50 protein-coding genes and 5 tRNA genes (1 of these 55 running past the window's edge) are annotated in these 57,671 nt (G+C 63.3%); 37 read left to right on the forward strand and 18 right to left on the reverse strand.

Going from position 1 to position 57,671, the window contains the following annotated elements; translation table 11 throughout:
- The first annotated feature begins 358 nt into the window (after positions 1-358).
- From K0F86_RS11440 to K0F86_RS11530, 19 genes are all read left to right on the forward strand, one after another.
- Positions 359-1,855: a DegQ family serine endoprotease gene (locus K0F86_RS11440; RefSeq protein ID WP_219134520.1), complete on the forward strand. Its 1,497-nt coding sequence runs from the start codon at positions 359-361 to the stop codon at positions 1,853-1,855.
- 54 nt (positions 1,856-1,909) lie between these two features.
- Positions 1,910-2,155 carry a glutaredoxin family protein gene (locus K0F86_RS11445; RefSeq protein WP_219134521.1) on the forward strand — a complete coding sequence of 82 codons (246 nt, stop codon included), beginning with the start codon at positions 1,910-1,912 and terminating at the stop codon, positions 2,153-2,155.
- A 315-nt stretch (positions 2,156-2,470) separates the two neighbouring features.
- On the forward strand, positions 2,471-4,261 hold the full coding sequence (gene lepA, locus K0F86_RS11450; protein WP_096236434.1) for a translation elongation factor 4: 1,791 nt from the start codon (positions 2,471-2,473) through the stop codon (positions 4,259-4,261).
- 3 nt (positions 4,262-4,264) lie between these two features.
- Complete coding sequence (gene lepB / locus K0F86_RS11455) at positions 4,265-5,182, forward strand: signal peptidase I (protein ID WP_096236432.1); 918 nt, start codon at positions 4,265-4,267, stop codon at positions 5,180-5,182.
- Between the two features lie 74 nt (positions 5,183-5,256).
- Positions 5,257-6,072 (forward strand): ribonuclease III, encoded by an 816-nt coding sequence (gene rnc, locus K0F86_RS11460; protein ID WP_086140332.1) that lies wholly within the window; start codon positions 5,257-5,259, stop codon positions 6,070-6,072.
- Between the two features lies 1 nt (position 6,073).
- Positions 6,074-6,976: a GTPase Era gene (era, locus tag K0F86_RS11465; RefSeq protein ID WP_116745007.1), complete on the forward strand. Its 903-nt coding sequence runs from the start codon at positions 6,074-6,076 to the stop codon at positions 6,974-6,976.
- Positions 6,977-7,004: 28 nt separating this feature from the next.
- On the forward strand, positions 7,005-7,829 hold the full coding sequence (recO, locus tag K0F86_RS11470) for a DNA repair protein RecO (RefSeq protein ID WP_219134522.1): 825 nt from the start codon (positions 7,005-7,007) through the stop codon (positions 7,827-7,829).
- Between the two features lie 42 nt (positions 7,830-7,871).
- Entirely contained in the window at positions 7,872-8,633 is a 762-nt protein-coding gene (gene pdxJ, locus K0F86_RS11475; protein WP_219134523.1) for a pyridoxine 5'-phosphate synthase, read from the forward strand.
- A gap of 9 nt (positions 8,634-8,642) precedes the next feature.
- Positions 8,643-9,044 carry a holo-ACP synthase gene (gene acpS, locus K0F86_RS11480; protein ID WP_099763141.1) on the forward strand — a complete coding sequence of 134 codons (402 nt, stop codon included), beginning with the start codon at positions 8,643-8,645 and terminating at the stop codon, positions 9,042-9,044.
- Between the two features lie 7 nt (positions 9,045-9,051).
- Positions 9,052-10,932: an excinuclease ABC subunit UvrC gene (gene uvrC / locus K0F86_RS11485; RefSeq protein ID WP_219134524.1), complete on the forward strand. Its 1,881-nt coding sequence runs from the start codon at positions 9,052-9,054 to the stop codon at positions 10,930-10,932.
- A 125-nt stretch (positions 10,933-11,057) separates the two neighbouring features.
- On the forward strand, positions 11,058-11,642 hold the full coding sequence (pgsA, locus tag K0F86_RS11490; protein WP_219134525.1) for a CDP-diacylglycerol--glycerol-3-phosphate 3-phosphatidyltransferase: 585 nt from the start codon (positions 11,058-11,060) through the stop codon (positions 11,640-11,642).
- 131 nt (positions 11,643-11,773) lie between these two features.
- Positions 11,774-11,849 (forward strand) — tRNA-Gly (locus tag K0F86_RS11495).
- Positions 11,850-11,919: 70 nt separating this feature from the next.
- Positions 11,920-11,995 (forward strand) — tRNA-Gly (locus K0F86_RS11500).
- Positions 11,996-12,084: 89 nt separating this feature from the next.
- Positions 12,085-12,160: transfer RNA gene (locus tag K0F86_RS11505), tRNA-Gly, on the forward strand.
- A 42-nt stretch (positions 12,161-12,202) separates the two neighbouring features.
- A tRNA-Cys gene (locus K0F86_RS11510) sits at positions 12,203-12,276 on the forward strand.
- Positions 12,277-12,534: 258 nt separating this feature from the next.
- Positions 12,535-14,022 carry a SulP family inorganic anion transporter gene (locus tag K0F86_RS11515; RefSeq protein WP_219134526.1) on the forward strand — a complete coding sequence of 496 codons (1,488 nt, stop codon included), beginning with the start codon at positions 12,535-12,537 and terminating at the stop codon, positions 14,020-14,022.
- Between the two features lie 33 nt (positions 14,023-14,055).
- Positions 14,056-14,508 (forward strand): hypothetical protein, encoded by a 453-nt coding sequence (locus K0F86_RS11520; protein WP_219134527.1) that lies wholly within the window; start codon positions 14,056-14,058, stop codon positions 14,506-14,508.
- 23 nt (positions 14,509-14,531) lie between these two features.
- A complete protein-coding gene (locus K0F86_RS11525) occupies positions 14,532-15,851 on the forward strand; it encodes a hypothetical protein (RefSeq protein ID WP_219134528.1) in 1,320 nt (439 codons plus the stop codon).
- 46 nt (positions 15,852-15,897) lie between these two features.
- The gene (locus K0F86_RS11530) at positions 15,898-16,308 is read left to right on the forward strand and encodes a S41 family peptidase (RefSeq protein WP_219134529.1); all 411 of its coding nucleotides are present in this window, start codon (positions 15,898-15,900) and stop codon (positions 16,306-16,308) included.
- A 23-nt stretch (positions 16,309-16,331) separates the two neighbouring features.
- On the opposite strand, the gene K0F86_RS11535 is transcribed toward K0F86_RS11530, so the two are convergent.
- The gene (locus tag K0F86_RS11535; protein ID WP_219134530.1) at positions 16,332-18,029 is read right to left on the reverse strand and encodes a methyl-accepting chemotaxis protein; all 1,698 of its coding nucleotides are present in this window, start codon (positions 18,027-18,029) and stop codon (positions 16,332-16,334) included.
- A 381-nt stretch (positions 18,030-18,410) separates the two neighbouring features.
- Here K0F86_RS11535 and K0F86_RS11540 point away from each other — a divergent pair, with 381 nt between their 5' ends.
- The 9 genes from K0F86_RS11540 (at position 18,411) to K0F86_RS11580 (ending at position 31,092) form a co-directional block, all read left to right on the forward strand.
- On the forward strand, positions 18,411-20,561 hold the full coding sequence (locus tag K0F86_RS11540; protein ID WP_219134531.1) for a TonB-dependent siderophore receptor: 2,151 nt from the start codon (positions 18,411-18,413) through the stop codon (positions 20,559-20,561).
- Between the two features lie 281 nt (positions 20,562-20,842).
- Complete coding sequence (gene fdnG, locus K0F86_RS11545; RefSeq protein WP_219134532.1) at positions 20,843-23,914, forward strand: formate dehydrogenase-N subunit alpha; 3,072 nt, start codon at positions 20,843-20,845, stop codon at positions 23,912-23,914.
- Positions 23,915-23,927: 13 nt separating this feature from the next.
- Positions 23,928-24,848, forward strand: coding sequence for a formate dehydrogenase subunit beta (gene fdxH, locus K0F86_RS11550; RefSeq protein WP_141170026.1), 921 nt, complete (start codon positions 23,928-23,930; stop codon positions 24,846-24,848).
- Positions 24,838-25,509 carry a formate dehydrogenase subunit gamma gene (locus tag K0F86_RS11555; RefSeq protein ID WP_219134533.1) on the forward strand — a complete coding sequence of 224 codons (672 nt, stop codon included), beginning with the start codon at positions 24,838-24,840 and terminating at the stop codon, positions 25,507-25,509. Before fdxH ends, K0F86_RS11555 begins: the two co-directional genes overlap by 11 nt.
- A 185-nt stretch (positions 25,510-25,694) precedes the next feature.
- Positions 25,695-26,750: a formate dehydrogenase accessory protein FdhE gene (gene fdhE / locus K0F86_RS11560; protein ID WP_219134534.1), complete on the forward strand. Its 1,056-nt coding sequence runs from the start codon at positions 25,695-25,697 to the stop codon at positions 26,748-26,750.
- Positions 26,747-28,156, forward strand: a complete 1,410-nt coding sequence (gene selA / locus K0F86_RS11565; protein WP_219134535.1) for an L-seryl-tRNA(Sec) selenium transferase — start codon at positions 26,747-26,749, stop codon at positions 28,154-28,156. The genes fdhE and selA overlap by 4 nt, the downstream gene beginning before the upstream one ends.
- Entirely contained in the window at positions 28,153-30,108 is a 1,956-nt protein-coding gene (selB, locus tag K0F86_RS11570; RefSeq protein WP_219134536.1) for a selenocysteine-specific translation elongation factor, read from the forward strand. The genes selA and selB overlap by 4 nt, the downstream gene beginning before the upstream one ends.
- A 19-nt stretch (positions 30,109-30,127) precedes the next feature.
- A tRNA-Sec gene (locus tag K0F86_RS11575) sits at positions 30,128-30,223 on the forward strand.
- A 155-nt stretch (positions 30,224-30,378) separates the two neighbouring features.
- Positions 30,379-31,092 (forward strand): ABC transporter substrate-binding protein, encoded by a 714-nt coding sequence (locus K0F86_RS11580; RefSeq protein ID WP_257572107.1) that lies wholly within the window; start codon positions 30,379-30,381, stop codon positions 31,090-31,092.
- A gap of 14 nt (positions 31,093-31,106) precedes the next feature.
- Here the strand turns inward: K0F86_RS11580 and K0F86_RS11585 are convergent, their stop codons facing one another.
- The 7 genes from K0F86_RS11585 to fur form a co-directional block, all read right to left on the reverse strand.
- On the reverse strand, positions 31,107-31,847 hold the full coding sequence (locus tag K0F86_RS11585; protein WP_219134537.1) for a GGDEF domain-containing protein: 741 nt from the start codon (positions 31,845-31,847) through the stop codon (positions 31,107-31,109).
- Positions 31,848-31,850: 3 nt separating this feature from the next.
- Complete coding sequence (locus tag K0F86_RS11590) at positions 31,851-32,249, reverse strand: DUF1987 domain-containing protein (RefSeq protein ID WP_219134538.1); 399 nt, start codon at positions 32,247-32,249, stop codon at positions 31,851-31,853.
- Positions 32,250-32,271: 22 nt separating this feature from the next.
- Positions 32,272-32,829, reverse strand: coding sequence for a SiaB family protein kinase (locus K0F86_RS11595; RefSeq protein ID WP_071076508.1), 558 nt, complete (start codon positions 32,827-32,829; stop codon positions 32,272-32,274).
- A gap of 65 nt (positions 32,830-32,894) precedes the next feature.
- Positions 32,895-34,103, reverse strand: a complete 1,209-nt coding sequence (locus tag K0F86_RS11600; RefSeq protein ID WP_219134539.1) for a SpoIIE family protein phosphatase — start codon at positions 34,101-34,103, stop codon at positions 32,895-32,897.
- A gap of 180 nt (positions 34,104-34,283) precedes the next feature.
- Positions 34,284-34,874, reverse strand: coding sequence for an NAD(P)H-dependent oxidoreductase (locus tag K0F86_RS11605; RefSeq protein ID WP_219134540.1), 591 nt, complete (start codon positions 34,872-34,874; stop codon positions 34,284-34,286).
- Positions 34,875-34,933: 59 nt separating this feature from the next.
- Positions 34,934-35,299, reverse strand: a complete 366-nt coding sequence (locus K0F86_RS11610) for a MerR family transcriptional regulator (protein ID WP_219134541.1) — start codon at positions 35,297-35,299, stop codon at positions 34,934-34,936.
- A 74-nt stretch (positions 35,300-35,373) separates the two neighbouring features.
- Positions 35,374-35,814 carry a ferric iron uptake transcriptional regulator gene (fur, locus tag K0F86_RS11615; protein ID WP_219134542.1) on the reverse strand — a complete coding sequence of 147 codons (441 nt, stop codon included), beginning with the start codon at positions 35,812-35,814 and terminating at the stop codon, positions 35,374-35,376.
- A 242-nt stretch (positions 35,815-36,056) separates the two neighbouring features.
- On the opposite strand from fur, the gene K0F86_RS11620 reads away from it, so the two are divergent.
- Positions 36,057-36,953 (forward strand): LysR family transcriptional regulator, encoded by an 897-nt coding sequence (locus tag K0F86_RS11620; RefSeq protein ID WP_219134543.1) that lies wholly within the window; start codon positions 36,057-36,059, stop codon positions 36,951-36,953.
- A 149-nt stretch (positions 36,954-37,102) separates the two neighbouring features.
- Positions 37,103-37,720 (forward strand): OmpW family protein, encoded by a 618-nt coding sequence (locus K0F86_RS11625; RefSeq protein ID WP_219134544.1) that lies wholly within the window; start codon positions 37,103-37,105, stop codon positions 37,718-37,720.
- 81 nt (positions 37,721-37,801) lie between these two features.
- Here the strand turns inward: K0F86_RS11625 and K0F86_RS11630 are convergent, their stop codons facing one another.
- From K0F86_RS11630 to K0F86_RS11650, 5 genes are all read right to left on the reverse strand, one after another.
- On the reverse strand, positions 37,802-38,629 hold the full coding sequence (locus K0F86_RS11630; protein WP_219134545.1) for a MetQ/NlpA family ABC transporter substrate-binding protein: 828 nt from the start codon (positions 38,627-38,629) through the stop codon (positions 37,802-37,804).
- A 32-nt stretch (positions 38,630-38,661) separates the two neighbouring features.
- Positions 38,662-39,336 carry a methionine ABC transporter permease gene (locus tag K0F86_RS11635; RefSeq protein ID WP_071076516.1) on the reverse strand — a complete coding sequence of 225 codons (675 nt, stop codon included), beginning with the start codon at positions 39,334-39,336 and terminating at the stop codon, positions 38,662-38,664.
- Complete coding sequence (locus tag K0F86_RS11640; protein ID WP_219134546.1) at positions 39,329-40,138, reverse strand: methionine ABC transporter ATP-binding protein; 810 nt, start codon at positions 40,136-40,138, stop codon at positions 39,329-39,331. The genes K0F86_RS11635 and K0F86_RS11640 overlap by 8 nt, the downstream gene beginning before the upstream one ends.
- 336 nt (positions 40,139-40,474) lie before the next feature.
- A complete protein-coding gene (locus tag K0F86_RS11645) occupies positions 40,475-40,921 on the reverse strand; it encodes a YbaN family protein (RefSeq protein WP_257572109.1) in 447 nt (148 codons plus the stop codon).
- 141 nt (positions 40,922-41,062) lie between these two features.
- The gene (locus K0F86_RS11650) at positions 41,063-41,371 is read right to left on the reverse strand and encodes a hypothetical protein (protein ID WP_219134547.1); all 309 of its coding nucleotides are present in this window, start codon (positions 41,369-41,371) and stop codon (positions 41,063-41,065) included.
- A gap of 26 nt (positions 41,372-41,397) precedes the next feature.
- Here K0F86_RS11650 and K0F86_RS11655 point away from each other — a divergent pair, with 26 nt between their 5' ends.
- Positions 41,398-41,964 carry a YceI family protein gene (locus tag K0F86_RS11655; RefSeq protein WP_219134548.1) on the forward strand — a complete coding sequence of 189 codons (567 nt, stop codon included), beginning with the start codon at positions 41,398-41,400 and terminating at the stop codon, positions 41,962-41,964.
- Positions 41,965-42,158: 194 nt separating this feature from the next.
- On the opposite strand, the gene K0F86_RS11660 is transcribed toward K0F86_RS11655, so the two are convergent.
- Entirely contained in the window at positions 42,159-43,967 is a 1,809-nt protein-coding gene (locus tag K0F86_RS11660) for an NAD(P)/FAD-dependent oxidoreductase (RefSeq protein WP_219134549.1), read from the reverse strand.
- A 143-nt stretch (positions 43,968-44,110) separates the two neighbouring features.
- Positions 44,111-45,253 (reverse strand): sigma-54-dependent Fis family transcriptional regulator, encoded by a 1,143-nt coding sequence (locus K0F86_RS11665; protein ID WP_219134550.1) that lies wholly within the window; start codon positions 45,251-45,253, stop codon positions 44,111-44,113.
- A gap of 208 nt (positions 45,254-45,461) precedes the next feature.
- On the opposite strand from K0F86_RS11665, the gene K0F86_RS11670 reads away from it, so the two are divergent.
- From K0F86_RS11670 to K0F86_RS11680, 3 genes are all read left to right on the forward strand, one after another.
- Positions 45,462-46,958 carry an alginate export family protein gene (locus K0F86_RS11670; protein ID WP_219134551.1) on the forward strand — a complete coding sequence of 499 codons (1,497 nt, stop codon included), beginning with the start codon at positions 45,462-45,464 and terminating at the stop codon, positions 46,956-46,958.
- A 35-nt stretch (positions 46,959-46,993) separates the two neighbouring features.
- A complete protein-coding gene (locus K0F86_RS11675) occupies positions 46,994-48,322 on the forward strand; it encodes a serine hydrolase (protein WP_257572110.1) in 1,329 nt (442 codons plus the stop codon).
- Between the two features lie 119 nt (positions 48,323-48,441).
- On the forward strand, positions 48,442-49,983 hold the full coding sequence (locus K0F86_RS11680) for a CHASE2 domain-containing protein (protein ID WP_219134552.1): 1,542 nt from the start codon (positions 48,442-48,444) through the stop codon (positions 49,981-49,983).
- A 174-nt stretch (positions 49,984-50,157) separates the two neighbouring features.
- Here K0F86_RS11680 and K0F86_RS11685 read toward each other — a convergent pair whose 3' ends face one another.
- Genes K0F86_RS11685 through K0F86_RS11695 form a run of 3 tightly spaced genes read right to left on the reverse strand, consistent with a single transcriptional unit; the run spans position 50,158 to position 55,381 of the window.
- Positions 50,158-52,935: an Hsp70 family protein gene (locus tag K0F86_RS11685; protein ID WP_219134553.1), complete on the reverse strand. Its 2,778-nt coding sequence runs from the start codon at positions 52,933-52,935 to the stop codon at positions 50,158-50,160.
- Between the two features lie 5 nt (positions 52,936-52,940).
- A complete protein-coding gene (locus tag K0F86_RS11690; protein ID WP_219134554.1) occupies positions 52,941-54,809 on the reverse strand; it encodes an Hsp70 family protein in 1,869 nt (622 codons plus the stop codon).
- Positions 54,806-55,381, reverse strand: a complete 576-nt coding sequence (locus K0F86_RS11695) for a DUF2760 domain-containing protein (RefSeq protein WP_219134555.1) — start codon at positions 55,379-55,381, stop codon at positions 54,806-54,808. Before K0F86_RS11695 ends, K0F86_RS11690 begins: the two co-directional genes overlap by 4 nt.
- Before the next feature lie 264 nt (positions 55,382-55,645).
- Between K0F86_RS11695 and K0F86_RS11700 the strand changes: the two genes are divergently transcribed.
- The 3 genes from K0F86_RS11700 to urtA form a co-directional block, all read left to right on the forward strand.
- Positions 55,646-56,245, forward strand: coding sequence for a transglutaminase family protein (locus tag K0F86_RS11700; protein ID WP_219134556.1), 600 nt, complete (start codon positions 55,646-55,648; stop codon positions 56,243-56,245).
- A gap of 16 nt (positions 56,246-56,261) precedes the next feature.
- On the forward strand, positions 56,262-57,050 hold the full coding sequence (locus tag K0F86_RS11705; RefSeq protein ID WP_219134557.1) for a DUF4349 domain-containing protein: 789 nt from the start codon (positions 56,262-56,264) through the stop codon (positions 57,048-57,050).
- 186 nt (positions 57,051-57,236) lie between these two features.
- A protein-coding gene (gene urtA / locus K0F86_RS11710; RefSeq protein WP_219134558.1) for an urea ABC transporter substrate-binding protein crosses the window boundary here: on the forward strand, positions 57,237-57,671 show its 5' portion. Its footprint extends 819 nt past the window's final position; 435 of the gene's 1,254 nt are visible here — the first part of the coding sequence; the start codon lies at positions 57,237-57,239; its stop codon lies off the right edge, out of view.

A 57,671-nucleotide genomic window follows, 5' to 3' on the forward strand; every position in this document is an offset into this window, starting at 1 on the left:
CCAGTAGGGAGCGTCTTCTGCTGGCAGTTCATCAGGAGCGCGGACAAGGCGTGAGGAGGACGCGTGGCGAGCCACGCGACGACGATCAACGCAGTCCCCGCTTCTGAGGGGCGCCAGCAGGGGATGTATTCATCTACTGGGATAGGCTCTTAAGCTGCTCCTGGCCCTCTTGACACCGGACTTCGGTACGATTGACACTGTGTGCAGGCAATATCTTGCTTTTGCGATATATTGTTGCTGCCATGCGCGCTGCCAGGTGTATTTGCCCCCGGGGTGCCGTCATGACGGCCAATCATGCACGCAGGTAATCGCCTGATCCGCGTTTTGATCCGTTTATATACTCGAAAAGATCCTTTCCATGAAAAAAAACATATGTGCCGCCAGCAAGTCGTTTTCAGTGAAGACGCTTTCCGCTTTATTGTTCGGTACGGCTGGCGTTTTTTTTGCCCCGACCATGCTGGGCCTGGCGCCACAGGCGCAGGCCGCCGTGCCGGCCGTGAAACTGCCTGATTTCTCGGACCTGGTCGACGCCGTTGGCCCGGCCGTGGTGAATATCCGCACCACCGAGCGCCTGAAGATGACGGCGCCCGGCGCGGGCGGCCAGGATGAGCAGGAAATGCAGGAATTCCTGCGCCGCTTCTTTGGCGGCGCCATGCCGACGCCGCGCCAGCAGGCGCCGCGCGGCGGCCGCCGCGCCGTGCCGCAGGAGCAGGAAGTGCAGCGCGGTGTCGGTTCCGGCTTCATTATTTCGGCTGATGGCTACGTGCTGAGCAATGCCCACGTGGTCGACGGCGCCGATGAAGTCTATGTGACCCTGACGGACAAGCGCGAATTCAAGGCCAAGGTCATCGGCGCCGATGCGCGCACCGACGTGGCCCTGCTGAAAATCGAGGGCGCCAACCTGCCGCGCCTGACCATCGGCGACTCGAACAAGATCCGCGTGGGCGAGTGGGTGATCGCCATCGGCTCGCCATTCAACCTGGAAAACACGGTGACGGCCGGCATCATTTCCGCCAAATCCCGCGACACGGGAGATTACCTGCCGCTGATCCAGAGCGACGTTGCCGTCAATCCCGGCAATTCGGGCGGTCCCCTGATCAATATGCGCGGCGAAGTGATCGGCATCAATTCGCAGATCGCCACCTTGTCCGGCGCCTACAATGGCATTTCGTTTGCCGTGCCCATCGATGAAGCCATGCGCGTGGGCGAGCAGCTGAAAAAGACGGGTAAAGTGGTGCGCGGCCGTATCGGCGTGCAGATCGGCGAAGTGAGCAAGGATGTGGCGCAATCGCTGGGCTTGCCCAACGCCAAGGGCGCGCAAGTGTCGATGGTGGAAGAGGGCGGCCCTGCCGACAAGGCGGGCATCAAGCCGGGCGACATCATCCTGAAATTCAATGGCGCGCCCATCGAGCGTTCATCCGACCTGCCGCGCCTGGTAGGATCCGCCGCCGTCAACGGCAAGGCCACTGTCACCGTCTGGCGCAAGGGCGCGCAGCAGGATATTCCCGTCACCGTCGTCGAGCTGGAAGCCGAGAAAACGGCCAAGAAGGGTGCCAGGGAGCCGGAAGCGCAAGCCGTCAATGCACTGGGACTGAAGGTCAGCGACGTGCCGGCCGCGAAGAAGCAGGAACTGAAGATCGACGCGGGTGTGCTGGTCGACGACGCGGATGGCGTGGCGGCCCTGGCCGGCCTGCAGCCTGGCGACGTGATCTTGCAATTGAACAACGTTGCCGTGAAAGATGCCAAGCAGTTCAATGCCCTGGTGGCCAAGCTCGATCCGAAGAAGTCGTCGGCCGTGCTGGTGCGTCGTGGCGACGTGGCGCAATTCGTTTCGCTGCGTCCATCGGCGAAGTAACTATGTGATCATCCCGCATTCCGGCCACAGCCGGGATGCGGTATCCTGCCCGCCATGCATTTCACTCTCTATTCCCGCAGTTATTGTCACCTTTGCCAGGACATGCTCGACGCCTTGCTCCTGTTGCAGCCGCCTGACAAACCGTTTACGGTGGACGTGATCGATATCGATGCGGTGCCCGATGCGAGCTTGCTGGCCCGCTTCGATGAGCTGGTGCCGGTGCTGTTCGGCGACCTGGCCCAACCCGAGCTATGCCATTATTTTCTGGACGAGGCCGCCGTGCTGCGCTGCCTGGTGTAGCTTTAATGCCAATATTGACACTGCATTGCAGCATTCCGCTGCCGGAAACAGCTGAAAATGTCGGCTTGCCCGCTGCCGGCCTCTGAAAGACGGGCTTTCCGCTCTGAAATCCGGTAAAATGGGGAGGTCGAAAAAGCTACTGTCCGAGGCAGCAGCTTCTGTCGCTTCAAAAGCGCTCGCCTGGGCATGCAGATGTCCTGCTCGGAGCGCTTTTTTCATCATGAGCGGGGCGCCTGGTTTTGGCCCTGTTTGGCCCGGACATGATCCCCTTGATTCCTGTTAAAGCAGTGTTGTCACTCGCACATATATTAGTTAATGAATAACATACGCAACTTCTCCATCATCGCCCATATTGACCACGGTAAATCGACCCTGGCTGACCGCATCATTCAATTGTGCGGCGGCTTGTCCGACCGCGAGATGGAGGCGCAGGTGCTCGATTCGATGGATCTGGAGCGCGAGCGCGGCATTACCATCAAGGCGCAAACGGCGGCCCTGCACTACAAGGCGCGCAATGGCCAGATCTACAACCTGAACCTGATCGATACGCCGGGCCACGTCGACTTCAGCTATGAAGTGTCGCGCTCGCTGTCGGCGTGCGAAGGCGCACTGCTGGTGGTGGACGCGTCGCAAGGCGTGGAAGCGCAAACGGTCGCCAACTGCTACACGGCGCTGGACCTGGGCGTGGAAGTGGTGCCCGTCCTGAACAAGATCGACTTGCCGAACGCGGACCCGCCGAACGCCATTGCCGAGATCGAAGACGTGATCGGCATCGACGCGGCCGACGCCGTGCATTGCTCGGCCAAGACGGGCTTCGGCGTGCTGGACGTGCTCGAGCAACTGATCGTCAAGGTGCCGCCACCGAAGGGCGACCCCGATGCGCCGCTGCAGGCGCTGATCGTCGATTCCTGGTATGACGCCTATGTGGGCGTGGTGATGCTGGTGCGCGTGGTCAACGGCACCCTGAAACCGAAAGACAAGATTCGCTTGATGGCCACCGATTCGGTGCAGCTGGTGGAAGACATCGGCGTGTTCTCGCCCCGTTCGCAATCCTTGCCGCAATTGTCGGCAGGCCAGGTGGGCTTCATCATCGCCGGCATCAAGGAATTGAAAGCGGCGAAAGTGGGCGATACCGTCACCCTGGTCAGCCGTCCTGCCGCCGCGCCATTGCCGGGCTTCAAGGAAGTGCAGCCGCAAGTGTTCGCCGGTCTGTTCCCTGTGGAAGCGAACCAGTACGACGCGCTGCGCGACTCGCTGGAAAAGCTGAAACTGAATGACGCGGCCCTGATGTACGAGCCGGAAGTGTCGCAGGCGCTGGGCTTCGGCTTCCGCTGCGGCTTCCTGGGCTTGCTGCACATGGAAATCGTGCAGGAACGCCTCGAGCGCGAGTTCGACATGGACCTGATCACCACGGCGCCCACCGTGGTGTATGAAGTGATCCAGCGTGACGGCACCTTGATCAACGTCGACAATCCATCGAAGATGCCCGATCCGTCGCGCATCGAGGAAGTGCGCGAGCCTATCGTCACCGTCAATCTGTACATGCCGCAAGAATACGTGGGCTCCGTGATTACCCTGTGTATCGGCAAGCGCGGCATCCAGATGGACATGAGCTACCACGGCCGCCAGGTCAAGCTGGTCTACGAAATGCCGATGGCCGAGATCGTGCTGGACTTCTTCGACCGCCTGAAATCGACATCGCGCGGCTACGCCTCGATGGATTACGAGTTCAAGGAATACCGCGCCGCCGACGTGGTCAAGGTCGACATGCTGATCAACAGCGAAAAAGTCGATGCGCTGGCCATCATCGTCCACCGTTCGAACAGCCAGTACCGTGGCCGCCAGGTGGCTGCCAAGATGCGCGAACTGATTCCGCGCCAGATGTTCGACGTGGCGATTCAAGCGACCATTGGCGCCAACATCATTTCGCGCGAGAACGTGAAAGCCTTGCGCAAGAACGTCTTGGCCAAGTGCTATGGCGGCGACATCAGCCGCAAGAAAAAATTGCTGGAAAAACAAAAAGCGGGTAAGAAACGCATGAAGCAAGTGGGTTCCGTGGAGATCCCGCAAGAGGCATTCCTGGCAATTTTACAAGTGGATGGTTAATCAATGAACCTGCAAGTGATTTTAGGAAATTTTGCTTTAATCCTGTTCGTGCTGATGGTGTTGACGGGCCTGGTCTGGTGCCTGGATGTGTTTTATCTGTCCAAGCAGCGCCGCAAGGCGGCCGACCGCGCCCTGGCGGAATTCGATGCGCGCCAGTCCAAGCTGGCCGCCGAGGGCATCAAGTCCGATGCGGGCGGCAGCCGCGCGACCATCGAGGCGGCGCTGTTACGCCAGCCGACCTGGGTCGAGTATTCGGGCAGCTTCTTCCCCGTCATCGCCCTCGTGTTCTGCCTGCGTTCGTTCCTCTACGAGCCGTTCAAGATCCCGTCGAGCTCGATGGTGCCGACCTTGCTGGTCGGTGATTTGATCCTGGTCAACAAGTTCACCTATGGCATCCGTTTGCCGATCGTCAACAAGCGCATCATTGAAGTCAATGATCCGCAGCGCGGCGACGTGATGGTGTTCAAGTATCCGAAAGATATGTCGCAAGACTACATCAAGCGCGTGATCGGCGTACCCGGTGATAAAATCACCTATGAAAACAAGCGCTTGACGGTCAACGGCAAGGAAGTGCAGTACACCCCGCTGGACGACTACCTCGACGATGAAAGCACGGTCTACCACAAGCAGCTGGAAGAAAATCTGACGGGCGTGAGCCACCGCATCCTCAACGACGAGCCTGCTCCTACGTTGAACTTGCGCGAAGTGAAGGATTTCCCGCACAAGGATGCGTGCAATTACAACGAAGATGGTTTTACGTGTGTGGTGCCACAAGGCAATTACTTCATGATGGGCGATAACCGCGACAATAGCGCGGACAGCCGCTACTGGGGCTTCGTGCCGAACGAGAACATCGTCGGCAAGGCTTTCCTGGTGTGGATGAACTTCAGCAACCCGAAACGCGTGGGCGGCATCCACTAGGCCGCCCCTATGGCTGCCGCGCCGATTCCCCGCGCGGCGGCCAGCCGAATTACTCAGATGATACAGAAACAACAATGAATCTTCAGCTATTGCAAACCCGTTTAGGCTATACGTTCCAGGATGCTGGCCTGTTGCAGCAAGCCTTGACGCATCGTAGCCACAGCAGTTTGCATAATGAGCGGCTGGAATTCCTCGGCGACTCCATTCTCAACTGCGTGGTCGCTTCCATCCTGTATGAACGCTTCAAGACCATCGACGAGGGCGACCTGTCGCGCTTGCGCGCGAATTTGGTGAAGCAGCAGTCGCTGTATGAAATCGCGCAAAAGCTGGAATTGTCGCAATTCCTGCGCCTCGGTGAAGGCGAGCTCAAATCGGGCGGTTTCCGCCGTCCCTCGATCCTCGCCGATACGCTGGAAGCCTTGCTGGGCGCGATTTTCCTCGATACGGGCTTTGATGCGGCCAGCACGGTGATCCGCGCCTTCTACATTCCCATCCTCGACTCGGTCGATCCGCAAACCCTGGGCAAGGATGCCAAGACCCTGCTGCAGGAGTTTTTGCAAAGCAAGAAAATTTCGCTGCCACAGTACAACGTGGTGGCCACCCATGGCGCCGCCCACAGCCAGGAATTCGAGATCGAATGCCTGGTGCCGAAATTGAATATTCAGGTCTACGGCCGTGGCGGAAGCCGCCGCGCCGGTGAGCAAGCCGCCGCCAAACTGGCGCTGGACGTGGCCGAGCAGGCGCTGTTGAAGTCGCCTGCCGCCAGCCGCAAGCCGAAACCGCGCGCCGCCCAGCTCAAGCTGGCCGGCATTGCCACCATCCAGAGCGACGACGCGCAAGCTCCTGCAGCCCCGGCGATCGCCGCTCACACTAAACAGAATCGACACTAGCATGATAGCCACCAAAATGCCCGACAACTTCCGCTGTGGCTATATCGCCATCGTGGGCCGCCCCAACGTGGGCAAATCGACCCTGATGAACGTGCTGATCGGCGCGAAGGTCAGCATCACTTCGCGCAAGGCGCAAACCACGCGCCACCGCATCACGGGCATCCAGACGGTGCCGGACGCGCAGTTCATCTACGTCGACACGCCCGGTTTCCAGACGCGCCACTCGAACGCGCTGAACAAGACGCTGAACAAGACGGTCACGAACACGCTGATTTCCTCGGACGTGATTTTGTACGTGATCGAGGCGGGCACCTTCGGCCCGGCCGACCAGCAAGTGATGGACCTGCTGCCGAAGGAAGTGCCATGCATCCTCGTCATCAATAAATCCGACCGCGTCAAGGACAAGGCTGTATTGTTGCCGTTCGCGCAAAAAATCGCCGCCATGCGCGACTTCGCCGCCATCGTGCCCGTGTCCGCCAAGCTGCATTTTCAGCTGGAAGGCTTGCAGAACGAGATCAAGCGCTTCTTGCCGGAGAACCAGCCCATCTTTGGCCCGGACGACATCACGGACCGCAGCGAAAAATTCCTCGCCTCGGAAATCGTGCGCGAAAAACTGTTCCGCTTCGTGGGTGACGAACTGCCGTACACGAGCACCGTGCTGATCGAGAAATTCGAGCAGGAAGGCGATCTGCGCCGCGTGTTCGCCGCCATCCTGGTCGAGCGCGATACGCATAAATCCATGGTCATCGGCAACAAGGGCGCGCGCCTGAAGGAAGTCTCCACCCAGGCCCGCCTGGACATGGAAAAGCTGTTCGGCGGCCCCGTGTACCTGGAAATCTGGATCAAGGTCAAGTCGGGCTGGGCCGACAACGAGGCGGGCTTGCGCGCCTACGGCTACGAGTAATCCGCAACCCGGGGGCGACGCTACACGCATGAGCACCACCACGCCAGCGCAGCCTGACTTCGCGCCAGCTTCACTCGCCGTCCCCGCGCCGCCGGCCGCACCTTCCGCGCCGCCTCCAAGGCGCAGCCGTCCGCCCGCGCGCGACGGCCGCATCACGGGCCAGCCAGCCTTCGTGCTGCACAGCTACCCGCATAAAGAAACCAGCCTCATCGTCGACGTGTTTACGCGCGAGTACGGCCGCATCGCGCTCGTCGCCAAGGGCGCCAAGCGGCCCCATTCGCAGTTGCGCGGCGTGCTGCAGACGTTCCAGCCGCTGCAGGCGGGCTGGACGGGCAAATCCGAGCTGCGCATTCTCACCGGTGCCGAATGGGTGGGCGGCATGTTGCCGCTGGAAAAGACCGCCTTGCTGTGCGGCTTCTATCTGAACGAATTGCTGGTCAAACTGCTGGCGCGCGACGACCCGCATCCCGTCCTGTTCGACCACTACGTTGCTACCTTGAATCAACTGGCGCACAATGAGCCGCCGCCCATCGTGCTGCGCAAGTTCGAGCGCGCCTTGCTCAAGGAAACGGGCGTGGCGGCCGACCTGACGCGCTGCACGGGCACGCGCCAGGCCGTCGAGGCGGGGCAGGTGTACGTGGTCGACCCGGAACGGGGGCCGCGCCCGGCACGCGCCAGCGATGCCTGGCCGAAGATCACCGGCAAGACCCTGCTCGACATGGAGCGCGAAGATTATGTTGACGTGGCCACGCAGGCGCAAAGCAAGCTGCTGATGCGCTTTTTGCTGGCCCATCAACTGGGTGGCGCCACCTTGAATACGCGCCAGATACTGATCGATTTAATGCAGCTGTAGCGCTGGATTGTTGCGCGACAGCACTTTACGGATACCATCACTATGAGCTTTTTGCAGCCTTCCGGCCCCGTCATCGACCTGGGCGTCAATATCGACCACGTGGCCACCTTGCGCAATGCGCGCGGCACGGCATACCCGGACCCGCTCCGCGCGGCCCTGCTGGCCGAACAGGCGGGCGCCGACGCCATCACCCTGCATTTGCGCGAAGACCGCCGCCACATCAAGGATGCGGACGTGATCGCCATCGCGCCGCAATTGCTCACGCGCATGAACCTGGAAGCGGCCGTCACACAGGAAATGATTGACTTCGCCTGCCGCATCCGCCCGGCAGATGTGTGCCTGGTGCCGGAAAAACGCACGGAAGTAACCACAGAAGGTGGGCTGGACGTGGTGCGCTACTTCAAGGAAGTGCAGGCTGCCGTCAAGCAATTGCAGGGCGAGGGCATCCGCGTGAGCCTGTTCATCGATGCCGACGAGCAGCAGATCGCCGCCGCTGCCGAGCTCGGTGCGCCCGTGATCGAGCTGCATACGGGCCGCTATGCCGATACGGCAGGCGCCGAGCAATTGGCCGAGCTGGAACGCATCAAGGCGGGCGTGCTGTTCGGCGTGGGGCGCGGCTTGAAGGTCAATGCGGGCCACGGCTTGCATTACACCAACGTGCAGGCGATTGCCGCCATTCCTGACATTACTGAGCTGAACATTGGCCATGCCATCGTCGCGCACGCCGTGTTTGTCGGCTGGGAAAACGCCGTGCGCGAAATGAAGGCCATCATGGTGGCTGCGCGCCTGGGCAACAAAGCATAGGACAAGCCCATGATCTACGGCATCGGCACCGACATCTGCAAGATTCCCCGCATCGAGGCGGCATTGGCGCGTCATGGCGAGCGTTTCGCGCAGAAAATACTGGGGCCGCAGGAGATGGAGAAATTCCGCGCCCGCAGCGCGAAAAACGCCGTGCGCGGCGTGCGTTTCCTGGCCACCCGCTTCGCGGCCAAGGAGGCGTTTTCCAAGGCCATCGGCCTGGGCCTGCGCATGCCGATGACGTGGCCCGCCGCGCAGATGCTGAATCACCCCAGCGGCAAGCCGATGATCGTCTGCAGCGGCGTGCTGGCGGACTTCATGGAGAAAAACCGGCTGAGCGCGCAAGTGACCATCAGCGATGAAGAAGAGTATGCGGTCGCGTTCGTGATCGTGGAGCAAGCAGCGCAAGAATGAGCCAGCAATGACCGAAGCAAGCCCAGAACCGAACTTGGCGGAAACGCCACCCGATCCCCGCGCGCAGGTGCTGGCCACCGTCGCCAAGCTGCCGAATTTGCCCGGCGTGTACCGCTATTTCGACGCCGCCGACAAGGTGTTGTACGTTGGCAAGGCGCGTGACCTGAAAAAGCGCGTGTCCAGCTACTTCCAGAAGAACCTGGCTAGCCCCCGCATCGCCATGATGGTCGAGCGCATCGCGCGCCTGGAAACCACCGTCACGCACAGCGAAGCGGAAGCCCTGATCCTGGAAAACAATCTGATCAAGGCGCTGCAGCCGCGCTACAACATCCTGTTCCGCGATGATAAATCGTATCCGTATCTGAAAATCACGAACGGGGATGCGCCGCGCATGGTGTATTACCGGGGCGCGGTGGACAAGAAAAATCAGTATTTCGGGCCGTTCCCCAGTTCCTGGGCCGTCAAGGAATCGATGCAGATCCTGCAAAAGGTGTTTCTCATCCGCACCTGCGAGGACAGCGTCTACGCCAACCGCACGCGTCCCTGCCTGCTGCACCAGATCGGCCGCTGCAGCGCGCCGTGCGTGGATCTGATCAGCAAGGAAGACTATAAAAACGACGTGGAAAACGCGGCGCGCTTCCTGCGCGGGCGCCAGAGCGAAGTGATGGCGGACCTGGAAAAGAAGATGCACGCGTTTGCCGCCGAGCTGAAATTCGAGCAGGCCGTGGTGGTGCGCAACCAGATCGCCTCGCTGTCGCGCGTGCTGCACCAGCAAAGCATGGAAACGACGGGCGATGCCGACGTGGACATCCTCGCCGTGCTGGTGCAGGGCGGACGCGCCTGCGTCAACCTGGCGATGGTGCGCGGCGGGCGCCACCTGGGCGACCGCGCCTACTTCCCCAGCCAGCTCAGCGATGCGGCGGCGATTGCCGAAGAGCCGATCGAGGTGGAAGTGCTGGCCGCCTTCCTGGCCCAGCATTACACGGAAAAATTCATTCCCGGCACCCTGATCCTGAATATCGAATTCGACCAGCCGGCCCTGATGGTGGCGCTGATGGAGCAGTGCGGCCACCGCATCAACCTGATCTTCCAGCCGCAGGGACAGCGCCGCCAGTGGCTGGAGATGGCGCAAAAGGGCGCCGAGATTTCGCTGGCGCGCTTGTTGTCCGAGCAGGGTTCGCAGCAGTCGCGCACGCGCGCGCTGGCCGAGGCGCTGCGCCTGGAAACGGAAGACCTCGATAGCCTGCGCGTCGAGTGTTTCGACATCAGCCACACGCAGGGCGAAGCGACGCAGGCATCGTGCGTGGTGTTCCACCATCACGCCATGCAGAATGGCGAATACCGGCGCTACAACATCAACGACATCACGCCCGGCGACGATTACGCGGCCATGCGCCAGGTCCTGATGCGCCGCTACGAAAAGGTGGCCAATGGCGATGGCGTGATGCCCGACGTGGTGCTGATCGATGGCGGCAAGGGACAGATCGAAATGGCGCGCCAGGTGTTTGCCGAGCTGGGACTCGATATCAGCTTGATTGTCGGCGTGGCCAAGGGGGAAGGGCGCAAGGTGGGCCTGGAAACCCTGCTGTTCGTCGATGGCCGCGCGGCGCAGGAACTGGGCAAGGAATCGGCGGCGCTGATGCTGATCGCGCAAATCCGCGACGAGGCGCACCGCTTCGCCATTACCGGCATGCGCGCCAAGCGCGCCAAGACGCGCCAGACCTCGCGCCTGGAAGAAATCGAGGGCATCGGCGCCAAGCGCCGCCAGAAACTGCTGTCGCGCTTTGGCGGCTTGCGCGGCGTGGTCGATGCCAGCGTCGAGGATCTGATGTCGGTGGAGGGGATTTCCACGCAGCTCGCGGAAGAAATTTACAAGCAGCTGCATTAATCAAGACAGGCCTGGTCCGGTGCCGTGGCAACCGGACTAGGCTAATACCGTGGGGCCATGTAGACTAGTGGCGCTTCTTCACGCTTTCTTCATGTTCAATTTACCCGTCGGCCGATTGCTTTCTTATGCCTTTTAATATTCCCATTCTTTTGACCTGGCTGCGCGTGGCCCTGATCCCGCTCGTCGTTGGCGTGTTTTACCTGCCGCCGTCGATGCTGCTGCATGGCGACCAGAACCTGGTTGCCACCCTGGTTTTCATTGTTGCCGCCGTGACCGACTGGTTCGATGGTTTTCTCGCGCGACGCTGGAACCAGACCTCGGCCTTTGGCGCCTTCCTCGACCCGGTCGCCGACAAGCTGATGGTGGCGGGCGCCTTGCTGGTGCTGGTGCAGCTGGACCGTGTCAATGCCGTGCTGGCCTTCATCATCATCGGCCGCGAAATCACCATTTCCGCCTTGCGCGAATGGATGGCGCAGATCGGCGCATCGAAATCGGTGGCCGTCAGCTCGATCGGCAAGATCAAGACGGCCGCGCAAATGACGGCCATTCCCTTGTTGCTGTACCACGAAGTGATCTTCGGCGCGGTCGACACGCACGTGTGGGGCGAGCGCCTGTTGTGGATCGCCTGCGTGCTGACGGTATGGTCGATGTTCTATTATTTGCGCCTGGCATGGCCGCTGATCAAGGAAAAGGCCGGCAACTTGCATTGAATTGTTTAGCCCAAACGCAAGAGCTGGGGTCAGACCCAAAGGGTCTGACCCCAAATATTTTGCAAAAGACCAGATATTGCCCGTTGACAGCCCCTGTAAATCCTTTACAATGCTGGCCTGTTGTTGATGACGCGGGAGTAGCTCAGTTGGTAGAGCGCAACCTTGCCAAGGTTGAGGTCGAGAGTTCGAGCCTCTTCTCCCGCTCCAGTGTATGCTGGTTCAGCAGTGCTCGAAGGTAGTAATGGCGCAGTAAAAAGAAGTAGAATGATGTTGCAAAGCGGGAGTAGCTCAGTTGGTAGAGCGCAACCTTGCCAAGGTTGAGGTCGAGAGTTCGAGCCTCTTCTCCCGCTCCAGAATTCTAAGGGGAAGCTAAGCTGGCTTCCTTTTTTTATCCGCCGCAAAGCAGTCATGCGGCGTGATTAAGCGGTAAACAAGCTCCAATGCGGGAGTAGCTCAGTTGGTAGAGCGCAACCTTGCCAAGGTTGAGGTCGAGAGTTCGAGACTCTTCTCCCGCTCCAGTTTTCAAGGTGGGCCGCAAGGCGCATCCAAGCAGTTCCTCTGGCGAGGTAGCAAAGAGGTTATGCAGCGGCCTGCAAAGCCGTTTAGACGGGTTCGATTCCCGTCCTCGCCTCCAGATGAAAAAAAATAGCCCACTTTCGAGTGGGCTATTTTTTTGCCCGCTGTGCATCTTGTATAATGCCAGCAAGCTCAGCCGCGCCGCCTGGCGCCTTGATGAAACTTCCCCCTTTCCGCCATACCGATGTAGTCACTGACGACTTTTCTGTTCCGTTCAAGCTCAGCGCAGCTTTTCTGTGACGCCCGCTGGCATGGCTGCGCCCGATTATTTTCCATCAGGCCGGTATTTCCCCGTTCCGACCCTGGATTTGAATCAATGATCAACGCAACATTTCGGGAAGAGTGGTTCTCGAATATACAAAAAAACGTCCTGGCTGGCCTGACCACCTCATTCGCCCTGGTGCCCGAATGCATCGCCTTCGCCCTGGTGGCGCAACTCAATCCCCTGATGGGCCTGTATGGCGCCTTCATCATTTGCGCATTGACGGCCATCTTTGGCGGGCGCCCCGGCATGATTTCGGGCGCCGCAGGTTCCATGGCCGTCGTCATCGTGGCGCTGGTAGCGCAACATGGCGTGCAATACCTGCTGGCCACCGTGGTGCTCAGCGGCATCATCATGGCGCTGTTCGGCATCTTGCGCCTTGGGAAATTGATCCGCATGGTGCCCTACCCGGTGATGCTGGGCTTTGTGAATGGCCTGGCCATCGTCATCGCCATGGCGCAGCTGGAACACTTTCGCCAGGCCACGCCGCACGGCGAAACCTGGCTGCAAGGCACGCCCTTGCTCGTGATGGGCGCGCTGGTGGCGCTGACCATGGCCATCGTCTACGTGCTGCCGCGCATCACAAAGGCCGTGCCACCCGCGCTGGTGGCCATCCTGGGCGTGGGCCTGCTCAGCCATTTTTTGCACCTGCCCACGCGCACCCTGGGCGACCTCGCGCATATCGCCGGCGGCTTGCCGGCCCTGCATTGGCCCAGCGTGCCGCTGGACATGGCGACCCTGCACATCATTTTCCCGTATGCGGCGCTGATGGCCATGGTGGGCTTGCTGGAAACCTTGCTCACTTTCAATCTCACCGATGAGATAACGCAAACGCGGGGCCAGCCGAACCGCGAATGCATCGCCCTCGGTGCCTCGAATGTCGTGTCGGGCCTGTTTGGCGGCATGGGCGGCTGCGCCATGATCGGGCAGACCATGATCAACCTGAGCTCGGGCGGGCGCTCGCGCCTGTCGGGCGTGACGGCCGGCGTGATGATTTTATTGTTCATCCTGTTCCTCTCGCCGCTGATCGAGCGCATCCCGCTGGCCGCGCTGGTGGGCGTGATGTTCGTGGTGGCGCAGCAGACGTTTGCCTGGGGTTCCTTGCGCGTGCTGGGCAAGGTGCCGTTGCAGGATGCGCTGGTGATCGTCGCCGTGACGGTCATCACGGTGTTCACGGACCTGGCGATGGCCGTGCTGTGCGGCATCGTCATCGCCGCCTTGAATTTTGCCTGGCAACATGCACGCGACATGCGTGCCGACATCGATGACAGCAGTCCTGGCATGCGCGTCTACTTGCCGCACGGCACCCTGTTTTTCGCCTCGGCCACGCACTTCCAGGAGCTGTTCCAGCCGGCGGACGACCCGGCGCGCGTGACTCTCGATTGCCGGCATCTGCACATGGCCGATCACTCGGCCATCGCCGCCATCGAGGCGCTGTATGAGCGCTACGACAAGGCGGGCAAGTACCTGCAGGTGACGCAGTTGTCCGCCCGCAATGAGGCCTTGCTGCAGCGGGCCGGAGTGGATGTGAGCGTGGCGTAAAATAGGGGATTGCTGAATGTCTGTGGAGTGTGAATGCTGTCGTACGAACAAGAACAATTGCTGCAACAAAGCCAGGCGGATTTCGATGCCTACTATGACGCGCTGGGCGCCTCGCTGGTGAACTTTGTCGAGCGCCTGGGCATCCTGCCGGCGCACGAAGTGTTGACGAACGCGGCCGAATACCTGCCGTACATCGATGCGGCCATGCGCACCATCGTCATCCGCGACGAGAGCTGGCAATGGGTGAAAACCATGCTCGGCTACTTTATCGGCGAATACTTCGTGCAAGGCCATGCGGGCTGCTGGTATGTGGAAACGCGGGTGGAATCGCCGCATTTCTGCCGCATCATGGTAGGCGGCTTCGAGCATGGCTTGCCGCTGGATGCCGCCATCGATCCGGAACAATTGGCGCTCGATTTCCTGGCGCAGGCGGTGCCGCGCGAGCTGGCTACCTTGGTCGCGGATGCGCAAGCCCGCCTGAGCTGATTTGCTGTCGAGAAGGATGCTCGATGAAATGGATACCCTGTTTGCGGCTGGCGCGCTGGTGCATGCCAGCCATTGCCATTGTGCTCGTCGGTACGGCCCCCCTGGCTTTTGCGCAGGACGGCGGCCACGCCGCGTTTGATACCGATCACGCATTCGATGCCGGCTCGCGCATCGCGCTCGATGCCGTGACGCCAGCGCAAGTCGACAATCTCGCCGTGCTCGGCAAGGTATGGGGGTTCCTGAAATACCATCACCCCTTGATCACCGCAGGCGGGCGGCAGTGGGACTACGAACTCTTGCGTGTCATGCCCCGCATGCTGGCCGCGCCCGACAGGGCGGCGGGCGACGCCGTGCTGCGGGAATGGATCGCCGGTCTTGGGACACTTGCCGACTGCGACCCTTGTGCCGTCCCGGCGCAGGGCGAGCTGCATCTGCGTCCCGCACTGCAATGGCTGGACGATGCGAGCTTGCTGGGCGCCGGCCTGCGTGCCGATCTGCGGCACATTTATCTGCGCCGGCCGGCGTCGGCCAGCCAGTTTTATCTGCGCTTGCACGAGCAGGTGGGCAATCCCGTCTTTGAGCATGAGATCGCCTACGAGAATATAGCGCTGCCCGATGCCGGCTTTCAGTTGCTGGCCTTGTTTCGCTTCTGGAATATCATCGAATACTGGTCGCCCTACCGCGATATGACAGGCGAAAACTGGGATGACGTCCTGCGCCAGTCGCTGCCGCGTATCGCGCTGGCCAGGGACCGCGCCAGCTATCAGCTGGAAATGATGGCCGTGATCGCGCGCCTGAACGATTCCCACACTAATCTGTGGAGTTCGCTGCACGTGCGTCCGCCTGTGGGACAATGCCGGCTGCCAGTCAAGCTGCGCTTCATCGACAACAGCGCCGTAGTGGTCGGCTACCGCGAAGCCGAAGCCGAAGCGGCGACGCGATTGCAGGCCGGCGACGTCATCGCCAGCGTCGATGGCGTGCCGGTGGCGCAACTGGTCGCCGCCTGGCGGCCCTACTATGCGGCATCGAATGAAGCGGCGCGGCTGCGCGACATAGCTGGCAAGCTGACGGCTGGCGCGTGCGGTGAAACCCGGCTGCAGGTACGCCGCGAGCAGGGGGAGGTGGAGTTGACGGCGCAGCGTGTGCCAGCCGGGCGGCACGCGGAGCAGGACACGCATGACAGGGAAGGGGAAACGTTCCAGCGCCTGGGCGACGATATCGCCTACCTCAAGCTGTCGAGCCTCAAGCGGGCCGACGTGGCGGCGCATATGGCGGCGGCGGCGGCGGGCAGCCGCGGCGGGCAGCCGCGGCCTGATTATCGATATACGCAACTACCCGCGTGAGTTTGTCGTCTTTGACCTGGGGGCCTACCTGGTCGAGCGACCTACGGTGTTTGCCCGCTTTACCAAGGGCGACCTTGGCAACCCCGGCGCCTTCCACTGGACCGGGGCCGAGGTCTTGCGTCCGCAAGCGCCGCACTATGCGGGCAAGGTCATGTTGCTGGTCGATGAAATCAGCCAGAGCCGGGCCGAGTACACGGCCATGGCCTTGCGCGTGGCGCCGCGCGCGAAGGTGATCGGCAGCACCACGGCCGGCGCCGATGGCAATAGCTCGCCGTTTGCGCTGCCGGGGGGCTTGAGCACCCTGATCAGCGGCATCGGCGTGTTTTATCCGGACCGGCGCCCCACGCAGCGCGTGGGCATCATCCCCGATATCGAGGTCAGGCCTACGCTTGCCGGCATACGGGCCGGGCGCGACGAGGTGCTGGAGGCGGCTATTGCCGAGATACGCCGGCAATAGCTGTTCTTGCGGTTGATGCGGACTTAAAACTCTTCCCACTCGCCTTCGGCCGGTGCCGGTGCCTTGTCGCTCTTGCGCGTCACGGGCAGGCGCAGGGCAGGGGCCGAGGCCTTGCGGGCAGGCGCGGCCGGCGCGCTGCGCTGCGCCGCTTTCATGCTGAAACGGTCGGTCGCCGCCGCGTTGGCGTCCAGGCGGAACACGCTGACCACCTGCGCCAGTTCGCTCGCCTGTTCCTGCATCGCTTCGGCTGCGGCCGAGGCTTCTTCCACCAGGGCCGCATTTTGCTGGGTCACCTGGTCCATCTCGGAAATGGCCTGGTTGACTTGCTCGATGCCGGCGCTCTGCTCTTCGCTGGCGTTGCTGATCTCGCTCATGATGGAGGTGACGAAGCCGATGCTTTGCACGATTTCTTCCATCGTCTTGCCGGCCTTGTCGACCAGGTCCGTGCCCACGTCGACCTTTTGCACGGAGTCGTCGATCAAGCCCTTGATTTCTTTCGCCGCCGCTGCCGAGCGCTGCGCCAGGTTGCGCACCTCGGTTGCCACGACGGCGAAGCCGCGACCCTGTTCGCCGGCGCGGGCCGCTTCCACGGCCGCGTTCAGGGCCAGGATATTGGTCTGGAAGGCGATGCCGTCGATGACGGAAATGATGTCGACGATCTTCTTCGACGAGGTATTGATCTCGCCCATGGTGGCGACCACTTCGGCCACCACGGCGCCGCCGCGGCTGGCGATGCCGGCGGCGTCGCCGGCCAGTTTATTGGCCTGGCGCGCGTTGTCGGCATTCTGTTTCACGGTCGAGGTCAATTCTTCCATCGACGAGGCTGTTTCTTCCAGCGAGCTGGCTTGCTGTTCCGTGCGCGACGACAGGTCCTGGTTGCCGGCGGCAATTTCCGCGGACGCTGTGGCGATGGTATCGGTGCCGCTGCGTACCTGGCCGACGATGCCGACCAGGCTGTCGTTCATGGTTTTCAGGGCATGCATCAGCTGGCCCGTTTCATCGCGGCCCTGCACCGTGATGACGCTGCTGAGGTCGCCCGCTGCCACGGTTTCCGCGACTTTCACGGCGGCGCGGATGGGGCCGGTGATCGAACGCGTGATCCACCAAGCGAAACCGATACCCATCAGCACGGCCAGCACGCCCATGGTGATCAGGAAGATGCGGGTGCTGCTGTAGGCCTCGATGATGCTGTTGCCGACGCCGTCGGCCGCCTTGATCTGCATGCCGGCAAAGCGTTTTACTTCGGCCAGGTAAGCCACGGTGATCGGTGCGACTTCCTTCTCGAACACTTCCTTGGCGCCCGCCACGTCGCCGTCGGCCTTCATCTTGAAGGCGCGTGCGCGCGTCGTCACGTAGTCGGTGCGCACCTTGCGCACGACCTTGAACTGCTCGATCACGGCAGGGTTGAGCAGCGAGGCGATGATGTCGTCCTGCAGCTTGCTGGAGCGGTCCGCATCGACTTTCAAGTCTGCCTCGATCTTGGCGCGCACGACAGGATCGGTGATTTCAAACGAGGCCACGCCGCGCACGCTGTTCAATTCAATGATCTTCGACCATTCGGCCACCATGCGCTGGTTCTTGATGCTGGTATTGATGAGGCGGTAGGTCAGGTCGCTGGCCGTTTGCATGCGCACCAGGGCGGTGATGGTCAAGGCGGCAAGCAACAGCAATACGACAGCAAAGCCGACGCCAAGGCGGCTGCCGATGTTCAGGTTTTTCATGTAATTCCTAACAATTTAATAGTCATGATCGCCGCCGCCAGCAGGGGCGGACAGGCGCCGCAAGGCGCAGGGGATCGGGGTCTTCGGGTGCCGCGTGATTGCATTGCGGCACGCCGCGCTGTGCACGGCGTTGGAGGTAAAGCAAGGGGTGTGGCGGCCTGGGATGCCGCTAACCAGCAACCGCAAGTATAGCATTGACGCACGGAAATAGTTTTTTACGGCAATTTTAATTACTTATTGACATTAACTCATTGTTGCTTTTTTACATCAAGTACCCAGTTCATAAGTACTATCACTTACATTTCGCCTTACCTTTCGCCGCGCCGGCTGATAAAATACTAATGATAATCATTCGTATTAAATAATCGACCAGGGAATTGTATGCAGCAACAGCGCAAGCCAGGATGTAAACCGATCACGCTCGCCGTACTGGGCGCCTTGACCTTTGGCGCCACGCCATTGGCGGCCTGGGCACAGGAAAGCTTGCCCGCCGTCACCGTGACGGCGTCGAAGGACAACAATGGCTATGTCGCCGCCACGTCCGCCAGCGGTACCAAGACGGAAATGGCCCTGCGCGACGTGCCGCAGACGATCAACGTGGTGCCGGCCGCCGTCATCCGCGACCAGCACGCCATGTCGATCCAGGACATCATGAAGAACATCCCCGGCGTGGGCTTGTCCACCGGCGATGGCCAGCGCGACCAGGTGTTCATCCGCGGCTTCACGGCCATCGGCGACCAGTTCGTCGACGGCTTCCGCGATGACGCGCTGTATTTCCGCGACCTGTCGAATGTGGAGCGGCTGGAAGTGATCAAGGGCCCGGCCGCCGTGCTGTACGGCCGCGGCTCCTCGGGTGGGCTGGTGAACCGCATCACCAGGAAACCGGGTATCGATATCACGGACGTGGCCCTGAGCCTGACGAATACAAAAGGGCGTCGCGGCGAAGTCGACGTGGGCCGCGTGGGCGAGACGGTGGACTGGCGCGTCACGGGCGCGCGCGAAGTGTCCGACAGCTACCGCGAGCAGCAATTCATCAACCGCACGGCGATCGCGCCATCGGTGGCGATCCGCCTGTCGAGCGCGACGAAACTGCTGCTGCAGGGCGACTACCTGGAAGACCGCCGCCTGACGGACTTCGGCATCCCGTCCTGGCATGGCCGTCCCGTCGCCGTCGATGCGGGCACCTATTATGGCGCCGCCAACGCCCGCGATGCGGACTTCAGCCAGTCGCGCGTGGTCTCCACGTCCGCCACGCTGACGCACAAGTTCAGCGAGTCCTTGTCGTTGCGCAATGCCTTCCGCTATTACGATTACCACCTGGACCGCAACAACACGAATATTTCCGGCAACGTCAACGAGGTCAAAGGCACGATGAACCTCGGTCATGCCAAGCTGAACCGCGACGAGAGCGGCTGGTTCAACCAGACGGAACTGACGCAAAAGCTGGTCACGGGCAGCCTGCGCCACGAAGTGCTGTACGGCGCCGAGTTCGGCAAGCAAAACAAGGATGCCAGCAGCTGGGCCTCGACCGTGGTGGCGACGAATGTGTCGATCTTCAATCCCGTCCTGCCCGTCGTCGATCGCAGCAAACTGGGCGCGCGCAGCGATACCTTCGGTACCTACGACACGGCCGCCGCCTACGTGCAGGATGCCATTGCGTTCAGCGACGAGTGGAAGGCGCTGGCCGGCTTGCGCTACGACCGGTATAAACAGCAGTCGCGCCTGGCCAATGCGGCTGGCGTGACGACGGCAGACCTGTCGCGCACGGATGCGGCCTACAGCCCCCGCGCCGGCCTCGTCTGGCAACCGGGCGCGACGCAGTCGTACTACGCGTCGTGGAGCCGCTCGTTCCAGCCCAGTGGCGAGAATTTCGCCCTGGCCGCGAATAACGCCGACCTGGCGCCGGAAACCACGCGCAACACGGAAGTGGGCGCCAAGTACGACTTGTGGGGCGGCCGCGCCAACGCCACCGTGTCGCTGTTCCGCCTGGAGCGCGACAACATCAAGACCAGCGATCCGATCACGAACCGCATCGTGCCAGTCGGCACGCAGCGCACGGATGGCCTGGAACTGACCTTCAACGCGGATTTGCATGACGGCTGGAAAATGATGGCCGGCTATGCTTGGCTGGACGCCACCATCACCGATTCCATCGCCGTCGACAAGAGCGTGAATGCGCCGGGCACGACGACGGCCAGTTCCGTCGCCATCAAGGGCAAGCGCGCCACCCTGACCGCGCGCAACACGGCCAACTTGTGGCTGACGAAGGACCTGGGCCACGGCTTCACGGTGGGCGGCGGCGCGAATGCCGTCGGCAGCCGTTTCGCCAATCCGGGCAATACGGTGGTCTTGCCCGGCTACGTGACGGCCGACGCCATGGCCGCATACCGCACGGGCCGCTATGAAGTGCAGTTGAACGTCAACAATATCGGCGACACACGCTACATCGTGTCGGGCCACGGTTCCAGCCCGAACCTGAGCTTGCCGGGCGCGCCGCGCAACGTGGCGCTGACCTTGCGCTACAGCCTGTAAATTGGCTTGCAAGTTCGGTCTCGCCCATGAAAAACCCGCTTGCGAGCGGGTTTTTCATGGCGGGAGCTGCGTCGGGCAGGCTGGCATTGTTTAGAGGAACTATTCGGTACCGCTCAAATAATGTTGACTATGTGCAATTTTCTCCGGCGGACTGAGCCTTGATGAGGTTTGAGGGGTAAAATACTGTCATACGGCACAGGCATGGTGCTTATATCTTGGTGATATGACACTACCACGACGCCGTATGACTTTTTATTTACTCACATCATAGAGGCCTGAATATGGTTCAGATGTCCAGGCGCCAGTTCCTTCGGGTAACTGGCGCGACCATTGCTGGTTCCAGCCTCGCCCTGCTCGGTTTCGCACCGGGCCAGGCGATGGCGGAAGTGCGGCAATACAAGCTGTCTCGCACCACCGAGACACGCAATACCTGTCCTTACTGTTCGGTAGGATGTGGCGTCCTGCTGTATGGTCTGGGCGACGGCGCGAAAAATGCCGTCTCCAGCATCATCCACGTGGAAGGCGATGCCGACCATCCGGTGAACCGCGGCACCCTGTGCCCGAAAGGCGCCAGCCTGGTCGACTTCATCCACAGCCCGAACCGCCTGAAAGTGCCCGAATACCGCGCGCCGGGTGGCACGGAATGGCAACCGATCTCCTGGGATGTGGCGCTCGACAAGATCGCGCGCCTGATGAAGGATGACCGCGATGCCAACCTGATCGAAAAGAATGCCGACGGCAAGACCGTCAACCGCTGGCTCTCCACCGGCATGCTGGCCGCGTCCGCCGGCAGCAACGAGGTCGGTTACCTGACCCACAAGACAGTGCGCAGCATGGGAATGCTGACCTTTGATAATCAGGCGCGTGTATGACACGGACCGACGGTGGCAGGTCTTGCCCCGACGTTTGGCCGTGGCGCGATGACGAATCATTGGGTCGATATCAAGAATGCCGATGTGATCCTGGTCATGGGCGGCAATGCAGCAGAAGCACATCCTTGCGGATTCAAATGGGTCACGGAAGCGAAGGCGCATAACAAGGCCAAGCTGATCGTTGTCGATCCGCGTTTTACCCGTACCGCATCCGTGGCGGATTACTACTGCGCCACGCGTACCGGCACGGACATCGTCTTCCTCGGCGCGATCATCAATTATCTGCTGACGAACGACAAGATCCAGCATGAGTACGTGCGCAACTACACGGACATGCCCTTCATCGTGCGCGAAGACTATGCGTTCGAGGATGGCCTGTTCTCGGGTTTCGACAAAGAAAAAGGCAAGTACACCGACAAGGCCACCTGGGATTACGAGATCGGCGACGACGGCTATGCCAAGGTCGACCCGACCCTGGAACACCCGCGCTGCGTCTACCAGATGATGAAGAAGCACTACTCACGTTACACGACCGAGATGGTCGAACGGACGTGCGGCGTGTCGCCCGACAAGTTCCACAAGGTGGCGGAAGCCCTGGCTTCGACCGCCGTGCCGGGACGCGCCGGCACCATCCTGTACGCGCTGGGCTGGACGCACCACTCGACGGGCGCGCAAACCATTCGCACGGGCGCCATGGTGCAGTTGCTGTTGGGTAATATGGGGATCGCGGGCGGCGGCATGAACGCCTTGCGCGGCCACTCGAACATCCAGGGCTTGACCGATCTGGGCCTGATGTCGAACCTGTTGCCAGGTTATATGACCCTGCCGAACGAGGCCGAGCAGGATTTCGATGCGTATATCGCTGCGCGCGCCACCAAGCCGCTGCGGCCGAACCAGCTCAGCTACTGGAGCAATTACCGCAAGTTCCACGTCAGCTTCATGAAGACGTGGTGGGGTGATTTCGCCACGGCCGAGAACAATTACGCCTTCGATTACCTGCCGAAACTCGACAAGCCGTATGACTTGATGCAAGCCATCGAGAACATGCACCAAGGCAAGATGACGGGCTATATCTGCCAGGGCTTCAATGTGCTGGCGTCCGCGCCGAACAAGCAGAAGGTCACGGAAGCGCTGTCGAAGCTGAAGTTCCTTGTCATCATGGACCCGCTGGCCGTGGAAACGGGCGAATTCTGGAAGCCGCACGGGCAATACCATGAAGTCGATCCCACCAAGATCATGACGGAAGTGTTCCGCTTGCCGACCAGCTGCTTCGCCGAAGAACGCGGTTCGCTGGTGAGCTCTTCGCGCGTGCTGCAGTGGCACTGGCAGGCGGCCGAACCGCCGGGCCAGGCGCGCAGCGACCTGGAAATCATGTCGGGCCTGTTCTTGCGCATGCGCAGCATGTACAAGAAAGAGGGCGGCAAGTTCCCCGATCCTATACTCAACCTGACGTGGAATTATGCGCAGCCGGAGAACCCGCAGCCGGAAGAAATCGCCCGCGAATTCAACGGCAAGGCGCTGGCCGACTTGTACGATCCGAAGGACGCGACCAAGCTGCTGGTGAAAAAGGGCGAGCAGCTGGCCTCGTTTGCGCAATTGCGCGACGACGGCACGACGACCAGCGGTTGCTGGATCTTCGCCGGCAGCTGGACACAGGCGGGCAACCAGATGGGACGGCGCGACAATAGCGACCCGACCGGCATCGGCCAGACCCTGGGCTGGGCCTGGGCGTGGCCGGCGAACCGCCGCGTGCTGTACAACCGCGCTTCATGCGACTTGAAGGGCAAGCCTTTCGATCCGACGCGCAAGCTGATCGAGTGGAATGGCACCAATTGGAGCGGGGCCGATATTCCCGACTTCAAGGTCGACGAACCGCCGGAAAACGGCATGGGTCCGTTCATCATGCTGGGCGAGGGCGTGGCGCGCTTCTTTGCGCGCGGCGCCATGGCCGAAGGACCGTTCCCCGAGCATTACGAGCCGTTCGAAAATCCGCTGGGCTACAACCCCATGCATCCGAAAAACCCGCAGGCGACCAGCAATCCGGCCGCGCGCGTGTTCGCCGATGATCGGAAAATGTTCGGCACGCATGAGGAATATCCGCATGTGGCAACCAGCTACCGCCTGACCGAGCATTTCCATTACTGGACCAAGCATGCGCGCCTGAATGCCATCATCCAGCCGCAGCAATTCGTCGAAATCGGCGAAGAACTGGCCAAGAGCATCGGCGTCGTTGCCGGTGGTGAAGTGCGCGTCAGTTCCAAACGGGGGCACATCATCGCCAAGGCCGTGGTCACCAAGCGCATCAAGGCGTTGATGATCGAGGGCAAGCAGGTGCATACCGTGGGCCTGCCGCTGCACTGGGGCTTTACGGGCGTGGCCAAGCCGGGGTATCTGATCAATACCCTGACACCGGGCGTGGGGGATGCGAATTCGCAAACGCCGGAATTCAAGTCCTTCCTGGTGAAGGTGGAAAAAGCATGATGGGAGCTCAATAATGGCACTGCAATCCTTAGATATCCGGCGCCTGTCGGCGACCACGGTGACGCCGCCGCAAGCGCGCAGCCCGGTGACGGGCACCGTGGCCAAGCTGATCGATGTGTCGAAATGCATCGGCTGCAAGGCTTGCCAGACGGCGTGCATGGAATGGAACGACTTGCGCGACGAAGTCGGTGAAAACCATGGCACCTATGACAATCCGACGGACTTGACGCCGCAATCGTGGACGGTGATGCGTTTTGCCGAACACGAAGACAACGACGGCAACCTCGAGTGGCTGATCCGCAAGGATGGCTGCATGCACTGCGAGGACCCGGGCTGTTTGAAAGCCTGTCCGGCGCCGGGCGCCATCGTGCAGTACACGAACGGCATCGTGGATTTCCACCAGGAAAACTGCATCGGCTGCGGCTACTGCGTGGCCGGCTGTCCTTTCGACGTGCCCCGCATTTCGAAAAAGGACGACCGCGCCTACAAGTGCACCTTGTGCTCGGACCGCGTGGCCGTGGGCCAGGAACCGGCCTGCGTGAAAACCTGCCCGACGGGCGCCATTCTCTTCGGCACCAAGGAAGACATGAAGGTGCATGCGGAAGAACGCATCGTCGACCTGAAGTCGCGCGGTTTCGAGAACGCGGGCCTGTACGATCCGCTGGGCGTGGGCGGCACGCACGTGATGTACGTGCTGCACCATGCCGACAAGCCGAAGCTGTATTCGAACTTGCCGGAACGCCCGCGCATCAGCCCGATGGTAGGCTTCTGGAAGGGCTGGTCCAAGCCGCTGGCGGTGGCCGGCATGGCTGCCACGGCACTGGCAGGCTTCTTCCATTACACGCGTGTCGGTCCGAACGAAGTGAGCAAGGACGAAGAGCACGAAGCCTTGGAAGAGGCCAAGCGCATCCGGGAGGAACAGCATGAAGCATAGTGACCTTCACGATGGCAAGCTGCGCGACAAGGATGGCAATCCCTTGATCGAACGCTACAACCCGAACGAGCGCACGAATCACTGGGTGACCGCTATCACCTTCGTCATGCTGGCGCTGTCCGGCCTGGCCATGTTCCATCCTTCGATGGCGTGGCTGGCGAACCTGTTCGGCGGCGGGCAATGGACGCGCATCCTGCATCCGTTTGCCGGCCTGGTGATGTTTGTCTCGTTCGCGATCCTGGTGGTGCGCTTCTGGCACCACAACAAGTTCGAGGACGGCGACAAGCAGTGGCTGAAACAGATGGATGACGTGCTCAACAACCGCGAAGACAAGCTGCCGAAGATCGGCAAATACAATGCCGGCCAGAAGATCCTGTTCTTCGCGCTGCTGGCCAGCATGATCGGCTTGCTGCTGTCGGGCATCGTGATCTGGCGCGCGTATTTCGCGTTCTATTTCCCGATCGACGTGGTGCGCTTTGCCGCCTTGCTGCATGCCGGTTGTGCGTTTGCCATCATCTGCGCCATCATCGTGCACATCTACGCGGCGATCTGGGTCAAGGGCTCGATCGGCGCCATGGTGCGCGGCACCGTCACCTACGGCTGGGCGCGCAAGCACCATCCGAAGTGGTTTGAAGCGGTGATCCGTCATACGGAAAAGTAGGCAGAAGGGTAGGTCGGCTTAGCTTCGCGTAAGCCGACATGCTCCGCCGCCGGCGTTTTTCTCTGCCAGCGACAGCCAGGGCCAGTCCCCCAGGACTGGCCCCTTTCTTTTTATCGATTAAAATACTTTTACAGCACAGCCAACTCCGCTGGCTCTGCCTTGCTTTTTTTGATGGGAAAACTCCATTGGTACAACGCATTCTTCAGCCAGGCGAAATCGAAGGCCTGGACCACAACGCGATTCCGCGCCTGCTGCTGCCGCAGCCTGACAGTCTGTTCAAGGCGCGCGCCTTGCGCTTGCGCGAGCTGGCGCAAGGCAATATCAAGGGCATCCCCGTCGACGCGGGCATGCAGGGTTACCTGGTGCTGATGGCCGCGCTGGCCGACGCGCAGGCCGCCGTGGTGGGAAAACTGGCGCCCGGCGCCGTGCCCGCCGCCGACCCCGACGCGCTGCGCCGTGCGATGCAGCACCGCATGCCCGTGTTGCCCGTGAATGGCGCCCGTCCGCCCGTGTGGCGCGACATCTTTGCCAGCCTGCTCGATGAATTGGCCGCCACGGCGGCCAGCCAGCCGGCATTGTCGGGCGGCCTGACCCAGGTGCTGGCCCAGCTGCGCGCGCTCGACGCGCCAGCGCTGGACGCCTGCGCTGATGCCGTGCTCGATGAAAACGGCGACAACCTCAATCCCATGCACGCGCCGTTCGTCGCCGCCGCGCTGCAGATTTTATGGTCGGTGTCGGCCAGTGAATTGCGCGCCGCGCGCGTGCCGGACCTGGAAACGGGCACCCTGTGCCCCGTCTGCGGTTCGCACCCCGTCGCCAGCGTGATCCGCATCGGTGGCCAGTCGCAGGGTTACCGCTATCTGCACTGCGGCATTTGCGAAAGCGAATGGCATATGGTGCGCGTGAAGTGCTCGACCTGCGAACAGAATGGCAAGATCGCCTACCAGGGCCTGGACGCGGCCGACGCAAAGCCGTTCGACCCCGTGGCGGCGAAGGACGACAAATTGCCCAACAAGGCCAACGATCCGAAAAAGGTGGCGCGCGCGGAAACCTGCGACGATTGCCATACCTATCGAAAAGTCTTCAACCAGGAACACGATTACAACGTCGAACCGCTGGCCGACGACCTGGCCAGCCTGATGCTCGACCTGCTGGTGGGCGAAGCGGGCTACCAGCGCGCCAGCGGCAATCCGCTGCTGTGGCTGGGGAAAAACGACAGCGGCGAGGGCCCGCCAGCATGACGACGGGGCAAACCGTGCGCCTGCCGTCGGTGGACCGCATCCTGGGCGACGCGGCTTGCCTGGCCCTGATAGCGCACTACGGCCGCGTGCAGACCCTGGCCTGCGCGCGCGCCGTGCTGGCCGAACTGCGCACCGCCATGCTGGCGGGCGCCGTGTGCGAAGAGGGCGCATCGAGCGCCGCCATCGTCGCGCACATGGGCGAGCGGCTGCAGGCGCAGTCGCGCCCGCGGCTGCGCGCCGTGTTCAACCTGACGGGCACCGTGTTGCACACGAACCTGGGCCGGGCCTTGCTGCCCGACGCCGCCGTGCAAGCCGTGGTGGAAGCGCTGCAGTGGCCGATGAACCTGGAATTCGACCTGGAAACGGGCAAGCGGGGCGACCGCGACGACCTGGTCGAGGAACTGCTGCGCGAACTGACGGGCGCCGAAGCTGCCACCATCGTCAACAACAACGCGGCCGCCGTGCTGCTGATGTTGAATACCCTGGCGCAGAATAAAGAGGTGATCGTTTCGCGCGGCGAGCTGGTGGAAATCGGCGGCGCCTTCCGCATTCCCGACGTGATGACGCGCGCGGGCGCCGTGCTGCGCGAAGTGGGCAGCACCAACCGCACGCACCTGGCCGATTACGCGAATGGCGTGAATGAAGACACGGCCCTCTTGATGAAGGTCCATTGCAGCAATTACGCCATTACCGGTTTCACCAAAAGCGTGGAACTCGATGAACTCGCGCCGCTGGCGGCAAAACATGGCGTGCCGACGGCCGTGGATCTGGGCAGCGGTACCCTGGTCGACCTGGCGCAGTATGGCTTGCCACATGAAACGACGGTGCGCGAAACCATCGCGGCGGGCGCCGACCTGGTGACCTTCAGCGGCGATAAATTGCTGGGTGGCCCGCAATGCGGCGTCATCGTCGGGCGCGCCGATTTGATCGCGAAGATCAAGCGCAACCCCCTGAAACGCGCGCTGCGGGTCGGCAAGCTGACCCTGGCGGCATTGGCCCCGGTGCTGCAGCTGTACCGCGCGCCGGACTTGCTGGCCGAACGCCTGACCACCTTGCGCCTGCTGACGCGCCCCGCGGCCGCCATGCGCGCGCAGGCGCAAACCCTGCTGCCGCTGCTGCAAGGCGCGCTGGGCGCCGCTTACGTGGTGACGGCCGAAGCGATGAAAAGCCAGATCGGCAGCGGCGCCTTGCCCGTCGACCAGCTGCCCAGTTTTGGCCTGGCCGTCCGCAGCGCGCCCGCTTCGCGCCTGAGCAATCCCCTGGGAACGCTGGAGCAGCGCCTGCGCGCCTTGCCGTGTCCCGTGATCGGCCGCATCGGCCAGGACACTCTGTGGCTGGACCTGCGCTGCCTGGAAGCGGCGCACGAGACGGCCTTCATCGCGCAGCTCGCCGAGTTGTCCGCATGATCGTCGGCACCGCAGGCCATATCGACCATGGCAAGACGACGCTCACGCGCGCGCTGACGGGCGTGCACACGGACCGCCTGAAGGAAGAACAGGCGCGCGGCATTTCGATTGAACTCGGTTATGCCTACCTGCCGCTGGCCGACGGCACGGTGCTGGGCGTGATCGACGTGCCGGGCCATGAAAAATTCATCCGCACCATGGCGTCCGGCGTGACGGGCATCGACTTCGCCCTGGTGGTGGTGGCGGCCGACGACGGCATCATGCCGCAGACGCACGAGCACCTGGCCATTTTGCAGCTGCTGGGCGTGACGCGGGGCGCCGTGGCGCTGACCAAGATCGACCGTGCCGACAGCGCCCGCGTGGCGCAGGTGGAGCTTGAGATCGAGGTGCTACTGCAAGGCACGCCGCTGGCGGGCAGCCCGATCTTCCCCACGGCCGCCAGCCGCGACAACGATCCCGGCGTGGCCGCCTTGCTGGCGCACCTGACGCAGGTGGCGCGCAGCCTGCCGCAGCGCGACGAGCGGCGCCTGTTCCGCCTGGGCGTGGACCGCGTGTTCACCTTGTCGGGACAGGGCACCATCGTCACCGGCACGGCGCTGGCGGGACGCGCGCAGGTTGGTGACATGCTGCAGCTGGCGCCCGGCGGCGCGCAAGCGCGCGTGCGCAGCATCCATGCGCAAAACCGCGCGGCCGAGACGGGCATGGCGGGCCAGCGCCTGGCGCTGAACCTGGCCGGCATCGAGCGCGAGCGTATCGAGCGGGGCAACTGGATCGTCGCGCCCGAGCTGGCGCAGTGTTCCGAGCGCCTCGACGTGGAACTGACCCTGCTGCCCGACGCCGGCCTGCAATTGAAAGCCTGGTCGCCGCTGCACGTGCACCTGGGCGCGGCGCACCAGCTGGCGCGCGCCGTCATGCTCGATGGCGAAACCCTGTCACCGGGGCAGACGGGCAGGGTACAGCTGGTGTTCGAGACGCCCATGCACGGCGTGCCCGGCGACCGCTTCGTCGTGCGCAATGCGCAAGCGACGCAGACGGTGGGCGGCGGCATGGTGCTCGATCCGTTCGGCCCCGCGCGCAAGCGGCGCAGCCCGGCCAGGCTGGCCTGGCTGGACGCGCTGGCCGCCTTTGTGGCGCACGGCGATATCGCTGCCTTGCTGGCGCAAAGCCCGCTGGGCTTGCGCGAGTCGCTGCTGGTGCGCCTGTCGCTGCTGCCGGCGAACGCCATCGCGCTGCCGGCCGACACGCGGCGCATCGCCCTGCGCGGTGGCGACGCCCTGCTGCTGGCGCCGTCGGCGCAGGTGGCGCTGGAACAGCGCGTGCTGGCCGCCCTGGCGGTGTTCCATGCGCGCGCGCCCGACGAGGCGGGGCCGGAACTGTGGCGCCTGAAGCGCATCGTCGATGCGGAGATGGAAGACGCCTTGTGGAGCCACCTGGTTGAAGGCTTGCTGGCGCGCGGCGAGGTGCTGGCGCGCGGCGCCAGCCTGCATCTGCCGACGCACAGCGTGGAATTGACGCCGCAGGAGCAGGCGGTCGCCGAACCCTTGCTGGCAGCGTTGCAGCAGGGGCGCTTCGAGCCGCCGTGGACGCGCGACCTGGCGCGTGACTTCGGCCTGGCCGAGGATGACGCGCGCCGGCTGTTGCGTAAACTTGCCAAGGCAGGGCAGATCAGCCAGGTCGTGCACGACCTGTTCTATCACCAGGCGGCGCTGGCCGAGTTGGCGCAGTTGGTGCGCACTCTGACCGAAAAAGCGGAGCTGGACGAGAATCTGGCGCCCGGTTCCGGCGCCGTCAGCGCTGCCGCCTTTCGCGACGCAAGCGGCCTGGGCCGCAAGCGGGCGATCCAGGTTCTGGAGTTCTTCGACCGCGTCGGTTATACTCGCCGTGTTGGCAATGGGCATCTATTGCGCCCGCAGGCGCTATGGTCCTATACGGCAGCCTTGCCCAACAGCTAAGTATTAGCTCAGGCACCGCGGAAAGCACACTCATCCGGTGATGTGGCCGGGCTTCAAACCCGGTGGAGGGCGTCAGACGTTCTCCCGTAGGTTCGACTCCTACTGTTTTCCGCCAGTGATTCTTCCCTTTCTCCCTGCATGGCGATCGTCCCGGCGTTGACCTGTTGTCACGTTGCAGAAAATAAATGGTGTAATTGATAATATGCGGCGATGCCGGCGCGGGCCGATGGTAACATCGGCGGAAATCCCCTGTAGCAGATGAAAGCAAGCATGAAACAAGCAAGCATGGCACGGCTGCTGGCAGTGGCGCTGCTGATGCCGGCGCTGGCCGTGGCCGCTGGTCTGCGCATCGTCGGCGAGCACTTGCCGCCATCGAGCATGATGGAAGGCAATGTCGTCGTGGGACGTGAAACGACGAAGGTGCGCGACATCATGGCGCGCGCCGGCATCGCCTACAGTATTGAATTGCTGCCGTGGAAGCGCGCGTATGCGCAGGCGCTGCGCGAAGCCGACACCTGCATCTTTTCCACCAGCCGCACGCAAGAGCGCGAAGCACAATTTCGCTGGATCGGTCCCCTCAACGAAGCGGAGTGGATACTGTATGGCCTGGCCGAGCGGCATCTGACGCTGCGTACCCTGGCCGATGCGCGCGGCCTGGTGATCGGCACGGTGCTCGGTGACGCGCGCGACGACTACCTGCGCCAGCACGGCATGAACGTGGCGCCCGTGACGCAGGAGTGGCTCAATCCGCAAAAGCTGCTGCTGGGGCGCATCGACCTGTGGGCCGTGGGCATGGCGGTGGGCAGCAAGCCGTTTGCCGGCAAGGAGTGGGAGGGCAAGGTGGAGCCGTTGCTGACCTTTAATCGCGTGCAGACTTACCTGGCCTGTAACCTCAAGGTACCCGAGGCGCAGGTGGCTGCCATGCAGCGCGCCGCTGCCGCCATGCGTCGCGACGGCAGCATGGCGCGCGAGCATCATCGCTGATTCACTGCGCTGATTCAGCTCTCCAGCCACTGGCGCACGCAGTTGCGTCCTTCGCGCTTGGCCTGGTACAGGGCCTGGTCCGCATGGCTGTAGGCCGTCTCGAACGGCGTGCCGACGCGGTTCCAGCTCAGGCCCACGCTGACGGTGATGGCGCGCGTGATGGGCGCCGCATGGCGCTGGCGGCCGACGCTTTCGCAGATGCGCTGCGCGATTTGCGCCGCCTCGTCGCGCGAAGAGGTGGGCCAGACCACGGAAAACTCTTCACCGCCGACCCGGCCGATGGCCGTCTCCTGTCCCAATAATCCCTTCAGGCAGTCGACCACGGCCTGGATCACGCCGTCGCCGGCCGGGTGGCCGAAATCGTCGTTGACCTGCTTGAACAGGTCGATGTCGAGCACGATCAGGGCCATGTCGCCCTGCGCCAGGCAGCGCGAGGCATGCTCGATCACGGCGCCGCGGTTCAGGGCGCCCGTCAGCGGGTCGTGCGTGGCGCGGTATTCGAGCTGGCCGGCCAGGGTTTGCAATTGCCGGTTCAGCAAATGCATGTCGCGCTCGGCGCGGTCGCTGCGGCCGATCAGCCGGCGCGTCTCGCGCATCAGGCGCTCGTAGTGAACGATCAGTTCACCGAGCACGCGGCGCTGCGCCTCGCCGCTGGCGTGAATGTCGGCGTGCATGCGCCGCGCGGCCGCCAGCGCCGCCGCTTCCACGGTGAACAGGTCGGGTTCTAGGCCGGACTCGGAGATGGCGGCGCGCATGCTCTAGCTGCCTCGCACGGGGTGGTCGCGGAAATCGAGCGCCGTGAAATCCTGCTGCAGCTCCTGGCCGAACTCCAGGATGGTGTCGTCGTCTTCGTCGTGATACCAGTTCAGGCGTACCTGGTTGCCGTCGATGGCGGCCTGGTTCAGGGTGTCGAATAGGGTAAACAGCATCTTCGTGCTGGAGCTGTTGAAGTAGGCCAGCGAGACGTTGACGGTGATGGCGCTCTCGCGGCAGGCGTCCAGGTAGGCGCGCACGGTGGCGATCAGCGGGCCATAGAAGGCGGCCGCGTTTTCCGGATAGGACTCGCCCTTGATCGACAGGGTGTGCTGCTCGAAACGGAAGTCGATTTCGGGCGAACTCGGGGTCGCGGCGATGAACAGTGGTGACGGTAATTGCATATGCTTTCCTGAGTCGGCTCTTTCAAATGATGGCTTTGATGCAGAAGATGGTGTGCCCCGGCTCTTGGGGGTCCTGGACGAATTCGAATTCCAGCGGCTCGCTGGCGTCGCGCGCCATGGTGAGAAAACCCAGGCCCGCGCCCTTGCTGTCGGCCGGCGCTTCCTCGCGCAGGGCCTTCTTGTAGGCGAGGCGGATTTCTTCCATCGTCATCGTGTGCAGCGGCTCCAGGCGGGCGCGGATCTGCGCCACGTTGTCCGTCGAGACGGGGTTGGCGCACAGCAGGAAAAAGCTGTCGCCGCGCGTGCCGATGCAAAACGAGCCGCGCCGCATCTGCTGGTCCAGCTGCGCATCGGGCGTCAGGCTGTCGGCGGAATAGTGCATGATGTTTTGCGACATTTCGATGAACGAGGAAAAGATGCGCCGCCGCGTGGGTCCGGCCGCGCCGGCCGTGTCGAGGCGCGCCTTGATGGTTTCGGAAATGGCGCTCACCACGTGCTGCGAGAAATAGCCCACGTAAAAAAAGATGATGTTGCGCTTGCGCGCCACATCCCAAAACTCGTTGAATTCTTCGTACAGCACGTCCGTGCTCCTGGCTAGCCGGTGACCCGGTTTCTTGTTGATAATGTGGTTCGATGGCGCCAAAACTACAGGCGGAAACAGAAAAAGGTCAGGTCGTCGCGGCGTGGCTGCTTGCCTTGCCAGGCGGCGCTGTCCTGCAGCAGCGCCGCCGCCACGTCGCCGGCGGGAGCGTCGCGCTGCGCCAGCAGTTGCTCGCGCATGCGCCGCTTGCCGTAGGCGATGTCGCGCGCGCCGCCGATCTGGTCGAGCAAGCCGTCGGTCGTGATGAACAGCAGGCTGCCGGCGGGTATGGCGAGCGTCTCGTTGTGCCAGCAGTAGCCGGGCGGCGTGTCGACATAGCCCACGCCCATGCGCGCGCCGTCGATGGCGCGCACGGTCTCTTCGCCCGGCGCCACCACGTACAGCGCCAGTTTCGCCCCCGCGAAACGCAAGCTGGCGCTGGCATCGTCGTAACACAGGAAGGCGCAATCCATGCCGTCGTTCGAACCGGCGTGATGGCCGCTGGCGGCGCCGTCCTGGCCCAGCAAGGTCTTGATGGAGCGGCTGACGGCGCCGATCAGGGCGGCCGGATCGCGCGGTCCCAGTTCGCGCAAGGCCTGGCTCAGGGCCGACGAGGCGATCAGGGTCATGAAGGCGCCCGGCACGCCGTGCCCGGTGCAGTCGGCGATGGCGGCGAACCAGCCGCCCGCGTGGCGCTCGAAGAAGTAAAAATCGCCGCCGACGACGTCGCGCGGCTGCCATTCCAGGTGCGCGTCGGGCAGGGTGGCGCGCAATTCCGCATCGGAGGTGCGCAGCCGGGCGCGCTGGATCACGCTGGCGTAATCGATGCTGTGCATGATTTGCCGGTTCTTTTCCGCCTGCATGGTGGCCACCACGTTCATCAGCTGCAAGCCGAAGCCCACGCCGGCCAGCGCACCAGCTTCCGTGATGATGAAGCCGTCGGCCAGCGCCTTTTCGCCCGCTTCCACGGCGCGGAAGGTGAGATCTTCGATGCTCATGGCGCCATCGACGATCAGCGGTTCCTTGTCCATGAAGGCGATGCAGCTCTTCTTGCCGTACACCTCGTGATAAAAGGGCTTGGACATCTGCGACATGAAGATATTGCGGCTGATCAAGCCGATGGGCTTGTGCTGCTCCGTGACGGGCAGGCTCATCATGTCTCGCCGTTCCGTGAACAGTTCCAGCACGGCGAAATTGCTGGCGTCGGCCTGCACCGATTCCGTGGGAATGCACAGGTCGAACGCCACGGAGGTGCGATAACGGGGAAGATGCAATCGAGAAGCGTTGAACTCCACAGCGGCTACCTTTACATGACGAGCGGACCCTTGTTGTCGCGACGGCAAGGCGACTGACAAACAGGCAATATCATCATGGTAGCCCTGGAATGTGACGGCTTGATTACCAGCTTGTCAAAACCGTATGCAAGATGGCTGCATGGCAATCCGTTGCCGGGCTTACAGGCACCGGGCCAGCGCCTGTGCCTGTTCCAGCCAACGCGCGCGCTGCGCTGCGGTGGAATCGATCATGGGGCCGAAGCTGGCCACCTTGACGGGCTTGACGCCGCAAAATTCCAGCGTCGTCTTGCGCAGCTGGTGGATGCCGGGCATGTGGTAGACCCAGCGGAAATACCAGGGCGGCGTATCCATCGTCACCAGGAGCTGGGCCGTGCGGCCCTTCAGCAGCTGCGCCGGGAAAGCCTTGCCCGGACGATACTTGAAGGCAAAGCCGGGCAGGAAGATGCGATCGACAAAACCTTTCAGCAGGGCCGGCGCGCCGCCCCACCAGATCGGGTAGGCGAACACCAGGTGTTCGGCCCAGCTGATGGCTTCCTGTGCGGCCAGCAAGTCCGGCTCCAGCGGCTGCACCTGGCGGTAGCCTTCATGCAGGTTCTGGTCGAAGTCCAGCTGGCCCAGGCGCAGCTCGCGCACGCTGTGGCCCGCGCTGCGGGCTGTGGCGGCATAGGCCTCGGCCAGGGCGGCGCAAAAACTGTCGCTGGACGGGTGGCCGAGGAGGATTAAAATGCGCTTTGGTGTAATGTTGCTCATGCTGCAGGCTTTCCGTTAAAGAACAGCTTGCATGCTAAAGCCTGCCCCTGGGGGCAGAGTCAAGCGGCCGCTGGAAGGTGCTGGCGCGCCAGGCAGTCGCCGATTTCCGTGTCGATGTCGGCCAATTGCGCGTCGAGCCGGCGCAGGCGGGCGAACTCCTGCTGTATCTGTGCGCGCTTGGCGGCGATGTGCCGCGACAGGGCGGCCCAGTCCGTGTCGTCGCCGGCCAGGATGGGCAACAGTTCGGCCAGACGGAAGCCCAGCGCCTGCGCCTGGCGTATCAGTCTGACTTGCGCCAGATCTTGCTGCGTGTAGACGCGGTAGGCGCCCGAGCGGCGCACGTCGCCCAGCAAGCCCAGCGTTTCATAGTGGCGCAAGGCCTTGGGCGAGGTGCCCGCCAGGCGGGCGATTTCTCCGATGTACATGCTTGTCCCTAGTTGAGCTGCGGCGCACGCAGTGTAGCGCAGGTGGCTTGCCAGGCGCTACCTTGCGCGCTGCCTCAGGAGGCTTTGCGCGGCGGGACTTTCTTCGCCGTGCAGTCGGCGCAGATGCCGTACAGCGACAGCGCGTGCTCGTGCAGCACGAAGCCCCGCTCGGTGGCGATTTCATTCTGGCGCAGTTCGATGCCTTCATCGACGAATTCATCGACCTTGCCGCAACCCGTGCAGACCAGGTGGTCGTGGTGCTGGCCTTCATTCAGTTCGAAGACGGCATGGCCCGATTCGAAATGCCGGCGAAACAAAATGCCCGCTTCGGCAAACTGCATCAGCACGCGGTAGATGGTGGCCAGGCCCACGTCGATCTTTTCAGCCAGCAAGAGTTTGTACACATCGTCCGCACTCAGGTGCTTGATGCCGCCTTCTTGAAACAGCTGCAGAATCCGCAAGCGGGGGATGGTCACTTTCAAGCCCGATTCACGCAGTTCCCTCAATATATCCATGTCTCCCATTCCTTTTTATGATCGCCTGAGCGAGCGCTTAAGCGTGAACCTGCATTATATCGCAAATGATAATCATTACCATTCGCATGTGCGAACTGGAAATATTATGCTGGCTAGCTGGCCTGGCAACCAGTGACATCGGCGCAAGCTCCGATTGCGTTGCACGCATCTTGCGCTGGAATTGCAAAACCAAGGCCGATATCGCTACACTGTGCAGCACGGAATAACAATGGAGCAGGGGCATGGATCGATTCGATGCGATGCGCATCTTTACGCGCATCGTCGAGCTGCGCAGTTTCACGCAAGCGGCGCATGACCTCGGCTATCCGAAGGCGACGGTCACGCATGCGATCAAGCAACTCGAAGCGCGGCTGCGCGTGCGGCTGCTGCAGCGGACCACGCGGCAAGTGACGCCCACGCCCGATGGCGAGGCGTATTACCAGCGCTGCGTGCGCCTGTTGGCGGACCTGGAAGAAACGGAAGCCGTGTTTTCTTCGGCGATGCAGCAGCCGGCCGGCAAGCTGCGCATCGACCTGCACGCGACCCTGGCCATGCATTTCGTCCTGCCCGTGCTGGACCGGTTCTGCGCCCGCTATCCCTTGATCGAACTGGAAATCGGCATGGGCGACCGCCTCGTCGACCTGGTGCGCGAAGGCGTCGACTGCGTGCTGCGCGTGGGTGAACTGAGCGACTCGTCGATGGTGGCGCGCCGGCTGGCGTTGCTGGAGCAGCTGACCTGCGCCAGCCCCGCCTACCTGGCCGCGCACGGCACGCCGCAGAGCCTGGCGCAGCTCGATGGCCACCGCGCCGTGAATTTCTTTTCCGCCCAGACGGGCAAGGTCTGGCCCTTCGATTTCAATGTGGCGGGACAGCGCCACAGCGTGGCCTTGCCGGGTACGGTGTCCGTCAACAATGCCGACGCGTATCACGCCTGCTGCCGCGCGGGCCTGGGCTTGATCCAGGCGCCGCGCTATCACCTGGAGCGGGCGCTGGCCACCGGCGAGCTGGTGGAGGTGCTGCGGGACTGGCGTCCCGACCCGCTGCCCGTGTCCGTGCTGTATCCCCATCAGCGGCAATTGTCGCCGCGTGTGCGCGTGTTTGCCGACTGGCTCGCCAGCCTGTTTGCCGAGGTGGTTTAATTTTGCGATGCCGCATTTTCTTGACCTGGGCAAAGAAAAAAATCCCTCTAGTGATGCCATCTAGCACTATTTGATGTGGATCAAAGTTTTTGTTGCACTGCACTCTTAGACTTCGCAGCGTTACTTAACGACAAAAAGAGGGAACTAGAATGAAGAAGTCCGCAACTGCAGCAGCAATCGTTTTGGCCGCCATCGGCGCATTCGCCGGCAATGCAATGGCGCAGGAAAGCCCATGGCTGGTGCGTGCGCGTGCCGTGCATATCGATCCGGCCAACAAATCCACGCCGCTCTTCGGCGCTGGCGCATCGGACACGATCCATGTCAGCAGCAAGACGATTCCTGAAATCGATATTTCGTATTTCTTTACCCCCAATATCGCTGCCGAGCTGATCCTGACGTATCCGCAAAAGCATGACGTCACCCTGGGTGGCCAAAATATCGGCACGTTCAAGCATTTGCCGCCGACCTTGTCGCTGCAATACCACTTCATGCCGGAAAAACAGTTCAGCCCATACGTGGGTGCAGGCGTGAACTATACGAATATTTCGAGCGTGAAACTGCTGAATGGCGCTGGCCGCCTGGAGCATGACAGCTGGGGCTTCGCGCTGCAAGCTGGCGTCGACTACAAGCTGGACAAAAACTGGTCGCTGAACTTCGACATCAAAAAAGTACAGATCCGCAGCGACGTCTTCGTCGGTTCGGCCAAGGCCAGCGAAGTCAAGATCGATCCTGTCCTGATCGGCGTGGGCGTGGGCTACCGCTTCTAAGCATGGCATGACAGCGCCCGCGCGGCGCGGACAATAAAAAAGGACGGCTTCGCCGTCCTTTTTACGTTTGGTGCACGCCGTTTATTTTTTCAGCGTCTTTTCCAGCGCCAGCTGGTAGTCCGTCTTTTCGTAGCCGGCCAGGTATTTGTTCGTCGCGTCGAGGAAGGCGCGCGAGCGGTAGGCCGCTTCCAGGTCCTTGACCCATGGCTTGGCCTTGTCGGCCGTGCGGATGGCGACCAGGTTGATGTAGCTGTCCGAGATCTTTTCCACGCTAAGGGCCGACGTCAGCTTCATGCCGGCGGCCAGGGCGAAGTTACCGTTCACAAAGGCGTAGTCGGCGTCCGCCAGCGAACGCGGCAGCTGCGCCGCTTCCAGCGGCACCAGTTTGAGCTTCTTCGGGTTGTCCAGCACGTCGCGCTCGGAAGCTCGCAGCGGATCGACGTTCGGTTTCAGCTTGATCCAGCCCATCTTGGCCAGCATCACCAGCGCGCGCGCCTGGTTGGTCGGGTCGTTCGGCATGGTGATGGTGGCGCCGTTCCTGACTTCCGCCAGGGTTTTTTGCTTGCCGCCGTACAGGCCGATCGGCATGGTCGGCACGGTGATCAATGAGCTCAGCGGCAGCCTGTTATCGGTGGCGAACTTCGTCAGATACACGATGTGCTGGAACACGTTGGCGTCCAGCGAGCCTTCGGCCAGCGCGTAGTTCGGCTGCACGTAGTCGTTGAATTCGACGATCCTGACCTTGTAGCCCTGTTTTTCCAGGATGGGCTTGATGCCCAGCTTCAGCTGGTCCGAATACGGGCCGGAGCTGGTGCCGATGACGAGTTCTTTCGGGTCCTTGGCGTGGGCGGCGGTGGCGAATGCCAGGCTGGCGGCGGCCAGGAGCAGATTGCGGCGAAGATGGTTCATGCTTTTCCTTGTACTGAAATACTGAATATGAATTAACGTTTGTCGAGGCGCTTGGCGATGCGCGTGCCGGCGAACTGGATGGTTTGCACCAGCACGATCAGGATGGCCACGGTGACGACCATGATGTCCGTCTCGAAGCGGTAGTAGCCGTAGCGGATGGCCAGGTCGCCGATGCCGCCGCCGCCCACCACGCCGGCCACGGCCGAATACGACAGGAAGCTGATCGACAGCACGGTCAGGGCCAGCACCAGGCCGGAGCGCGCTTCCACCAGCAGCACGCGGAAGATGATCTGCATTTCCGACGCGCCCATGGCGTGCGCCGCCTCGATCACGCCGCGCGGCACTTCGCGCAGGTTCTGTTCCACCAGGCGCGCCAGGTAGGGAATGGCGGCGAACGACAGCGGCACGGCAGCTGCCAGCGGGCCGATCGAGGTGCCCGCGATGATGCGTGTAAACGGCGTCAGGGCGACCAGCAAGATAATGAACGGGAAGCTGCGCACGGTATTCACCAGCCAGCCGAGGATCATCGACAGCGGACGGTTTTCCAGCGACTGGCCTTCCGAGACGAGGAACAGCACAATGCCCAGCGGGCCGCCGATCAGGATGGCGGCGCTCAATCCGATGCCCAGCATCGTCATGGTCTGGCCCAGCGCCACCGAGATTTCCGGCAGCAGGTTGACGACGTTATTGATCGATTCTTCAAACATGTGTTGCATCCTTCCATGCGGTGGCTTCAAACGCCTCGGTGCCGTAATACGCCAGTTCGCGTCCCAGCGCCGTCTTGCGCGGGGTGGCCGTGTCGCTCAAATCGAATTGTTCGGCGATGGCGCCGTTTTCCACGACGGCGACGCGGTTGCAGATGGCGCCCAGCACCGACAGCTCATGGCTGACGATGACGATGGTCACGCCGAGGCGCGCATTGATGTCGCGCAGGGTGTCGAGCAGGGCGCGCGTCGTTTCCGCGTCCAGCGCGGACGTCGGCTCGTCGCACAGCAGCACGTCGGGGTGGCTGGCCAGGGCGCGGGCAATCGCCACGCGCTGCTTCTGCCCGCCCGACAGTTGCGCCGGATAGCTGTGCAGCTTGTCGGACAGGCCGACGAGCGCCAGGCATTCCTCGACGCGGGCGGCGATCTGCTCGCCCTTGGTGGTGCCATGGATTTTCAGGGGGAAGGCGACATTGTCGAAGACGCTGGCGTTTTGCAGCAGGTTGAATTGCTGGAAAATCATGCCGATGTTCTGGCGCGCGTCGCGCAATGCGCTCTTGCCCAGGCGGGTCAGTTCGCGCCCGGCCACGGTAATGGTGCCACTGTCGGGACGCTCAAGCAGGTTAATCAGGCGCAGCAAGGTGGATTTGCCGGCGCCGCTCTTGCCGATCAGGCCGAAAATATCACCGGGATAGACTTCCAGCGTGACCGATTTGACCGCGTGGAATTGTTCGCCCTTGGGCAGCGCGAAGGTCTTGTTGGCGCCATCGATGCGAATCACCGGCGTACGGTGTGGTGTGGTCATGCAGTGTTTCCTTTTTTATTGGACCGTGACAGGCTTGCTTGCAGGGGCCAAATCGCCCGGCCTGCTACGTCGGTTGCGTAGTATACCTCCGATCGTGTTATTACTCCTACGACAGAATCTTGCTTTGAATATGCAAATAATGTCTATGCGCCGGTTTTCAAGTTGAAAAAGCGGAAAAGCGGCGTTCTTGCCGAATTTAATCGCGTCGATGGGCGTGGCAGAGCCGCATCTTGGTGAAAAGTTCGACGTGCCCTGCGGACGCCTCATGGTGTTTTTGTGTGAAGTTCGGCTGACTTGGCGTTTTTTCGACGCAGGCACGGTCGTTTGCTGCCTGCCTTATGGCTCTTCGCGGGCAGATTCTGCTCCGCTGGCGGCAGGCCCTTCGGGACGGCGCAACAGGTAGACGAGGACGGCGATTTCCATGGCGCCCACCATGGCGATGACCCACCATGGCGGATGGCCCAGGCACATGGCGACAAAGCCGATGGCCATGCCCAGGCAAGCCATGGCCTTGCCGCGCCGCGAGACGGCGCGGTGTTCGCGCCACTGGCGCAGCGGCGGGCCGAAGCGCGGATGCTGCAGCAGCCAGTGTTCGAGGCGCGGCGAGGCGCGGCTGAAGCAGGCCAGGGCGAGGATCAGGAAAATCGTCGTCGGCATGACGGGCAGCATGGCGCCGATGATCCCCAGCAGCACCATCAGCGCGCCGGCGGCCGTCCAGGCCCAGCGGCGCAGGCGCGCGCCGTGCGCTTCGCGCAGCGGCATCCGGGCGTGCGGCTCCCGCATCAGGCGAAGGCGCCGGCGGTCAGGCCCTGGCTGCGGAGCGGGGAGGCGGCAGGATGGGCGTTCAAGGTGCGCATATCGTGGCGGGTGTGGCGGGTGGCCGTCATGTTTTTCTGCTCTGGGTTTGGCTCTATTATGGAGGAATCAAGGCGACGCTGCATGCGCGCCAAGGCCGTGATAATAACCACCCTGCAGAATAATAACAAGAATCATTCTCATTTGATGCGTGCTAAGGCGCCGGATAACGCTGGATATTTTTGGCAATGCAGACAATAATCGGCAGCAGAAGGCGCTGTCGTGGACATCATCGTTGTTATTATCGATTTTATCGATGCTAACTAGGTATAATTTGCGTTTTACATCGATCTTCATGCCATGCATAATCTGTTGTAACTGAAGCCAGACAATCAGCCGCATGCGTCGTTCGCCTGCAGCTGCTTGCGGTTTTGACATCCTCCACTTTCTATCAGGAACCTACAATGAAAAAACTGCTCGCTTTTATCGCCGCCGCCGGCTTCTCGCTGTCCGCCGTTGCCGCGCCTGAAGTCTATGTCATCGATGGCAGCCACACTTTCCCCCGTTTCGAGTACACCCACATGGGTTTCTCGACGCAGCAAAGCCGTTTCAACAACACCACCGGCAAGGTCACGCTGGACCGCGCCGCCAAGACGGGCGCCGTTGAAGTGCTGATCGACACCAAGTCCGTCGATACGGGTTCGACCCTGTTCAACTCGCACATCCAGGGCGAAGACTTCCTCGACACGGCCAAGTATCCGGTCGCCACGTACAAATCGACCAGGTTCAATTTCGACGGCGACAAGCTGGCCTCGGTCGATGGCAACCTGACCCTGAAAGGCGTGACCAAGCCAGTGACACTGACCGTCACCTCGTTCAATTGCGCACCGCACCCGATGCTGAAGAAAGACGCCTGCGGCGCCAACGCCACGGCCAAGATCAAGCGCTCGGAATTCAACGCCGGCAAATATGCGCCAGCCGTCAGCGATGATGTGACGTTGACTTTCGCCATCGAAGCGATCAAGCAATAAACTGCTGGGGTCTGGCCCCACATTTTCGCTGCAACGTAAAAATGGCGGCGGACTTCGGTCCGCCGCCATTTTTTTTGGGGTGGCGGTAGGTCGGATTAGTGCGGCAAAGCCGCGCGTAATCCGACATGAGCCGCCAACAATGTGTCGGATTACGCGGCATGCCGCTCATCCGACCTACGCGGGGTGCATCACCTTTACGCCAGGTGATGCACCTCCTGCTGCCCATACACGGGCGTGTTCAACCCTTCCATGCGCGCCTTCAGCTGCAGCGACAGGTACTGCGAATAGTGGCGCGACTGGTGCAGGTTACCGCCGTGGAACCACAAGGCTTGCTGCTGCGTGGGTTTCCACATATTGCGCTGTTCTCCCTCCCACGGGCCCGGGTCCTTCGTCGTGGCGGAACCGAGGCCCCACACCTTGCCCACTTTATTCGCCACCTCGGGCGAGATCAGGTCCGCCGCCCAGCCATTCATGGAGCCGTAGCCGGTGGCGTACACCACCAGGTCGGCCGGCAGCTCCGTGCCGTCGGACAGCACGATGGAGTGGCTTTTCAGTTCCTGCACGCCGACCCCGCTTTTCAGCTTGATCTTGCCGTCGGCGACCAGTTCCGAGGCGCCCACGTCGATGTAGTAGCCGGAGCCGCGGCGCAGGTATTTCATGAACAGGCCCGAATCGTCGTCGCCGAAATCGAGCATGAAACCCCGTTCTTCCAGGCGCTGGTAAAAATCCGCATCGCGCTCGCGGATGGCCTTGAAGACGGGCCTCTGGAAGTCGGCCAGGATTTTATACGGGATCGAGGCGAACGTCAGGTCGGCCTTGTTTGTGGTCATGCCGGCCGCCAGCGCCCGTTCCGAATACAGGTCGCCCAAGGCCAGGTCCATCAAGGAATCGGACTTGACGATGTGCGTCGACGAGCGCTGCACCATGGTCACGTCCACGCCCGCTTCCCACAGGGCGGCGCAGATATCGTGCGCGGAATTGTTCGCGCCGACCACCACCACTTTCTTGCCCGCATAGGCGTCCGGCCCCGGATGCTGCGACGAGTGCTGCTGCTCGCCCTGGAACACGTCCATGCCCTTGAACTTTGGCAGGTTCGCCTTGCCCGACATGCCCGTGGCCAGCACCAGCTGTTTCGGTTTCAGGGTGACGGGCTGGCCGTCGCGCAGCACCTGCACCGTCCACTCGCCCGCAGCCTCGTCGAAGCTGGCCGACTCGCATGACGTCGAACCCCAGTAATTGAGCTCCATCACCTTGGTGTACATTTCCAGCCAGTCGCCGACCTTGTCCTTCGGTGTGAAGACGGGCCAGTTGTCCGGGAAAGGAATATACGGCATGTGGTCGTACCAGACCGGGTCGTGCAGGCACAAGGACTTGTAGCGCTTGCGCCAGCTGTCGCCGGGACGGGCGTTTTTCTCGATGATGATGGTGGGGACGTTGAGCTGGCGCAGCCGCGCGCCCAGCGCGATGCCGCCCTGGCCGCCGCCGATGATGACGCAATAGGGCTGGCGCGCGTAGCCCAGTTCGGCCGCTTCCTGTTCGCGCTGTTCCAGCCAGCTGCTGCGGTCCGTGCGCGCGCCGTGTTCCGCGCCCATGGGCCGCCGGCCGCCCTTGGCTTCCTCAAAACCCTTCAATTCGCTCATGGTGGTGAGCAGGGTCCAGATCTTGCCGTCGCGGATGCGGATGAAGCCCACGCCGCGCGCCACCTTCGTTTCCACCGTGATCCAGCTTTGCAGCACGCCGTCCGTTTCCACCGCATGTTCGCCGTCGGCGATGCGGATGGAAACGGGCTGCACGGCGCCCAGTTGGGCGGCCAGCATGGCGGCGATCTGCCCGCGGCCTTCCAGGGTTTTCAGGTTCCAGGTAAACAGCACCAGGTCGCGCCAGTAGCCGTCCGGTTCGAACAGCTGCGCGGCGCCCGTGCCGTCGCTGGCGCGAAGACAGCCTTCTAGCTGCTCCAGGATGCCGGCCACGGCCTGGTCGTGCGGGTTGATTTCGGTTTGCATCGTGTCTCCTCCAAGTCTGCTGACTTTATGATGGGATGCGGCTGTGTTGCCGCTGATGATGTTGTAACACTGGCGTTCCGGCCCTGCATCTCGCAGCGCAGCATGGCGGCGATTGAGACGAAAATCTCAGCTTGCCGGATGCCTTACTGGCGGTGCGGCGGCACGATGTGCAGCTGCTTGAGGCGCCGGTACAGGGTGGCGCGCGAGACGCCCAGCATGGCCGCCGCCTGCAGCGGGCGCCACTTGGCGGCGTTCATGGCGTTGACGATGCGCGTGCGCTCGGCCAGCTCCGGCGGCGTGCAGGCCAGCACGTCGTGCGCCACGGGGGCGGCGCTCTTGACGCGTGCCCGCGCGCTGGCCTGGCGCAGCGGCGCGCGCACGCGGGCGTGCAGCCAGGTGCTGCCGCCAGCCAGGCGCAGCGACAGCAGATTGTGTCCCGCGCGCGCATCGAACAGCCGCTCGGCGCGCACTTCCAGCACCTCGGTGACGGGGCGCGGCAGGGTGTCGAGACCTCCGATGATGTCGCGCGCGCAGCCGTTGGCGGCGACGATGTCGCCATGTTCATCGATGGCGAGCAGCATCTCCGGCTGCACTTCCACGAAGTGGCGGTTGCGGTGCGCCAGCAGGATGCAGCAATGGCTGTAGGACTTGAGAAAAAAGCCGTCCTCGATCAGCGTGGCGCCCTGGCGCACCAGTTGTTTCACCAGGCGCTGGCTGTCGCGCGCGTCGGGCGAGTTCAATGCCGACGCATCGAGCACGCCGATCAAGTCGCCGTGCGGTGAAAAAATCGGTGCGGCGCTGCACGTCAGGCCCGTGAAGGCGGCGCGGAAATGGTCGCTCTTGTGCACGGTGATGGCTTCCTGGTCGAGCAGCACGGAGGCGATGCCGCAGGTGCCTTCCTCTTCCTCCGACCAGCAAGAACCGGGGTACAGGCCCGCCTTCTTGAAATCCTTGCGCTGGTGCGTGTCGACCACGTAATCGATCGTCACGCCGCGTGCATTGGCCAGGATGACGCAGTAGCCCGCTTCGCGCACCATGGCGTGCAGGCGCGGCAGGCACTGGCCCGTGGAGCGCAGAAAATTTTCCTCGGACTGCTGGATGGCGCGCAGTTCGGCGCCCGTGAGGATGCGCGGCCCCGTGGTGGAGGCGGGGTCGAGCCGGTAGTCGTCCAGCGAGCGCCGGTACGACGACGCCAGCCTGGCCGTATCGGCCCCCGGATTGACGATACGGCCGGCGATCAGGTCGCGCACGCGGTCGATATGGCTGGTCTGGCGGACGTAGGGCATGGCGCTCTCCGGTGTCTCGATATTTTGTATGGTTGTCTGTTTGTAGCATGACGGCGGGGATGGCGCATCCTGCGCTGCAGCATGGCGCGCGCGTGAGACGATCGTCTCAGCCCCTGGTCCCGCACAATAGGATGCTTTACAACAATAAAAAAGAGCATCTCTGATAACATCCGCTCAAATTGACAGTCAGTTAGCGCAAGGGATATCTATGGCAACGCAAGCGATGTTCCCGGTGCGCCACGCACTCGTCCTGGCCCTGCTGGGCTGGAGCGCCGCCTGCGGCGCCGCCGGCCAGCTCGATCCCGATGGCCAGAGCAGCATGGAAAAAGAAGTGGCCCGGCGCGCTGCCGTCGAACCGGCCATCGTCGCCGACTGGCACATGACGCGTTCCGTGGAAGCGGGCGTGCAGGTGGCGGGCGAGAGCAATCTGTTCTGGAAGCTGTCGAATACGCCGGCGCGCAATCCCGATTTCGATTTCAAACCCTACTGGTACGAGTTCTATGTCAAGCCGGCGCTCGGTTTCAAGCGCAACCTGGGCGATGGCACGCAGCTGTATGCGCGCGCGTCCGCCGTCGGCTCGGGCACCTTGCGCCACGATCCGTTCGGCGCGGGCGACACGGGCCGCATCTCGATCGAGGAGTTCGTCGCCGGCATCCGCATGCCGCTCGGCGGCACGCGCGCCATGCTCGACCTGTCGGCCGGCGCGCAGAATTTCACGCTGGGCACCGGCATGCTGATCGCCAATGGCGGCTCGAACGGCTTTGACCGGGGCGCGCTGAAACTGGGGCCGCGCAAGGCGTTCCAGAATTCCGTGGTGGCCAAGATAAGCCAGGACGCGTTCAGCGCCCAGGCGTTTTACCTCGACCCGAATGAAAACCCCGACAACGATAGCGGCACGCGCGTCGTCGGCGTCGATGTCAGCTACGCGCCCGCGAACGACCGCAAGGCCGGCATCGCGTATGGCAAGGTGCCGCGTTCGCATGCCGCGTATCCGCAGGCGGCGCCAGACGGCATCGGCGCGCCGCTGGCCGTGCCCGATGGCCGCAAGGATCTGCAGTTCGTGTATGGCTACGCGCGCGTTCCCGTGCTGCCCACCGTGCTGTCGAAAGGCTGGTTCGGCGTCGACGCGGCGCGCGAGTGGAATACGCGCGAGCCGATGCGGGGCTGGGGCTGGCGCACGGAAGGGGGCTTTTCGCTGCCCGACGTGGCCTGGACACCGAAGTTCACCCTTGGCTACCAGAGTTTTTCCGGCGACGATCCGCACACGGCGCGCAACGAGCGCTTCGACCCGCTGTTCTTCGAAGGCACGCCGGGCGCCTGGGCTTCAGGCAGCAAGGCGACCTGGGTTTTCGTGAATGCCAACGTGAATGCGCTGCAGGCCACCATCGAGCTGCACCCGACGCCGAAAGACACCGTGACCGCCTACCTGGCCCAGGTGCGAGCCAACCAGATGGGCAGCCCGCTGCAGTTCGGCCAGGCCACGCGCCTCGACGTGCCGGGCGACGCGCCCGTGGTGATCGCCGGCGTGCTGCGCCCGATGCTGGCCAACGATGTCTTCGTCAAGTATGTGCGCGTGGTGAACCCGAATACCTATCTGACCCTGGGTTTCAGCGCCTCGTTCGCGCAGTCGGGCGTCAACCAGCTGGTGAATGGGCAGGCCAAAACGTGGACGGGCTGGCTGGCGAACGTCGTGTGGGTCTATTAAGTATTCTGTATTCTGTTTATCAAGGAGAGCATCGCATGAACGATTTTCCCAGCATGAAACGCCTGGCCCTGGCCGCCGCCTGCCTGGCGCTGGCCGCCGGTGCCCACGCGGCAGAGACGACGGCGCCGCTGTCAGCGGCCGCCAGCGATCCGGCTAGCCTGCAATGGATGGTGGGCGCGCCGCCGCCGGCCGATAAAATCATCCGCTTCGACGACGGCAGCTATTTCAATTTCCCGCAGCTGCGCTGGAGCGTGTCGCACTTCCGCCAGTTGATGCCGACGGTGGACGTGGCGCGCGGCTTGAAAGCGCCCGTGCCATTGAAACGCGCGCTGCGCAAGGATATCGACAGCCTGCGTTTCACGCCACTGGGCGCGACGGAAACGATGACCTGGGAGCAGTCGCTGGGCGCCAACTACACGGACGGCATCGTGGTGCTGCACCGGGGCCGCATCGTGTATGAGCGTTACCTTGGCGTGCTGAAGGAAGGCGGCCAGCATGGCGCCATGTCGGTGACGAAGTCGGTCATGGGCACTATCGGCGCGGCCTTGGTGGCCGAAGGCAAGCTCGATCCTGACAAGAAAGTGGCCGAGTATGTGCCGGAACTGGCCAAGTCGGCGTTTGGCGACGCCACCGTGCGCCAGGTGCTCGACATGACCACGGGCCTGAAATTCAGCGAAGATTACGCCGACCCGAAAGCGGAAGTGTGGCAGCACGCGGCGGCCGGCAGCCCGCTGCCCAAGCCGAAGGATTACACGGGGCCGCGCAGCTATTTTGAGTACCTGCAAACGGTGCGGCACGAGGGCCGGCATGGCGAGGCGTTCGGCTACCGCACCGTCAACTCCGACGTGCTGGGCTGGATCATCGCGCGTGTCACGGGGCAGAACGTCAACGACTACCTGTCCGAGCATATCTGGCAAAAGCTGGGCGCCGAGCAGGATGCCTACATGACGGTCGATTCGACGGGTACGCCGTTTGCCGGCGGCGGCCTGAATGCGGGCTTGCGCGACCTGGCGCGCTTCGGCGAAATGCTGCGCAACGATGGCCGCTACAACGGCCAGCAGATACTGCCCAAGGCGGCGGTCGACGATATCCGCCGCGGCGGCGACAAGCAGCTGTTCGCCAAGGGCGGCTACGATTTGCTCAAGGGCTGGAGCTACCGCGACATGTGGTGGGTCACGCATAACGATCATGGCGCCTACATGGCGCGCGGCGTGTACGGCCAGCGCATCTATGTCGATCCGAAGGCGGAAATGGTGATCGTGCGCTTCGCTTCCACGCCGACGGCGGCCAATGCGGCGAACGATCCGACCACCACGCCGGCCTTCGAAGCGCTGGGCAAGCTGCTGCTGGCCAAGCCGAAGTAAGCTGCCAGGCTGGCCTGTGCCAGCCGTGCGGCGGAACGGACGCAACTGCAATATACTGTCCTTTCGTCATTACTTGTTGTATGAGTGATAATTTAGCGCCGCACGCAAGGAGTAGCACCGTGAAAACCAGCCAGCCAGATCAACCGCGCCCGCCGCTCTGGCGGCGCCTGCTATGGCCGGTCGCCCAGCTGGGCTCGGCCTTCAAGCTGACGGGCACGCATCTGCTGCACCACGTGATCGGCGCCAGCCTGATCGCCGCGCTGATGCTGGTGCTGGAAGGTTTTCACGTGCTCGAATGGCTCGATGCGGCCATGCTGCGCGCCAGCGCGGCGCAGGGGCAGCTGCTGGAGCGGGGCAAGGACCCGGGCGCCGCCTATCGGCCCGGCATCATCGAAATCGACCAGCCCGCGTTCGAACAGGTCTTCGACGAACGCGAACCGCTGGAGCGCACGCGCCTGGAACAATTGCTCGCCAGCGCGGCCGCGCGCGGCAGCAAGGTGCTGGCCATCGACCTGGACCTGGCGCCGGCCGTGTATGAGCAGCACAAGGCGGGCGAGCGGCCGCTGGACCGCCTGCTCGACCGGCTGGCCGCCGATGGCCGGCAACTGGTGCTGATCCTGCCCGAACAATCGGACCAAAACGCGAACCTGTCGTGGATACGCGCGCGTTGCGCGGCCGGCATCCACTTCGCCAGCCCGCGGATCCGCGAGCGCATGGGCGCCGTCACGCGCATCGAACTGAAAAGCCCCGTATTGGCGGCCGTGGCCTTCGAGCTGGCGCATGGCGCCGACGAGCAGGAGCAGCAGCAACCGATGCCGGCCGCCTTGTCCGAGCAAAAGCAAGGGCTGGCGCTGGCTGGCCGCGTGTGCCAGCTGGCGCGGCGCACGGGCAGCGAAAAGGAGCTGGCGCGCTGGGCGTTCGAACCCGTCATCCACGGCGACGCGAAGGATGCGGCCGAGCAGAACGCCGTCACGGCGCCGTTTCACCCGGCCGCCGTGGCGCCGCAATTTGTGAACCGCACGCGCACGCGCGTCCAACTGATCGATGGCCAGGCCGGCGTGGCGGCGAATGCACCACGCAAGAACGTCGTGTATATCGGCAGCACCTATGACGTGCGCGACCGCTATACGACGGCCGAAGGCGAACAGGCGGGCCTGCACCTGCACGCGGCCGCCCACACCTCGCTGGGCATCGGCACGGCCGACGTCAACAAATATGCGGTGTTCGTGGCCGACATCGTCATCGGCGTGCTGCTGGGCTGCCTGTTCGGCGGCTTGTGGACGCTGTATGGCCGCGCCGAACTGGCCATCGACAAGCGCATGGAAGACCACGATTTCAGCCGCTTGCACCGCGTGGGTACTTTGTTTGAATTCTATGGCATCCGCCTGATGCTGGTGCTGGTGTGGGCTTCGCCCTTCGTCATCGGCGCGCTGGCCATCTACCTGGCGCGCGGCTTGCTCGAGCAGGGCTGGTGGGTCAATCCCGGCCCCCTGATCGCCGGCATGTTCCTGCACGCGATGTCGCTGCGCGACGAAGCCCACCACCCGCACGAAGAAGTGCCGGGCCTGTCCGTGTGGGCCCAGCTGCGCCGCACGCATCCCGGCATCGTGCTGGTGCAGGCGCCGCTGGCGGTGGTGCTGTTGATCATCGCCGTGATTTAGCGCAAGGCGGCGTGCCGCAATGGCTTGGCTATGGCTGGCCGATAGTTTGCCGCGGTATTGCGGCGCGCGCAGCGAAGGGTAGGTCGGATCAGGCCGCAGGCCGTCATCCGACAACATTGTTGGCGATGCCTGGCGGATTACGCTACGCTAATCCGACCTGCGTGACCCATGGTTTCAGCCGATCAGCTTCAAGCCCTGCGGCAGCGCCTCGCCCAGCATGCGGCGGGTAACAGCTTCGTCCAGTTGCGTCACTTCGCTGACCATGGCCTGCCACAGGGGCGGGGCGCCCACGGCTTTCAGGCGGGCGAGCACAGTGGCGCGCAAGTCGTCGGCGATGTCGCGCGAGCGGTCGCCCGTCATGCGCGCCAGGTGCGCGGCGGCAAACGCCGCCGGTTCCGTCTTTTTCCAGTCCAGCGCCAGCAGCATCGTCAGCCATTCGGCCACGGTGGCGCTGTCGACCACTTCGTGCGCGCTGCCGTGGAAGGGCTGGCGCGCGCCGACCCTGGCCAGCGCCCACAGGGTGTTCGTGTCCGCCGCTTCGCCCTTTTTATCCGCCTTCTGCAGACGCTTGATCAGCCAGGCGCCCACTTCCGCCTTGTAGGCGCCGGGGATGCGCTCGAGCGAGGCGCCCAGGCGCAGCATGTCGTCGTCGCTGCCGTTCACCAGGGTGACGGGGCGGCCGCCGCGCTGGGCCGCATCGGCTTGCAGGTTGAAGGCGAAGTCGTCGAGCAGGCGCAATTGCTGCTGCGTGCTCAAGCCGCCGGCCACGCGGCGCCACAGGGTCCACCATTCGGCGCACACCTGGTTGTCCTTGTGATGCTGGATGCCCATGTCGAACAGGGCCCACAGCTGTTCGATGCGCCACGGGTCGAGCGCATCGCCATAGCCGGGCCGCAAACAGTAGCCGGCCAGGTTCAGCCAGACACGTTCATGTTCGGCGGAGCGGCGCCGGCCACGCGCGCGTTGTAGCAAGGCGTCGAACAGCTGGCGCAGCAGCGGCGTCTCCCAGCTTTCGCGCCCGCCCAGTCCCCGTTCCAGGTGCTGGCGCAGCTGGCGTACTTCCTTGGTTTCGACCTTTTGCGCCTTGCCGCCGAAGATGCGCTCGATTTTTTCGACCGCTTCCTTCACGCGCGGCGAGACGGTGGACGTTTCGGCGTGCATTTCTTCTTCGCCCCGTAACTGGAATTCCAGCAGCCAGCGCTGGCCGGCATCGGCTTCGGCCACGCAGTGTACTTCCAGCGTGCCGACTTCCGTCATGACTGTCGCCAGCTGCACGGTGATTTCGCGTTTGTCGCCGGCATCCTGTTTATCATGCAGCACGCTGGCCAGCGGCGGCAGGCGCAGATACTCGCCCGCGTCCAGGTCGACGATCTCGCCCAGCCTGGGCGGCGCTCCCGCCTCAAAGAGGGAAGTGGCCAGGTGGAAGCGCACGGGTCGGCCCAGGCGCAGCGCGAACAGGCGCTGCGTCAGGCGGATTTCTTCGCCGCTGGCGCTGCCACGGGGCAGGATGCAGATGGCGCGGTTGTCCTTGCCCGCCTCGCCCAGCACGAGAAAATAGCTGCGCGGCGAGCCGCCGCCGATGCGCGGCGCCTGGCCACGCCGCGCCAGCGCGTAGGCGACGGCGCCACGGGCCACGGCCACGTCGGGATTGTCGTTATGCAGGATGGTGAGGGGCTGACCCCTCCAGTGTTCCAGGGTGGCGGCCAGGCGGCGTGCCAGCGCATCGGCGCGGAACACGCCGCCATTCAGCAGCAGCGTATCTGGCAGCTCGCCGTGGTGCTGCTGCAGGAAACTGGCCAGGTGGCGCGTGATGGCCGCGTCCTGCGCATACGGCAGGCCGAATTCGACGATGCCGGCGCGGCCCTTTTTCGCCGTATCGTTTTGCTCAACTTTCGGGAAGAAGCCGTCGACCACCAAGGCCGCCACTTCCTCGCGCGTGACGTCGGCGGAACGGCTGGCGCCTATCAGGCGAGATCCCGCGCCCAGTAAAGTCACGGTGACGCTCTCGGGCGCGTCGCTGGAGAGCAGCAATTCCTTGGCGGCGCGGCAGCGCTCCATCAGCTGCGACAAGCGCGCGGCGGACAGCTTCATGCCGCCCACGACGCCTGCGGCCATGCGCGTTTCCACCAGGTGGGCCAGCGCCAGGTCCATATTGTCGCCGCCGAGGATCAGGTGATTGCCCACGCTGCTGCGCGTGAGCTGCGGTGCGCCATCGTCGTCGAAGGCGACGTCGATCAGGCTGAAATCGGTGGTGCCGCCGCCCACGTCGCACACTAAAATGCGGCGCGTGTCGGCCAGGTCTGCGCGCAAGGTGGCGCGCCGCCGGTGCAGGTAATCATAAAAGGCCGCCTGCGGCTCTTCCACCAGGCGCAAGGTGGGCAAGCCCGCCAGGCGCGCCGCCTCCAGCGTGAGTGCGCGCGCACCCTCGTCGAACGAGGCGGGGATGGTCAGCACCAGTTCCTGCTCTTCGAGCGGAGCCTGCGGGAAGCGGTGATTCCACGCGGCGCGCACGTAGGCGAGGTAGCTGGCGCTGGCCGCCACGGGCGACACCTTGGCCACGTCGGCATCGGCGCCCCACGGCAAAATCGGCGCCTGGCGGTCAACGTTCGCGTGCGACAGCCAGCTCTTCGCGCTGGAAACGAGCCGGCCCGGCACTTGCGCGCCGAGCTGGCGCGCCAGGGTGCCCAGCACCGGTGCTTCCTCACCCGCCGCCTCGACTTGTGGCCATGGCAGCGGCAAGTCGCCCGCCGCCAGCTCGCCGCCGGCGGGGGGGTAGCGCAAGGAGGGCAGCAGGGGGCGTGCGCCCACTTCGCCGGGAGCGACCAGTTGCTCGATGGCGAACAGGTTTATTCCTGCCTGCGCATCGCCAGCCGCCGCATACGCCACCACCGTGTTGGTGGTGCCCAGGTCGATGCCGACCAGGAAGGCCGGCTTGCCCACAGCGCTGCCCATGGCGCTTATTGCGGCGTGCCGCGCACGTCGAATTCCACCTTCCAGCGCTCGGCGCCGTCAGGGGAAACGGCCAGCAGTTCCAGCGTGCCCGCTTCCGTCACGCGCGCGTGCAATTTGACTTGCACGACGTCGCCGGCCGAGCGGCCTTCGGCGGACAGGGTCGCCTGGATTTCGCTCAGCTCCTGCAATTCATCGGGTCCCCAGAAGTCGAGCAAATCGCCGATCTGGTCGTTGCGGCGCGTGGACGAGGCGAAGAAGCGGAAGTGCACGGGTTCGCCCACCACGAGGCCGAATTGTTGGCCCGGCAGTTCCAGTTCGCTGCCTTCTTCCATGCCGAACGGCGCCACGCACAGGGCCTGGATCGGCGGTTCCATGCCGGGGATGGCGGGCATGGCCGATTCGATGGCGACATAAAAGGAACTGGCCGTGCCGCCGCGGATGCGCACGCCATGGCCGCGCCGCACGTAGCTGTAGTAGGCCGCGCCGCGCGCCACGGCCAGGTCCAGGTCGGCCCCGGCCAGCATGCGCGCCGGTTCCGCGCCTTCCAGGTACAGCCAGTCGTTGACGGTCGCCATGATGCGTTGCACCAGCAGGTCGGACTTGAAGACGCCGCCGTTGAACAGTACGGCCGTCGGGTGCAAAAAGCTGGCGCCTTCGGCCTGGCGGCCCGCAAAACCTTCCAGTTCGCTGGTCGCCGCCACTTGCCGGCCCAAAAACGCCGCCAGGTGGCGCGTGATGGCCGCGTCCTGCGCATACGGCAAGCCCAGTTGCGTCAGGCCGGCGCGCGTGCGCACGGCAGGGCGGCTCGACGCTTCCACCTGCGGGAAGAAACCGTCGAGAATGAAGGTGGACACTTCCGCGCGCGTCAGTTCCGTGCGGATGGAGCCGCCGATCAGTTTCGAGCCGCGGCTCGGCACGACGATCGGTGCCACATCGAGGCCGCTGTCGGCCAGCAGGCTTTCCTTGGCGCTGCGGCAGCCGTAAGTGAGCGCGCGCATTTGCCAGGCGTCGAGCTGGGTGCCGTTGGCGGCCAGCTTGCGCGCCACCAGGTGGGCCAGCGCCAGGTCCATATTGTCGCCGCCGAGCAGGATGTGCTCGCCGACTGCCACGCGGTGCGGTTCCAGCACGCCGTCGCGTTCCAGCACGGCGATCAGCGAAAAGTCGCTGGTGCCGCCGCCCACGTCGACGACTAACATGATGTCGCCCGGCTTGACTTCCTTGCGCCAGCGTCCTTCGCTGGTCTGGATCCAGCTGTACAGGGCCGCCTGCGGCTCTTCCAGCAGGGTCAATGCAGTGTAGCCGGCGGCCTGCGCCGCTTCCATCGTCAGCTCGCGCGCGGCCGGGTCGAACGAGGCGGGAATCGTCACCGTGATTTCCTGCTCGGCGAACGGCGCTTGCGGGTGGGCGTTGTCCCAGGCCTGGCGCAAGTGCGTCAGGTAGCGCGTGGCGGCCGTGATCGGCGAGATGCGCGGCACTTCGGCCGGCGCGTCGTTCGGCAAAATCGCCGCGCGGCGGTCCACGCCCGGGTGGCACAGCCAGCTTTTCGCGCTCGATACCAGACGAATCGGCGTGGTGGCGCCGCGGCTGCGGGCCATTTCGCCGACGACGAACGGCGCTTCCGCTTCCTCGGTGACCCAGGGCAGGGCCAGGTCGCCCGCCGCCACTTCATCGGCGTGCGGCAGGTAGACGAAGGACGGCAGCAGTGCAAGATCTTCGACGGTGCCCGGCGCCGACAGCTGCGGCACTTTCAGCACGCCGTGGCTGGATTGCTCGCCGTCGCTCTCGACCAGGTTCACATACGACAGGGCGCTGTGGGTGGTGCCCAGGTCGATGCCGATGGCGTAGCGCGGGCTGTTGTTCGTTGTATCGTTCACAGTTCCACCTCGGCCGGGGCCAGGATGGCGGCGTCGTGCTGCCCGCTCAGTTTCGGCAGGCGCACGCTCGAAGCGCGCCAGCCGCGATGGCTCAGGGTGCCCGTGAATGGCGCCGAACCGACGACGTTGCCCGTCAGGCGTACCTGGGCGCTGTCAAAACCTTCCTGCAGGACGATGCGGCTGCCCTCGGCTTCCTGGCGCACGGCTTCGATGGTGAAGTATTCGCGCATGACCTTGGCGCAGCCTTCATGCACGACGCGGGCGGCCGCGCCGATGTCGGCATCGGCATGGCTGCCCAGGTTTTCCTGGGTAAAATCGATCAATCGCGCTTCGCGCTGCAGCAGCGCCAGCAGTTGCAGCGCGGCGTCCGGCGTCGCTTCTTTTAATATGACAGGAGCGGCGGCCGGCACCGGCACGGGGGCTGGCGCCACGGGGGCGACGGGTGCAGCCTCGGGCAAGGACAGCTTTTCCACGCGGGCCGCATAGGCGGCGTCCGACAGGGTGCTGAAGAAGGCGCCGAAAGCCAGCGGGACTCGGCGCCAGAACGATGGGTGGGACGATGGTGTGCTCATAGGAACTCGTTTCTCTGATCTGTAGGGTGGCGTCGGCGGCGCGCCGGGTGGCGGGGCCGCTTCGCAGGGTAGTGCAGGTGCCGGGCCGACAGGGCCGGCTGCGTTTGCCCGCATGATACCAGCTACCGGGCCGCCGCCAAAGCCGCCGGCCCCGGCGCAGCCAGCCTGACGCATGGATTTTCTTTGTTTCTGCGCAAGGAAACGCTCGATTTCGGCCGGCGTCGACTAGAATCGCGCATTATCTTTTCGCATGCCCTTGATGCCATGTCCACCGACTTTTCCATATATCTGGCCAGCAGCACGTATATCGACAGCGAGCATCCGGCCGTGCGTGCCAAAGCCGCCGCACTGGCTGCCGGCGCGGTGGGCGACGCCGCCATCGCGGCCCGCTGCTTTGCCTTCGTGCGCGACGAGATCGCCCACAGCTGGGATTACCAGCGCAATCCCGTCACCTGCCGCGCTTCCGACGTCTTACAGCATGGCACCGGATACTGTTATGCAAAGAGCCATCTGCTGGCCGCGCTGCTGCGCGCCAACGGCATTCCTGCCGGCCTGTGCTATCAGCGCCTGGCCGTGGGCGAAGTGGGGCCGCCGTTCTGCCTGCACGGCTTGAACGCCGTGTATCTGCAAGCGTTTGGCTGGTACCGCATCGATGCGCGCGGCAACAAGCCTGGCGTCGTGGCTGCCTTCACGCCGCCGCAGGAACAGCTGGCCTTTCCCGTGCTGGCGCCCGACGAGCGCGATTTGCCGGAAATCTGGGCGGAGCCGCTGCCGCAGGTGGTGGCCGCGCTGACGCAATATGCCACGGTGCAGGACGTGGCCGCGCATTTGCCCGATGTTGAGATGTTGCCGGTTCAAAAATAATTCAAAGAAAGAAATCATGAAAAAAGTGTATATCAGCCTGATCGGCCTGTTGCTGCTGGCCGGTTGCGGCGGCAAGGGCGAGAGCGCGGGCCAGTCCAGCGCCGCGCGTCTCGATGGCAAGGAAAAAGGCAGCGAGTTCCTTGCCTATGAACACAATGTCAGCGTCGATACGCACGAGGCGCAAGTGCGGCCCCTGTATGAAAAAGTCGTCGCCGCCTGCAAGGCCGACACGGAAAATGGCTGCCTGCTGCTCGATTCCAGCATCGACGGCGGCCGTTACGTGCACGCGCGCATCAGCATGCGCGCCAAGCCGGCCGGCATCAAGAAGCTCGTGGCGCTGGTCGCGGCCGGAGGCGACGTCAGCAGCCAGGGCACCAAGGTGGAAGACCTGGGGCGCCCCGTGCTCGACAGCAAGAAGCGCCTGGACATGCTCAAGCAGTACCAGGCGCAGTTGCAGGACCTGGAAAAGCGCTCGGGCGCGAACGTCGATGCGCTGATCAAGGTGACCAAGGAACTGGCCACCGTGCAAGTGGAACTGGAGCAGGCGACGGCGGCCGATGCGCTGTTGATGCAGCGCATCGACACGGACTTGCTGAACGTGGCCATCAGCGCCGAAGGCAAGCAGTCATTCTGGCGTCCCGTCAAGCGGGCGCTGGGCAATTTCACGGAAAACCTGTCGGAAGGCGTGGCCAACGCCATCACGGCCATGGCGTATATCCTGCCATGGCTGCTCGCGTTCGTGCTGCTGTTCCCGCTGGGACGCAAGGGCTGGCGCCGTTTGCGCGGAGTGCCGCGCAAGAATTAAAGTCTGCCGCGCACCGTTTTACGGCAATTTGAAACCTGGCTGCACAGTCCTTGTGCAGCCAGGTTTTTTTTCGTGCGGCGCGGGCCGCGTGCACCATGGCGGACGCCTGGTGCTGCTGGCATGCATTCTGCTTTAACAACATCGTATGCCCAGTCCGTCCCCCATGAATACATCACAGGAGTCCCCATGTCACGACGCATCATCCTGAAAGCGGCCGCCGCCGGCGCACTGGCTCTGGCCATGTCCACCACCATGCAGGCGGCCCTGGCCGCCGATACCATCAAGGTGGGCATTTTGCACTCCTTGTCGGGCACCATGGCCATCTCCGAAACGTCGCTCAAGGATGTGGCGCTGATGACGATCGCCGAGATCAATGCCAAGGGTGGCGTGCTGGGCAAGAAGCTGGAAGCCGTCGTCGTCGACCCCGCGTCGAACTGGCCGCTGTTCGCGGAAAAAGCGCGACAACTGGTGGCGCAGGATAAAGTCGCCGTGGTATTTGGCTGCTGGACGTCGGTCTCGCGCAAGTCGGTGCTACCCGTGTTCAAGGAACTCAACAGCCTGCTGTTTTACCCGGTGCAGTACGAAGGCGAGGAGCTGGAAAAGAATGTGTTTTATACGGGC

Origin of the sequence: Janthinobacterium sp. UMAB-60, from assembly GCF_900095235.1 — a bacterium.
Lineage (GTDB): Bacteria > Pseudomonadota > Gammaproteobacteria > Burkholderiales > Burkholderiaceae_D > Janthinobacterium.

Coding starts and splice junctions, on each gene's coding strand:
- K0F86_RS11635 (WP_071076516.1), bottom strand. CDS start 39,336: ATGTTTGAAGAATCGATCAATAACGTCGTCAACCTGCTGCCGGAAATC.
- K0F86_RS11525 (WP_219134528.1), top strand. CDS start 14,532: ATGAAATGGATACCCTGTTTGCGGCTGGCGCGCTGGTGCATGCCAGCC.
- K0F86_RS11630 (WP_219134545.1), bottom strand. CDS start 38,629: ATGAACCATCTTCGCCGCAATCTGCTCCTGGCCGCCGCCAGCCTGGCA.
- K0F86_RS11645 (WP_257572109.1), bottom strand. CDS start 40,921: ATGCGGGAGCCGCACGCCCGGATGCCGCTGCGCGAAGCGCACGGCGCG.
- pgsA (WP_219134525.1), top strand. CDS start 11,058: ATGCCTTTTAATATTCCCATTCTTTTGACCTGGCTGCGCGTGGCCCTG.
- K0F86_RS11625 (WP_219134544.1), top strand. CDS start 37,103: ATGAAGAAGTCCGCAACTGCAGCAGCAATCGTTTTGGCCGCCATCGGC.
- lepA (WP_096236434.1), top strand. CDS start 2,471: ATGAATAACATACGCAACTTCTCCATCATCGCCCATATTGACCACGGT.
- fdxH (WP_141170026.1), top strand. CDS start 23,928: ATGGCACTGCAATCCTTAGATATCCGGCGCCTGTCGGCGACCACGGTG.
- K0F86_RS11520 (WP_219134527.1), top strand. CDS start 14,056: ATGCTGTCGTACGAACAAGAACAATTGCTGCAACAAAGCCAGGCGGAT.
- era (WP_116745007.1), top strand. CDS start 6,074: ATGATAGCCACCAAAATGCCCGACAACTTCCGCTGTGGCTATATCGCC.
- K0F86_RS11685 (WP_219134553.1), bottom strand. CDS start 52,935: ATGGGCAGCGCTGTGGGCAAGCCGGCCTTCCTGGTCGGCATCGACCTG.
- K0F86_RS11590 (WP_219134538.1), bottom strand. CDS start 32,249: ATGCAATTACCGTCACCACTGTTCATCGCCGCGACCCCGAGTTCGCCC.
- acpS (WP_099763141.1), top strand. CDS start 8,643: ATGATCTACGGCATCGGCACCGACATCTGCAAGATTCCCCGCATCGAG.
- K0F86_RS11650 (WP_219134547.1), bottom strand. CDS start 41,371: ATGTCAAAACCGCAAGCAGCTGCAGGCGAACGACGCATGCGGCTGATT.
- K0F86_RS11705 (WP_219134557.1), top strand. CDS start 56,262: ATGAAAAAAGTGTATATCAGCCTGATCGGCCTGTTGCTGCTGGCCGGT.
- K0F86_RS11675 (WP_257572110.1), top strand. CDS start 46,994: ATGAACGATTTTCCCAGCATGAAACGCCTGGCCCTGGCCGCCGCCTGC.
- K0F86_RS11700 (WP_219134556.1), top strand. CDS start 55,646: ATGTCCACCGACTTTTCCATATATCTGGCCAGCAGCACGTATATCGAC.
- K0F86_RS11670 (WP_219134551.1), top strand. CDS start 45,462: ATGGCAACGCAAGCGATGTTCCCGGTGCGCCACGCACTCGTCCTGGCC.
- fur (WP_219134542.1), bottom strand. CDS start 35,814: ATGGATATATTGAGGGAACTGCGTGAATCGGGCTTGAAAGTGACCATC.
- pdxJ (WP_219134523.1), top strand. CDS start 7,872: ATGAGCTTTTTGCAGCCTTCCGGCCCCGTCATCGACCTGGGCGTCAAT.
- uvrC (WP_219134524.1), top strand. CDS start 9,052: ATGACCGAAGCAAGCCCAGAACCGAACTTGGCGGAAACGCCACCCGAT.
- K0F86_RS11440 (WP_219134520.1), top strand. CDS start 359: ATGAAAAAAAACATATGTGCCGCCAGCAAGTCGTTTTCAGTGAAGACG.
- K0F86_RS11660 (WP_219134549.1), bottom strand. CDS start 43,967: ATGCAAACCGAAATCAACCCGCACGACCAGGCCGTGGCCGGCATCCTG.
- selA (WP_219134535.1), top strand. CDS start 26,747: ATGACGACGGGGCAAACCGTGCGCCTGCCGTCGGTGGACCGCATCCTG.
- K0F86_RS11620 (WP_219134543.1), top strand. CDS start 36,057: ATGGATCGATTCGATGCGATGCGCATCTTTACGCGCATCGTCGAGCTG.
- K0F86_RS11605 (WP_219134540.1), bottom strand. CDS start 34,874: ATGAGCAACATTACACCAAAGCGCATTTTAATCCTCCTCGGCCACCCG.
- K0F86_RS11655 (WP_219134548.1), top strand. CDS start 41,398: ATGAAAAAACTGCTCGCTTTTATCGCCGCCGCCGGCTTCTCGCTGTCC.
- K0F86_RS11580 (WP_257572107.1), top strand. CDS start 30,379: ATGAAACAAGCAAGCATGGCACGGCTGCTGGCAGTGGCGCTGCTGATG.
- rnc (WP_086140332.1), top strand. CDS start 5,257: ATGAATCTTCAGCTATTGCAAACCCGTTTAGGCTATACGTTCCAGGAT.
- K0F86_RS11640 (WP_219134546.1), bottom strand. CDS start 40,138: ATGACCACACCACACCGTACGCCGGTGATTCGCATCGATGGCGCCAAC.
- K0F86_RS11610 (WP_219134541.1), bottom strand. CDS start 35,299: ATGTACATCGGAGAAATCGCCCGCCTGGCGGGCACCTCGCCCAAGGCC.
- K0F86_RS11515 (WP_219134526.1), top strand. CDS start 12,535: ATGATCAACGCAACATTTCGGGAAGAGTGGTTCTCGAATATACAAAAA.
- K0F86_RS11445 (WP_219134521.1), top strand. CDS start 1,910: ATGCATTTCACTCTCTATTCCCGCAGTTATTGTCACCTTTGCCAGGAC.
- K0F86_RS11540 (WP_219134531.1), top strand. CDS start 18,411: ATGCAGCAACAGCGCAAGCCAGGATGTAAACCGATCACGCTCGCCGTA.
- K0F86_RS11695 (WP_219134555.1), bottom strand. CDS start 55,381: ATGAGCACACCATCGTCCCACCCATCGTTCTGGCGCCGAGTCCCGCTG.
- K0F86_RS11665 (WP_219134550.1), bottom strand. CDS start 45,253: ATGCCCTACGTCCGCCAGACCAGCCATATCGACCGCGTGCGCGACCTG.
- lepB (WP_096236432.1), top strand. CDS start 4,265: ATGAACCTGCAAGTGATTTTAGGAAATTTTGCTTTAATCCTGTTCGTG.
- K0F86_RS11585 (WP_219134537.1), bottom strand. CDS start 31,847: ATGCGCGCCGCCATCTCCGAGTCCGGCCTAGAACCCGACCTGTTCACC.
- K0F86_RS11535 (WP_219134530.1), bottom strand. CDS start 18,029: ATGAAAAACCTGAACATCGGCAGCCGCCTTGGCGTCGGCTTTGCTGTC.
- recO (WP_219134522.1), top strand. CDS start 7,005: ATGAGCACCACCACGCCAGCGCAGCCTGACTTCGCGCCAGCTTCACTC.
- K0F86_RS11555 (WP_219134533.1), top strand. CDS start 24,838: ATGAAGCATAGTGACCTTCACGATGGCAAGCTGCGCGACAAGGATGGC.
- selB (WP_219134536.1), top strand. CDS start 28,153: ATGATCGTCGGCACCGCAGGCCATATCGACCATGGCAAGACGACGCTC.